A 57,671-nucleotide genomic window follows, 5' to 3' on the forward strand; every position below is an offset into this window, starting at 1 on the left:
CGGGGTTCACCGTCAGCGTGCCGGCGGCGTAGCTCACCGAGTAGTTGCTCAGCCCCGTGCCCGTCGCACCGCTGGCGTTGATGCTGTAGCTGCCCACCGACGCCGCCGTGCCACTGCCGCTGCTGGCCAGGGTGACAGCGCTGATGCTGTCGCCGTTGACCAGGCCAGAACTGCTGTACCCCGTCAGGCTGGCGCTGGCGCCGTAGGTCTTGGTCGCACCGCTGGCCGTGATCGTCAGCGCCGCAGGGTTCACCGTCAGCGTGCCGTCGGCGTAGCTCACCGAGTAATTGCTCAGACCCGTGCCCGTGGCACCGCTGGCCACGACGCTGTAGCTGCCCACCGACGCCGCCGTGCCAGAACCACTGGACGCGAGCGTCACGGCGCTAATGCTGTCGCCGTTCACCAGCCCGCTGCTGCTGTACCCCGTCAGGCTGGCGCTGCTGCCATAGGTCTTGGTGGCCCCGCTGGCCGTGATCGTCAGCGCCGCAGGGTTCACCGTCAGCGTGCCGTCGGCGTAGCTCACCGAGTAATTGCTCAGACCCGTGCCCGTGGCACCGCTGGCCACGACGCTGTAGCTGCCCACCGACGCCGCCGTGCCAGAACCACTGGACGCGAGCGTCACGGCGCTAATGCTGTCGCCGTTCACCAGCCCGCTGCTGCTGTACCCCGTCAGGCTGGCGCTGCTGCCATAGGTCTTGGTGGCCCCGCTGGCCGTGATCGTCAGCGCCGCCGGGTTCACCGTCAGCGTGCCATCGGCGTAGCTCACCGAGTAATTGCTCAGGCCCGTGCCCATGGCGCCGGAAGCCACAACGCTGTAGCTGCCCACCGAGGCGGCCGTGCCGCTGCCGCTGCTGGCCAAGGTGACGGCGCTGATGCTGTCGCCGTTCACCAGGCCGCTGCTGCTGTACCCCGTCAGGCTGGCGCTGGCGCCGTAGGTCTTGCTCGCCCCGCTGGCCGTGATCGTCAGCGCTGCCGGATTCACCGTCAGCGTGCCATCGGCGTAGCTCACCGAGTAATTGCTGAGCCCCGTGCCCGTCGCACCGCTGGCCACAACGCTGTAGCTGCCCACCGACGCCGCCGTGCCGGAACCACTGGACGCCAAGGTCACCGCACTGATGCTGTCGCCATTGACCAGGCCGCTGCTGCTGTACCCCGTCAGGCTGGCGCTGATGCCGTAGGTCTTGGTCGCCCCGCTGGCCGTGATCGTCAGCGACGCTGGGGTCACCGTCAGCGTACCGTCGGCATAGCTCACCGAGTAGTTGCTGAGCCCCATGCCTGTGGCGCCCGAGGCCACAACGCTATAGCTGCCCACCGAGGCGGCCGTGCCGCTGCCCGTGCTGGCCAGCGTCACCGCACTGATGCTGTCGCCATTGACCAGGCCGCTGCTGCTGTACCCCGTCAGGCTGGCGCTGGTGCCGTAGGTCTTGCTCGCCCCGCTGGCCGTGATCGTCAGCGCCGCCGGATTCACCGTCAGCGTGCCGTCAGCGTAGCTCACCGAGTAATTGCTGAGCCCTGTGCCCGTAGCACCGGAAGCCACAACGCTGTAGCTGCCCACCGACGCCGCCGTACCGCTGCCGCTGCTGGCCAGCGTCACGGCCGCAATGCTGTCGCCGTTCACCAGGCCGCTGCTGCTGTAGCCCGTCAGGCTGGCGCTGGCACCATAGGTCTTGGTCGCACCGCTGGCCGTGATCGTCAGCGCCGCCGGGGTCACCGTCAGCGTGCCGTCGGTGTAGCTCACCGAGTAATTGCTCAGCCCCGTACCCGTGGCACCGCTGGCGCTGATGCTATAGCTGCCCACCGACGCCGCCGTGCCGCTGCCCGTGCTGGCCAAGGTGACGGCGCTGATGCTGTCGCCGTTCACCAGGCCGCTGCTGCTGTAGCCCGTCAGGCTGGCGCTGGCGCCGTAGGTCTTGGTCGCCCCACTGGCCGTGATCGTCAGTGCCGCCGGGTTTACCGTCAGCGTGCCATCGGTGTAGCTCACCGAGTAATTGCTCAGCCCTGTGCCCGTAGCACCAGAGGCCACGACGCTGTAGCTGCCCACCGACGCCGCCGTGCCGCTGCCGCTGCTGGCCAGCGTTACGGCGCTGATGCTGTCGCCGTTCACCAGGCCGCTGCTGCTGTACCCCGTCAGGCTGGCGCTGGCCCCGTAGGTCTTGCTCGCCCCGCTGGCCGTGATCGTCAGCGCCGCCGGGGTCACCGTCAGCGTACCGTCGGCGTAGCTCACCGAGTAGTTGCTCAGCCCCGTGCCTGTGGCACCGCTGGCGTTGATGCTGTAGCTGCCCACCGACGCCGCCGTGCCGCTGCCGCTGCTGGCCAGCGTTACGGCGCTGATGCTGTCGCCATTCACCAGGCCGCTGCTGCTGTAGCCCGTCAGGCTGGCGCTGGTGCCGTAGGTCTTGCTCGCCCCGCTGGCCGTGATCGTCAGTGCTGCCGGATTCACCGTCAGCGTGCCGTCGGCGTAGCTCACCGAATAATTGCTCAGCCCCGTGCCCGTCGCACCACTGGCCACAACGCTGTAGCTGCCCACCGACGCCGCCGTACCGCTGCCGCTGCTGGCCAGCGTCACGGCCGCAATGCTGTCGCCGTTCACCAGGCCGCTGCTGCTGTAGCCCGTCAGGCTGGCGCTGGCCCCGTAGGTCTTGGTCGCCCCGCTGGCCGTGATCGTCAGCGCTGCCGGGTTCACCGTCAGCGTGCCATCGGCGTAGCTCACCGAGTAATTGCTCAGCCCCGTACCCGTCGCACCGCTGGCGGTGATGCTATAGCTGCCCACCGACGCCGCCGTACCGCTGCCGCTGCTGGCCAGCGTCACGGCCGCAATGCTGTCGCCGTTCACCAGGCCGCTGCTGCTGTAGCCCGTCAGGCTGGCGCTGGCACCATAGGTCTTGGTCGCACCGCTGGCCGTGATCGTCAGCGCCGCCGGGGTCACCGTCAGCGTGCCGTCGGCGTAGCTCACCGAGTAGTTGCTCAGCCCCGTGCCTGTGGCACCGCTGGCGTTGATGCTGTAGCTGCCCACCGACGCCGCCGTGCCGCTGCCCGTGCTGGCCAGGGTCACGGCGCTGATGCTGTCGCCGTTCACCAGGCCGCTGCTGCTGTACCCCGTCAGGCTGGCGCTGGCGCCGTAGGTCTTGGTCGCCCCGCTGGCCGTGATGGTCAGCGCCGCCTGGGTCACCGTCAGCGTACCGTCGGCATAGCTCACCGAGTAGTTGCTGAGCCCCGTGCCCGTGGCGCCCGAGGCCACAACGCTGTAGCTGCCCACCGACGCGGCCGTGCCGCTGCCGCTGCTGGCCAGCGTCACGGCGCTGATGCTGTCGCCGTTCACCAGCCCGCTGCTGCTGTAGCCCGTCAGGCTGGCGCTGCTGCCGTAGGTCTTGGTCGCCCCGCTGGCCGTGATGGTCAGCGCCGCCGGGTTCACCGTCAGCGTGCCGTCGGCGTAGCTCACCGAGTAGTTACTGAGGCCCGTGCCCGTCGCACCGCTGGCCACAACGCTGTAGCTGCCCACCGACGCGGCGGTGCTGCTGCCGCTGCTGGCCAGCGTCACGGCACTAATGCTGTCGCCGTTGACCAGGCCGCTGCTGCTGTACCCCGTCAGGCTGGCGCTGGTGCCATAGGTCTTGGTCGCACCGCTGGCCGTGATGGTCAGCGCCGCCGGGTTCACCGTCAGCGTGCCGTCGGCATAGCTCACCGAGTAATTGCTGAGCCCCGTGCCCGTGGCGCCGCTGGCCACAACGCTGTAGCTGCCCACCGACGCCGCCGTGCCGCTGCCCGTGCTGGCCAGCGTCACGGCGCTGATGCTGTCGCCGTTCACCAGGCCGCTGCCGCTGTACCCTGTCAGGCTGGCGCTGGTCCCATAGGTCTTGGTCGCACCGCTGGCCGTGATGGTCAGCGCCGCGGGGTTCACCGTCAGCGTACCGTCGGTGTAGCTCACCGAGTAGTTGCTCAGCCCCGTGCCCGTGGCGCCCGAGGCCACAACGCTGTAGCTGCCCACCGACGCCGCCGTGCCGCTGCCCGTGCTGGCCAGGGTCACCGCGCTGATGGTATCGCCGTTCACCAGGCCGCTGCTGCTGTACCCCGTCAGGCTGGCGCTGGCGCCGTAGGTCTTAGTCGCCCCGCTGGCCGTGATGGTCAGCGCCGCCTGGGTCACCGTCAGCGTGCCGTCGGCGTAGCTCACCGAGTAATTGCTGAGCCCCGTGCCTGTGGCACTGGAAGCCACAACGCTATAGCTGCCCACCGACGCCGCCGTGCCGCTGCCCGTGCTGGCCAGGGTCACCGCACTGATGCTGTCGCCGTTCACCAGGCCGCTGCTGCTGTAGCCCGTCAGGCTGGCGCTGGCGCCGTAGGTCTTGCTCGCCCCACTGGCCGTGATGGTCAGCGCCGCCTGGGTCACCGTCAGCGTGCCGTCGGTGTAGCTCACCGAGTAATTGCTGAGCCCCGTGCCCGTGGCGCCGCTGGCCACAACGCTGTAGCTGCCCACCGACGCTGCCGTGCCAGAACCACTGGACGCAAGCGTCACGGCACTGATGGTATCGCCATTCACCAGGCCGCTGCTGCTGTACCCCGTCAGGCTGGCGCTGGTCCCGTAGGTCTTGGTGGCACCGCTGGCCGTGATCGTCAGCGACGCTGGGGTCACCGTCAGCGTGCCGTCGGCGTAGCTCACCGAGTAGTTGCTCAGACCCGTGCCCGTCGCACCGCTGGCCACAACGCTGTAGCTGCCCACCGACGCGGCGGTGCCACTGCCGCTGCTGGCCAGCGTCACCGCGCTGATGCTGTCGCCGTTCACCAGGCCGCTGCTGCTGTAGCCCGTCAGGCTGGCGCTGGTGCCATAGGTCTTGCTCGCCCCGCTGGCCGTGATCGTCAGCGACGCCTGGGTCACCGTCAGCGTGCCGTCGGCGTAGCTCACCGAGTAATTGCTGAGCCCCGTGCCTGTGGCACTGGAAGCCACAACGCTATAGCTGCCCACCGACGCCGCCGTGCCGCTGCCCGTGCTGGCCAGGGTCACGCCACTGATGCTATCGCCGTTCACCAGCCCGCTGCTGCTGTACCCTGTCAGGCTGGCGCTGGTGCCGTAGGTCTTGCTCGCCCCGCTGGCCGTGATCGTCAGCGCTGCCGGGTTCACCGTCAGCGTGCCGGCGGCATAGCTCACCGAGTAATTGCTGAGCCCCGTGCCCGTGGCGCCGCTGGCCACAACGCTGTAGCTGCCCACCGACGCCGCCGTGCCGCTGCCGCTGCTGGCCAGCGTCACGGCGCTGATGCTGTCACCATTCACCAGGCCGCTGCTGCTGTACCCCGTCAGGCTGGCGCTGGCGCCGTAGGTCTTGCTCGCCCCGCTGGCCGTGATCGTCAGCGCCGCTGGATTCACCGTCAGCGTACCGTCGGCATAGCTCACCGAGTAGTTGCTGAGCCCTGTGCCCGTCGCACCGCTGGCGGTGATGCTGTAGCTGCCCACCGACGCCGCCGTGCCGGAACCACTGGACGCCAAGGTCACCGCACTGATGCTGTCGCCATTCACCAGGCCGCTGCTGCTGTACCCCGTCAGGCTGGCGCTGGCGCCGTAGGTCTTGGTCGCCCCGCTGGCCGTGATCGTCAGCGACGCTGGGGTCACCGTCAGCGTACCGTCGGCATAGCTCACCGAGTAGTTGCTGAGCCCCATGCCTGTGGCGCCCGAGGCCACAACGCTATAGCTGCCCACCGACGCCGCCGTGCCGCTGCCCGTGCTGGCCAAGGTCACCGCGCTGATGCTGTCGCCATTCACCAGGCCAGAACTGCTGTAGCCCGTCAGGCTGGCGCTGGTCCCGTAGGTCTTGCTCGCCCCGCTGGCCGTGATCGTCAGCGCCGCCGGGGTCACCGTCAGCGTGCCGTCGGTGTAGCTCACCGAGTAATTGCTCAGCCCCGTACCCGTGGCACCGCTGGCGCTGATGCTGTAGCTGCCCACCGAGGCGGCCGTGCCGCTGCCGCTGCTGGCCAGCGTTACGGCGCTGATGCTGTCGCCGTTCACCAGGCCGCTGCTGCTGTAGCCCGTTAGGCTGGCGCTGGTCCCGTAGGTCTTGCTCGCCCCGCTGGCCGTGATCGTCAGCGCTGCCGGATTCACCGTCAGCGTGCCGTCGGCGTAGCTCACCGAGTAATTGCTGAGCCCCGTGCCCGTGGCGCCGCTGGCGGTGATGCTATAGCTGCCCACCGAGGCGGCGGTGCCGCTGCCGCTGCTGGCCAGCGTCACCGCACTGATGCTGTCGCCGTTCACCAGGCCGCTGCTGCTGTACCCCGTCAGGCTGGCGCTGGTGCCGTAGGTCTTGCTCGCCCCGCTGGCCGTGATGGTCAGCGCCGCCTGGGTCACCGTCAGCGTGCCGGCGGCGTAGCTCACCGAGTAATTGCTGAGCCCCGTGCCCGTGGCACCGCTGGCGCTGATGCTGTAGCTGCCCACCGACGCCGCCGTACCGCTGCCCGTGCTGGCCAGCGTCACCGCACTGATGCTGTCGCCATTGACCAGGCCGCTGCTGCTGTAGCCCGTCAGGCTGGCACTGGTGCCGTAGGTCTTGGTCGCCCCGCTGGCCGTGATCGTCAGCGCGGCCGGGTTCACCGTCAGCGTGCCGTCGGCGTAGCTCACCGAGTAATTGCTGAGCCCCGTGCCCGTGGCACCGGAAGCCACAACGCTGTAGCTGCCCACCGACGCCGCCGTGCCGCTGCCGGTGCTGGCCAGCGTCACCGCACTGATGCTGTCGCCATTGACCAGGCCGCTGCTGCTGTAGCCCGTCAGGCTGGCGCTGGTGCCATAGGTCTTGCTCGCCCCGCTGGCCGTGATCGTCAGCGCTGCCGGATTCACCGTCAGCGTGCCGTCAGCGTAGCTCACCGAGTAATTGCTCAGCCCCGTGCCCGTGGCGCCGCTGGCGTTGATGCTATAGCTGCCCACCGACGCCGCCGTGCCGCTGCCCGTGCTGGCCAGGGTCACCGCACTGATGCTGTCGCCATTGACCAGGCCGCTGCTGCTGTAGCCCGTCAGACTGGCACTGGTGCCGTAGGTCTTGGTCGCACCGCTGGCCGTGATCGTCAGCGCTGCCGGATTCACCGTCAGCGTGCCGTCGGCGTAGCTCACCGAGTAATTGCTGAGCCCCGTGCCCGTGGCACCGCTGGCGGTGATGCTGTAGCTGCCCACCGAGGCGGCCGTGCCGCTGCCGCTGCTGGCCAAGGTCACGGCGCTGATGCTGTCGCCATTGACCAGGCCGCTGCTGCTGTAGCCCGTCAGACTGGCACTGGTGCCGTAGGTCTTGGTCGCACCGCTGGCCGTGATCGTCAGCGCTGCCGGATTCACCGTCAGCGTGCCGTCGGCGTAGCTCACCGAGTAATTGCTGAGCCCCGTGCCCGTGGCACCGCTGGCGGTGATGCTGTAGCTGCCCACCGAGGCGGCCGTGCCGCTGCCGCTGCTGGCCAAGGTCACGGCGCTGATGCTGTCGCCATTCACCAGCCCGCTGCTGCTGTAGCCCGTCAGACTGGCGCTGATGCCATAGGTCTTGGTGGCACCGCTGGCCGTGATCGTCAGCGCTGCCGGGGTCACCGTCAGCGTGCCGTCGGCGTAGCTCACCGAGTAATTACTGAGCCCCGTGCCTGTGGCGCCCGAGGCCACAACGCTGTAGCTGCCCACCGACGCCGCCGTACCGCTGCCCGTGCTGGCCAGCGTCACCGCACTGATGCTGTCGCCGTTCACCAGGCCGCTGCTGCTGTAGCCCGTCAGGCTGGCGCTGGCGCCGTAGGTCTTGCTCGCCCCGCTGGCCGTGATGGTCAGCGCCGCCGGGGTCACCGTCAGCGTGCCGTCGGCGTAGCTCACCGAGTAATTGCTCAGACCCGTGCCCGTGGCGCCCGAGGCCACGACGCTGTAGCTCCCGACCGACGCGGCGGTGCCACTGCCGCTGCTGGCCAGCGTCACCGCACTGATGCTGTCGCCATTGACCAGGCCGCTGCTGCTGTACCCCGTCAGGCTGGCGCTGGCGCCGTAGGTCTTGCTCGCCCCGCTGGCCGTGATCGTCAGCGACGCTGGGGTCACCGTCAGCGTGCCGTCGGCGTAGCTCACCGAGTAATTACTGAGCCCCGTGCCTGTGGCGCCCGAGGCCACAACGCTGTAGCTGCCCACCGACGCCGCCGTACCGCTGCCCGTGCTGGCCAGCGTCACCGCACTGATGCTGTCGCCGTTCACCAGGCCGCTGCTGCTGTAGCCCGTCAGGCTGGCGCTGGCGCCGTAGGTCTTGCTCGCCCCACTGGCCGTGATGGTCAGCGCCGCCTGGGTCACCGTCAGCGTGCCGTCGGTGTAGCTCACCGAGTAATTGCTGAGCCCCGTGCCCGTGGCGCCGCTGGCCACAACGCTGTAGCTGCCCACCGACGCTGCCGTGCCAGAACCACTGGACGCAAGCGTCACGGCACTGATGGTATCGCCATTCACCAGGCCGCTGCTGCTGTACCCCGTCAGGCTGGCGCTGGTCCCGTAAGTCTTGGTCGCCCCGCTGGCCGTGATCGTCAGCGACGCTGGGGTCACCGTCAGCGTGCCGGAGGACGAGAACTGGTAGACACCGCCGGAATAGCTGGCGCCACCCAGGCCAAGCAGGCTGTAGGAGCCAACAGCGGAGCGCGCCTCGCTCGTGGTCCAGACCATGCCGGAGGTGGATAGGCCGCTGCCGACGCTGCGGCCCAGCTGATCATAGGCACTGGTGGTGGTCGCCGTGACGGTGGCGGCGCCATAGACGCCGCTACCCGAACCGGTGATCACGATGTAGGGCAGCGACTTCAACAGCGGATAGGGTGAGCCGTTGAACCAATCCGTCGTGCTGAACACGGACTGCGCTATGGGCCCGCTGGTCAGCCAGGCGGTGGTGGCCAAGCCGGTGGCGTCCGCGGCCGTGCCCGTGCCGCCACCGATGCCCACCGTCATGCCCGACGTGGTCGTGTCCCAATAGCTGGTGGTCACCGCGTTCTGGTTGTCGCCCAAGAACGCCCCGACGGAAACCGCGGACGGGCCCGCCGTGACACTGCCGGTGGAATAGCTGCTGGCGATCAACCCCTGATTGACGCCCGCCAACCCACCAATGGCCGTGCCGCCGGCGGTGCCGCTGGCCACGGAAACATTGACCATGGCATAGCTGTTGCTGACGGTGCCCGCGACTTGGCCCACCAGGCCGCCGAGGTTCAGCACACCGCTGCCGGCGGAGATGGTGCCGGTGGCGAAGCTGCCGGACAGAAAGCCGGAATTGATGCCGACCAGGCCGCCCACCTGCTGCGCGGCGAATCCTACCTGCAGGGTGACGGCGGCACCGCTGTTCACCACGGTACCGCTCATGAATCCGAACAGGCCGCCAATGTAGGAGACCGCGCCGGAGGCGATGAGGGTGCCGCTGGCATAAACGTTGCTGACCGTCGCGACGCTTTCACCCGCGACGATGCCGACGTCGTTGGGGCCATCGACGTTGATGCGGGCACCCAGCACGCTCAAATTGCGGATGGTGCCGTTGTTGTAGCTGATCAGGCCGACATTGTTGGAAACGGTGTTGTTGATGGTGAGGCCGACGATGCTGTGGCCAAAACCATCGAACGTGCCGTTGAACAAGGCCGGGCTGTTGTTCGAGTTGGCGGTATTGAGGCCCAGGGGCACGAAGCCGGCGGAACTCCACAGGCCACCGGCCTGCGTCAGCTCGCTCATCGTGATGTTGGCGCCCAGGACATAGTTGGCCGTCATGGCCAGGTTGATCAGCTGCAACTCGTGGGCGTTGTTGATGACCGTGCCGTATTCCATGCGCAGCAGCGGGCGGGTGTAGCCGCTGACCATGTACCAGGTGTTGGTGAGGTCGAAGCTGCTATAGGTGGCTGAGGCGTAGGCCGCGGTGCCGCTGACGTTGGTGGCGCTGAACGTCCCCGTCCCGCCGCCATAGCCCACGGTCTGGCCGCTGCTGGAACCATCCCAATAGGCGCCCGCGATCACGCCGTCGTTACCACCGGCGAACGCCCCGACGGCGCCCACGCCCGTCCCCGCCGTCACCACGCCGCTGGCATAGGCCACGGTGACCCGGCCGGCATTGTAGCCCACCAGCCCGCCGACGTCCGCCGCGTTGGCGCCGGCGGTGACGTCGGCCGTCGCGTAGGCCACGCTGATCGTACCCGTATTGCCGCCGACCAACCCGCCGACGTACTGGGCGCCGCTGCCGGCCGTGACGGTGCCGGTGGCATAGGCGCTGAGGATGGTGCCGGCGTTGCTGCCGGCCAGCAGCGCGACGTTGCCGCCGCCGCCCACCACCGTGCCGTTGTAGACACCCACGCTTTGCACGACGCCGCCGGTGCCGATGGCGCTGAACAGTGCCATGTTGCTGGCCGCGGCATTGGCCATGACCAGGTTGTTGACGGCATGGCCCTGGCCGTTCAGCGTGCCCGTGAAGCTGCCTGGGCTGGCATTGTTACCACTGGTGCTGAAGCCGATGGGCAGGAAGCCGGTGGCCGTCGCCCACAAGCCGGCCGTGCTGGTGGCTTCACTGACGTCAATATCGCGCCCCAGCGTGTAGGTCGCCGTCAGGTCCAGGTTCACGAGCTCCAACTGGTGGGCGTTCACGACAGTGGTGTTGTACTCGTCCCGCAGGAAGGGCCGGGTGTAGCCATCGACCATGTACCAGACGCTGGTGAAGTCGAAGGCCGCGTAGGTGGCGCTGAGATAAACCGATGAGCCGCTGATGCCCGTGACCGAGGCGCTGCCGGTATTGGCGCCATAGCCCACGGTCAGGCCGGTGGTGCCCGTGTCCCAATAGCCCGACACCGCGCCGTCGTTCTGGCCCACCAGGCCGCCTATCACGGTGGTGCCCTGGCCCGCGAGGACGCTGCCCGTGGCATAGGTCGCAGTGATGGTCCCGGTGTTGGCGCCCGCCAGGCCGCCCACGGCGGTGCCGGCGCTGCCGACCAGGATGCTGCCAATGGCGTAGGCGCCGGTCACCTGACCGGCGTTGGCGCCGACCAGGCCGCCGATATCCACCGCGCCGGCACCGGCGATAATGGTGGCGGTGCCGTAGCCGCCGTTGACGACGCCCGCGGTAGTGACGGTCCCGGCGAGGCCGCCCACATATTGCGCGGCGCTGCCCACCGTGACTGTGCCACCGCCATAACTGGCCGTGACCAGCCCCGCCTCATACCCGACCAAGCCGCCGACGGCCTGCGCCCCGCTGCCCACCTGGACGATGCCGATACCGTCGCTGGCGCTGATGGTGCCGGCGTCATAGCCCACGGCGCCGCCCACGGACTGCGCGCCATCACCGACAATGACGGCGCTGATGGCGTGGCTGTTGGCGACGGTGGCGCTGTTGTAGCCGACGATGCCACCCACACTCTGGGCCGCCACGGCCGACACGGTGCCGCCCGTGTACGCCGCCGTGATGAGACCGGCATTCACGCCGGCCACCCCGCCGAGGCGCTGGGCGCCCGACGCCGCCAGAATCGTGCCGTTGGTCTGGACGCCGCTGATGGTGCCGCTGTTCTGCCCGGCGACGAGGCCGACGCCGCTGACGGCGCCGACGCTGATCCTGGCGTTCGTCAGCGTCAGGTTGGTGACCGTGCCGCCGGCGCCGATATCGCTGAACAGGCCGATATTATCGCTGGCGGCACTGACGATGGTCATGCCGCTGATGCTGTAGCCCCGGCCGTTCAGCGTGCCGGTGAAGGCGGTGGGGCTGGCGTTGCCGCCGGCGGAGGTGATGCCGATGGGGGCGAAGCCGGTGGCCGTGTTCCACAGGCCCGAGGTCAGCGCCAACTCCGCCATCGTGATGTTGGCGCCCAGGACGTAGCTTCCGCCCGGGTTGGCGCCCATCAGTTCAAGCTGATGGGCGTTGATGATGGTGGTCCGGGCTTCCGCCTTCAGGAAGGGCCGGGTATAGCCGTCCACCATGTACCAGGTGGAGGTGAAGTCGAAACCGCTGTAGGTCGCGGAGGCATAGGCGGCGGTGCCACTGACCCCCGTGGCGGAAAAGGAGCCGGCCGAACTGGTGCCATAGGCGTTCGTCTGGTTGGTGGAGACCGTGTCCCAGAAGCTGGTCATCACCGTGCCGGAGGTCATCCTGCCGACCAGACCGCCCACGCTGACGCCCGCTGCCGCTGACACCGACCCGCTGGCCCAGCTCTGGGCGATCGTGGGGATGACGGTGCCGCTGACGGCGTTCTCGCCCACCAGGCCACCAACGCCGTTGGATAGGGTACCGGCCCTGACGGCCCCCGTCGCGTAGGCGCCCCGGATCAGGCTGCCATAGTTGCGACCGGCGAGGCCGCCGATATCAGTGCCCGCCGTGCCGGCGATGACCGTGCCAGTGGCATAGCTGCCCAGCACGGATGACGAGGTGAGGTTGAATGCCTCCGACGCCCCGACCAAGCCACCGACGTAGAAGGCGGTCCGGCCAACCGACACCGTGCCGGTGGCATAGCTGCCGCTGATGATGCCGTTCTGCTCGTGGCCGAGCAGCCCGCCGATATACTGCGCCATGGTGCCGACACCCGTGGCCGCCCCGACCGACAGGTTGCCCGTGGCGTAGCTGTCGGCGATGAGCGCGGACGCCGAACCGGCCGTGGTTTGGGAGTTCACCCCGACCAAGCCACCGAAATACTGGTTGCCGGTGCCGGTGGCGGTGATTGTTCCGGTAGCATAACTACCGCTGACAGTGCCTGAGTTGGAACCGACCAAGCCACCGATGCGCGCCGCGGCACTCGACAGCAGTATATTGCCGGTGGCGTAGCTGCCCAGGATTGAGCCGAAGGTGTTGACGCCGACCAGGCCGCCGACATATTGCGCGCCGCTGCTGCCGGTGCTGACGCCGCCGGTGGCGTAGGAATTGACCAGCGTCATGGTATTGGCGTCGCCCACCAACCCGCCGATACGCTGGTTGAAGGAGGAGAGGCTGAAGCCGCCAGTGGCATAGCTGCCGCTGATATAGGACTGGGCCGAGACCTGCCCCGCCAAGCCGCCGACCGCCGTCACCGAAAGGCCGTTCAGGAAGCTGACACCGGAATAACTGTTCAGGATGGTGCCGCCCGACATATAGCCGACCAGCCCCCCCACGCCCGTGGTCTTGGAGACAAAGACCACGCCGGTGGCGTAGCTGTTGGTGACGGTGCCGGATAACTTGCCGGCCAGCATGCCCCAGCCGGTGACCTGGGTCCCCGCCGAGGAGTTGATCATCGTGCCGTTCACCAGCCCCAGGTTGGCGACCGAGCCGGCGGGACCGATGCTGGAGAACAGACCGACGCCGTGGGAGGTGGTCGCCCTCAGGGTCAGATTGCTGATGGTGTAGCCCTGGCCGTCCAGCGAACCGGTGAAGACGGTGGGGGAAGCATTGCCCCCCACCGTCGTGAACCCGATGGGGGTGAAGCCGCTGGTGGACCAAAGACCGCCCTGCACCGTGGTGCCGCTCATGTCCAGGTTTTTACCCAGGACATAGGATGCCGTCGGGTCCACGCCCATCAGTTGCAACTGATGGGTGTTGGTGATGGTGGTGGCGTATTCGCTGCGCAGGAACGGGCGGGTGCGGCCGTCGACCTCATACCAGTCGTTGCTGAAGTCAAAGCCGACATAGGTGGCGGTGGTCAGCGTGTTCGCGGCGATGGCCGTGGCAGACACCGTGCCGGTATTGCTGCCGTAGGCGACGGACAGGCCGCTGGTCGCCGTGTCCCAGAAGCCAACCGTCACCAGGCCGGCATTGGAACCGACGAAGCCGCCGATGTTGGTGGTGCCGGCGCCAGCGGTGATGGACCCGGTGGCATAGGCGGCGCTGATGGTGCCGGCGTTATAGCCGGCCAAGCCACCCACGCTGTCGGACGTGGTGCCAACCGAAATGGGGCCGATGGCATAGACGGCACTGACGGTGTTGGCGGTGTCGCCATATCCCAGCAATCCGCCGACATACTGAACCCCGCCACCGGCGGAGATGGTCTCACTGGCGTAGCTCTGGGTGATCAACGCGTCGCTGTAGCCGACCAGGCCGCCGACGCGGTTGCCACCGTCGCCAACGGTCAGGCTGCTGTCGGCGTAGCTGCCGGATACCGTACCGCCGCCGACCCAGCCGGCCAGGCCGCCAACCGCCGTGGCGGCCGAGCCGGCCGTGACGGCACCGGTGACAAAGCTGTTGGCGATGAGGCCCGCCGTTTGGGCGCCCACCAGCCCGCCCACCTTGGACACACCACTGCCGACCGAAACGGTCACGGCGGCGGAGGAAGCCGTGACCGTGCCGCTGTTGCCGCCGATCAGACCGCCCACGGTGCTGGCGCCATCGCCGGCGGTGACGGTGCCGGAGGCGGTGACGTTGCGCACCGTGCCCTGGTTCTGGCCGGCCAGCTGGCCAAGGTTGGCGCCGGTGCCGCCAAACAGCATTCCACCGGACAGCGTCAGGTTCTGAACCAGGCCACCGCCGCCGATGACGCTGAGCAGGCCCAGGTTGCCCGCCCCGCCCCCGGCGGCATTGACGGTCACGCCGGTGATCGTATGTCCCAGCCCCTCAAGCGTGCCGGTGAAGGCGGTGGGCGACGCGTTGTTGCCCGTGGCGCTGTAGCCGATGGGCGTCCACGCGCCGGTCAGCGCCAAGTCGCTGGTCAGCGCGTAATTGCCGCTGCCGGTGATGGCGGCCAAGGCCGCCGCCGACGTGACCAGGGTATAGGCCGTGCTGTTGACCGTCAGGCTGGTGGTCAGTGACACCGGGGCGGTCACCCGGAACACACCGCCGCTGCCGCCGTCATTGGTCAGGACCACCAGGCTGGTGCCCGACAGGGCGGCGTTGATGGACACGCCGTGATAGGCATCCAGCGTCAGGCTGTTGGCCGAGGACCAGGTGATGCCGGCATTGACGGCGATGTCGCCCAGGCCGCTGGCTTTGGTGACCCCGCCGGCGGTGACGCCGGTGTACCCCACGCTGGTATTGGTGGTCTGCAGCGTGACGCTGCCGCTGGCCAGCGCCGTCTGGATGGCGGCGGCATAGGCGGCGTTCACCGTCAGGTCGACGGGGTCCAGCAGCCAGGTGCCGCCCTTGCCATGGGCCGCCCCCACATCCACCGTCGCCCCGTCGAAGGCCAGCGCGTGGCCGGACGTCTCAATGGCGCCGCCGTCACCCCACAAGCTGCCGCCCCGGGCCAGCAGCACGCCGTGGGCGGCGGTGTCCTGGCTGTTGACCGTGACCGACCCGCCCTTGCCCGTCTCCGTGGCCGAAGCGTCGATGCGGCTGGCGGCATCCATGGTGACGGAGGCCGTCTCCGCCGTTCCCACCGTGACCGTGCCGCCACCGGTGGCGCCCTTGGCGCTCAGCGTGGCGCCCTGCAGGGTGATGGGGCCGTTGGCGTCCAGGACCAGCTTGCCGCCCTCGCGGGTGAGGGAGTCGGCCTCGATGACGCCGGTGGCCTTGATGACGCCGCCGGCCACGATGTTCAGCGCCTGGGCCGTAAGGTAGACGGTGCCGCCGGGTGCGCGGATGATGCCGCCCGCCTCGATCTGCGCCTCGACCGTGGCGGGATCCACCTTGAGAGGGGCGCCGCCGTCCGGCGTCAGCGTCACGGTCTCCCCCGCCGCCAGCACCACCGAGCCCAGCTGAGCCTGGATCAGGCCCTGATTGCGGATCTGCGCCGCCAGCAGGACCACCGAGCCGTTATGGGCGGTGATGGTGCCGCCGTTGACCACCGAGCCGGTGGCCGATCCCCGGTTGAAGACCAGCCGGCCCTTCTGGAAATCCTCATCCGCGATGTCCATGGTCGAAGCGACCAGGCCGCCCACGTCCACCGTGGCGCCGCCGCCGAAGACCACGCCGCCGGGATTGACCAGGATGACCGTGCCGGGCGCCTTGATCGCGCCCTCAATCAGGGAGGGATCGCCGCCGCGTACGCGGTTCAGCGTCATGGCCGAGCTGTTGGGCTGCTGAAAATTCACGGTGGCGCCGGCGCCCACGTTGAACTGCTGCCAGCTGATGATGGCCTTGTCCGTCGACTGGGTGACGGTCATCACCGGTCCGGTGGAACTGATGCCCGCTGTACCGGCCTGGACCTGTCCCCCTGTGGGCAGCGTGCCGGGTGCCGGCGTGCCTGCCACGGCCGGCAAGGTCAGCGCCTGCATCACCGACAGCACGGCGGTGCATCCCAGCAGCCTGGCGCGCAGGGGAAGGCGGAACGGAAGCGCGGAGCGGCTGGCCATTATTCCTCCTGGGCCCCCTAGACCGACAATACCACTTGCATCCAGGCCCGCAGTTCGCGCCGCCGGCCATCCAGGTCCAGGTTTTGGGCGGTGCGCCCGGCGTCGGAACCGATGCGGTGGGCGACGGTGGCCTTCATCTGCACGTTGCCGGCCGGCGTCCACTGAACGCTGGCGCCAACCCCCTGCAGGAAGTAGTGGTTGTGCGGCGAGCCCACACCCTCCCAGCCGCCCCAGGTTTCCTTGTGCTGCTCCACCCAGCCGCCGTCCCAGAAGGCGGAAAAGCGGATACTGGTGGACACCTGCTGCCCCACCTCCAGGTTCAGCATGGCACCCTGGTCGCCGCCGCCCTGGTTCAGGGGATAGGCCCGCACGCCGGTGGGCCCGCCCAGGGAAAACTGTTCGGAACTGTTGAGGTTCTTGGACGCGACCTGCGCCGCCAGGGTGGCCAGCATGTCCCCGCCCCGCCACAGGGCCTGGGCACGGCTGACCGACGCGCTGGCCTTGACATAGTGGCCCTGGGTGCGGGCGGTGGCCTGATCGATGGCCTGGTTGGCAGCGTTGTGCGACAGGTCGACGTTGCCCGCCTTGACCTGCACATCGAAGGTGAAGGCGCCGCCACCCTGCCAATCATCGCGCATCAGCCGGTGGGCGGCCAAGGTCAACGCACCCAGCCTGTTGGACGCCGTAACCACGTCGGCCAACTTGTCGCTGGTCCATTTATGCTCCAGACCGAACGCCAGGTTCACCGGTGCCGCGGAGCTGCGCAGCGCCAGCCAGCGCAGGGTCAGGGCGGCCGTCTGCGCGTCGCCCGCGGGTGTGCTGGCGTTGATGTCTTCCGGCACGTCGTATTGCAACACGGCGCCGCTGGCTTCCAGCCACAGGCCTTCGTGCCAGATGGGCGCCCCGACCAGCATCTGGCCGTATTTCGACGACTGGCTGGCCTGGCCGGTGACGGCGACCTGGTCGCCGATACCCGCCGCGTCCGTCATGGTGACGATGGCGAGGCCGCGCGTGCCGCCGATTTCGCGCGGCGCGTTGTTGTCGACCAGCGCGGTGGCCGTCAGCAGCGGCGGCTCACGCATCTTGAGGTGGACGTCGGTCGTTCCCTCCTCCGCGCCGGCATCCAGCACGCCCAGCGCCTGCATGCCTGGGATCAGGCCCAGGTTGGACACGCCGGTGGCGACCGCGCTGGGCCGCAGCGGATCGCCCTGCGGGTTTTGGGCGAAGATGAAATCCGCCGCCTGGTCGGCATCCAGGCGCACGTCGCTGGAGGGGTCGACCAGCACCCGCCCCATGCGCGCTTCCAGCACCTGGATGGTGACGACCCCGCCTTCCAGGCTCTGGCGCGGCAGGACGGCACGGGCCAGCAGGTCGTGCTGCGCGTAATAGCGGCTGATGCGGGCTGCCGCCTCACGCAGATCGCCCAAGGTGCAGTCGCGCCCGACATAGGACGTCAACTGATCCCGCAATTCAGCTTCGGGAATGAGGGTGGCGATGATGTGAAAGCCGGTGACGTGCACCGTCTCACCCGCCTTCAGGAATTCACCCTCGGTGGTGGGGGGCGCCAGATCGGGCAGAGCGGGGGCCTGCGGTGCTGCGCGCGGAATGTTGCGCTCAACATCGCGCAATATCTGGCCGGCATCCTGAGCGTGAGACCGCTTGGCCATCGCCAAGGGAACCAGGGCCGTCGCGGCAAGCAACGTTCTCAGTATCCGCAACTTGGCACCAAAATATTAGGGCTATTATCGGCTGCTACCATAATCCGCGCATCTTAATTAAACGTTTACAAGAATGATATTTCGCGAAAAATACGTGCAAAACTCACTATATGTAGACCACCTGACAGCGCAAGCACCGCCCCATCCGCTATCCTTAAGGTTAGGAGCACGGATTGGAACCGTGATGGCCCCATGACAAAAGCAAGTCGGGTTCCAGGATGGCGGAAAAATTATTGCCAGATGCCGGGATTCCTGCCGGCCCGACGGTCGAGCGTGATCGAGTTTTTTCGGATATTGCCCAAGATCCTGGCGGCACAGGCGCACGTGATTGGGGAAATTTGAAGAGTGTCACACGCCTCTCTGGGGTCAAAACGCGGCCTCTGCCACGGCGAGCAAGACGGCAAACAGGCCGAGGGGCGCGAGGTGGGAGAAGTCACGGCGCCGCACGACCGTGAGAATCGCCGAGGCAATGATAATCGCCCCCAGGATGAGGCCCGCCTGACGGCTGGCCCGAAACGCGACCAGAACCGCGACCACAATCTCCAAGGCGCCGGTCACGCGACACCACCACCCGGGAAATCCCCAGCGGATGAAACTCGCACGCACGCCGAACGCGCCGATGGCGTTGAACATCCCTGCACCGAGGAAAGCCGCAGCGAGGAACCAAGTCGGGAGCATGGACGGCATCTCAGGCCACCCCGGCCAGCAGCGGGACCGCGGCCAGGACCATCAGCGCCGCCGTGACGCCATGGATGCCGAATGCCCGCCCGGTTGAACCTTTCGCCGCAAGGATGAGCGACATGTCGCCCAGCGGAATCATCGCTTCGACCAGCAAGGCGATGCCGACCGTTTGCGGCCCGCCCCAAACCATCAGGGCGAGAACCACCAATCCAGAGGCGACGTCGCGCACACCCTTGAGCCGCAGCCACCAGGCGATGTTCGCGCCCTCCCCAGGGAGGGGCAGACCGAAACTCAAGGTCGCCGACCTTGGGCTGAAAAGATACAGGCCGCCGATGACGATGATTCCGAAAGCCGCCAGCAGCGCCACCGCGATTGAGAACCAGTGCATGTCACCCTCCATGTTTCTGAACGATATATATTCTAGCATTGCTATATTTTCAAGCTTCATTATAAATTTTGTGGCCATGGCACGGGAGGCGGCAAATGGGTATCGCGGAGAGAAAGGGCAGAGAGCGCGCCGAGCGCGAGCAGCGCATCACGGCGGCGGCACGCCTGATCGCGGAAAGTGAAGGATGGAACGCCGTCACGATCCGGCGCCTGGCGGAGGAGATCGAGTACAGCCAGCCCGTCCTCTACTCGCACTTCGAGAACAGGGACGCCATCGTGGCGGCGATCGCCATCGAGGGGTTTGGCGAACTGGCGACAGCGCTCCGCCAGGCCGCACATGGATCGGCCGGTTGTCAAGGCGCGCTTGAGAGCGTCGCCATGGCCTATCTCGCCTTCGCGCGTGCGCACCCAGCCCTGTACGAGGCGATGTTCACCAAGGCAACCGGCCTGCGCTTCGCAGAAACCGATACACGCCCCGAGTTGAAGGACGCCTTCGCGGCGCTGGCCGAGGCTGTCGGGCCGGCGAGGGCAGATGTCGAGGTCGCGACCGAGACGTTCTGGGCCGCGCTCCATGGGTTGGCGGATCTGGAGCGTTCCGGCCGGATCAGACAAGGCGCGCGAGCAGCACGCGTCAGGCTTGTGGTCAGTTGCCTGGCTGAGCCGTGAGGTTCCCGCGAAGTGGCGCCACCACGCCCCCCCCCCCGCCCCGCCCTTTTGCCGCGTTGGACCACGACGGCTGGGCCCAAGGGGGTAGACCAGGGGCTGGATTAGAGGTGTCGGCACCCTTCCGATGCGCAATTTTCATTTAGTGGTAAATGAATGAACTTGACCGGCCGGCGCCCGCGCGGTAGGTGGTTCTCATTCCCAACCCCATTCGAGCGCACCAAAGACGAGAAGGGGTCGGGGAAAGGGCTTCCCAAGAGGCGTTGTCGCTATGTCAAACGATGGTATCGCGCTGAGTTCCATTCTGGCCCACCACGCGCGCCAGTCGCCCGGCAGGGCCGCGCTGGTCCTGGAAGGTGTCGCCGTTCCCTATGACGAACTGGACGCGCGCTCAAATGCGCGCGCGCGCCTGCTGGCGACGCAAGGCGTCGGCCCAGGCGACTTCGTCACGGTGGCGTTGCCCAATGGCCTCGACTTCTATGAGACCACCTTCGCGATCTGGAAACTGGGCGCCATCCCCAACATCGTGTCGGCCAAGCTTCCGCGGCTGGAAATGGACGCGATCCTTGACATCGTCCGCCCCCGGCTGGTCGTCGGCCATTTGCCCCAGGCTGGAATCCCGGTGCTGCCCCCTGGCCAGGGAGCGGCCCTGGACCAATATTCGGCTGATCCACTGCCGGAGGTGGTTTCACCCCACTGGAAGGCGATGACCAGCGGTGGGTCCACCGGGCGGCCCAAGGTGATCGTCGATGCCATGCCGGCGCGCTGGAATCCGGAAGAGGGCTTCCTGTGCCAGCGTCCCGGCGACATCATCCTGAACCCCGGACCGCTCTACCATAACGCCCCTTTCCACTGCATTTTCACCGGCTTGTTCGTCGGCGGCACCATTGTCGAGATGGGGCGGTTCGATGCGCTGCGCGCGCTGGAGCTCATTGAGGCCCACGGTGTGACCTGGGTGACCATGGTGCCCACCATGATGCATCGCATTTGGCGCCTGGCCCCGGAAACCTTGTCGCGTTTCACCCTGCCCAGCCTGCGCATGATGCTGCACATGGCCGCCCCCTGCGCCACCTGGCTGAAAGAGGCGTGGATCGGCTGGCTGGGCAGCGAGCGGGTCTGGGAATTTTACGGCACGACCGAGGGCATCGGGTCGACCATGATCTCCGGCACGGACTGGCTGGCGCATCGTGGCTCGGTCGGCCAGGTGCGCGAGGGATATGAGCTTGCCGTCCTGGACGCCGACGGGCACCGCCGCCGTCCGGGCGAGGTGGGTGAAATCTATTTCCGGCCACACGGCGGCCCAGGGTCGACCTACCATTATCTGGGCAGCCCGTCCCGGCGTATCGGTGACTGGGAGTCGACCGGCGATCTCGGGTCCGTGGACCAGGATGGCTATCTCTACCTGTCCGACCGCCGCAACGACCTGATCATCTCCGGCGGCGCCAATATCTATCCGGCGGAGGTCGAGGCGGCATTGGACGCGCATCCGGCGGTGCGAACCAGCGCCGTGGTCGGGCTGCCCGACGAGGACTGGGGCGCCCGCGTCCACGCCATCGTCCAGCCGGTCGAGGGCGCGGATCTCAACGACGCGGACCTCCTGGATTTCGTGGCCGAACGGCTGGCGCGCTTCAAGCTGCCAAAGAGCATCGAATTCACCAGCGAACCCTTGCGTGATGAGGCGGGAAAGGTGCGCCGGGCCGCCCTTCGCGACGCGCGGCTGGTCGGAACGCCCCCCCGTCCCGACTAGCCTACTTCGCGCGCTTGTACAGGGCCTCGAAGCCGCCTGCCATGAAGGTCACGAAGCGCTGGCGGGCGGCCTCGAAATCCTCGGACGTGCACAAATTGTCCGACAGGCGGTCGATGCGGCCGGTGCGTGACAGGATCAGCGTGTAGGCGCCGGAGGTGAACTGGAAACTCCAGAAGAGATCTTCCGGCGTGGCGTCGGGCAGAGCCTTCTGCAGAAGGCTGATGAGCCGCAGCGCCAGGGGGTCGAAATAGGTGTCCATCAATTCCGCGCCATAGCCCGGCGCATTGTTCACCTGCGCGAAAATACGTCCGAAGTGGCGCCAGCCGTCACCCCCGCCGATGTAGATGTCGAACGCCCCTTCATAATAGGCGCGCAGTATCCCCTCGACGGTGGGGTGGTCCCCTGCCGCCGCCTCATAAGCGTCCAGCGCCGCGGTGCGGGTAGTGACCGCATATTGCACGCGGCGTTCAAAGACGGCATCGAACAATGCCTTCTTGCCATCGAAGTAATAGTGAATCAGTGCCGGATGGATGCCCATCCTGTCGGCGACATCCTTGATCGTCACCCCGAAGTACCCGAGTTGGGCGAACAGATCCTCGCTGGTATCGAGGATCAACTTCACAGTCGCGGCCCGCTGCTCCGCCCGCGTGCGGCGGCCCGTAGGCTTCGGCTCTGCTGCCATATTCTCCGGCCTTCCTGATCGGACGCGTCGGGAAAAGACGCCATCCACCCCTTCATTCGACAGGGACGATGGGGCGCCCGCCCCGTCCGGTCAAGCAATGACATTGCCCAATGAACTTTTTCATTTATCACTAAATGAATGAACTTGACGACCCATCGGCCATCGGATATCGCTTTGAGAAACCTATAAATAAACAGGGGAGGGAACGCATGCCTGGGACCTCGAAAGCCGCGAGGCGCGTCGCGCTGTCCGGCACATCGCTCGTGACCGTCATGCTTTTCGCGTCGGGCCCATCATGGGCCCAAACGTCGGCCGCGCCGACGCAGACCACCGCCGCGACATCAGGTGGCGAGCTGGAAGAGATCATCGTCACCGGTTCCAGAATTCGCGGCGTCCCGCCGGTGGGCTCGAACCTGATCAGCGTCTCGAATGAGGATATCAAGACCGTCGGCGCCACCACGACGGCGGACCTGCTGGCCACCGTGCCGCAGCTGAACAGCTTCAACACCGCCCCGCGCGCCAGCAGCGCCGGGTTCGGCACCTTCGCGCCGGGCCTGCGCGGCCTACCCTCCAGCGCCACGCTGACGCTGATGAACGGCCACCGCCTGGCCAGCGCCGCGGCCAACGACACAGGGCCGGACTATCCCAACATCCCCAGCCTGGCGCTGGAGCGGGTGGAGGTCGTGCCCGATGGCGCGTCATCGGTTTACGGCTCGGACGCCATAGCCGGCGTGGTCAACTTCATCACCCGCCAGCACTTCTCAGGGGCGGAAGCCGACGTCCGCTACGGCATGTCCGACGGCTATCACTCAGTGTCGGCCAGCGGCGTGATTGGCCGGACCTGGGCCACCGGGTCCTTCCTGGCAGCTTATGAGTTCATGCGGAATACCAATATCACCGGCAGCGAACGGGACTATCGCGTCCAGGACTTCCGGCCTTCCGGCGGTGTCGATACCCGGTCGTACAATTGCCCGTCCGCTAACGTGGTGATCCCGCAGACCGGCGCGCTGACCTACGCCGCCCCCGGCTTCAGGCCCGGCACGATCAATTACTGCGACGGCAACGCCGCGGTCGACCTGCTTCCCCGGTCACGCCTGCACAGCGGCTTCCTGACCGGCCGGCAGGAACTGGGCGAGCGTGTCACCGTGTGGGCCGATCTGCTGTATTCGGACCGCATGGACATCATCCAGGCGGCTCCGCCCGTCGAAACGCTGACCATCACCAGGACCAACCCCTACTTCGTGGCACCGCCCGGCACCGGAGCCACGTCGGAGACCGTGCTGTTTCGCACCGACAACCTTTTCGGCGCCGACCATCTCAACAACACCGACAACACCCGGGTGGGCAATTCGTCGGTGGGCGTCGACGTGCAACTGCCCGCCGATTTGAACCTGAGCGTCTACGGCACCTTCGACTGGGCGACCAACGACGCCTTCATCCCCGGCGTCAATCCCGTGGCCCTCGCCGTGGCGGCGGCGGGAACGACGACGGCCACGGCCCTGGATCCCTTCGGCCAGCGCACCGCCCCCAGCGTCGCCGCTGCCATCACCACCTACCCCACCACTGTCACCGTCACCCAGCACACCAACCTGGGCGCCCTGAAGCTGGACGGGCCACTGTTCGACCTGCCGGGCGGCCCGCTGAAGTTCGCGGCCGGGGCGGAGTTCCGCAACGAGACCTTCACCCAGCGGGGCTACGTCGGCGCGGCGCCGGTGCCCGAGGATCTGGACCGGGACATCTATTCCGCCTTCGGCGAAATCTTCGCGCCCATCGTGGGCGCCGGCAATGAGGCGCCGCTGCTGCACCGCCTGTCGCTGTCGGTGTCCGGCCGCTACGACCACTACAGCGACTTCGGATCGACCAGCAATCCCAAGGTCGGCCTCAACTGGGACCCGGTGGAAGACCTGACCATCCGCGGCTCTTACGGCAAATCCTTCCGGGCGCCGGGCATGCGCCAGGTGGGAGCCACCGTGGGCGCCTACTACCTCGACGCCGCCAGCGCCGCCGTCCTGGCCCGCGACCCGTCGCGGGGGGCGGCGCAGGTCAACACGGTCTACCTGGCGGGCGGTAACCGCGACCTGCAGCCCGAGACGGCCCGCACCTACTCCGTCGGCGTCGACTGGCAACCGCACTTCCTGCCGGACTTCCGCGCCAGCGCCACCTTTTACGATATCAAGTTCGACGGCGCGATCGGCACCCCGCCGGCGTCGCTGGTCTTCACCGACCCGACGTTCGCGTCCGTCGTCTACCGCAACCCCACCCCGGCGCAGCTGGCCAAGCTGCTGGGGGTGGCCACACCGGTCAACCTGCCCAATCCCCTGCCTCAGATCGGCAACCTGCTGGACGAGCGCCTGGGCAATTTCGGCAGCCGCGCCACCAACGGCCTGGACTTCGATTTCGGCTATCACCGGGACGTGGGCTTCGGCACCGTGTTCGCGGGCCTGGCCGGCAACTACATCCTGAAGTTCGACACGCAGCTGTCGCCCACCGCCCCGGTGTCGGACAGCCTGCGGCTGGGCCTGCCGCAATGGACCTTCCGGGCCTCGCTGGGCGCCACCGTCGGGGCGGTCAGCGTGGTCACCTTCGTCAATTACCAGGACGGCGTGACCAACAGCTTCGCCACGCCCACCGGCACCGGCGTGTACAGCGCCGACCCGTACACGACGGTCGACTTGCGCGTCACCTGGACACTGCCGGACAGCGGCATGACCTCGAAGACAGAGCTGGCCTTGCAGATCAACGACCTCTTGGACAAGCGGCCACCCTACTTCCCCGCGACGGACGGCATCGGCAGCAACTACAATCCCATCGGCCGCTTCGTCGCCCTCAATATCAGAAAAAGCTTCTAGGCAGTTGGGTCACTCTTCCGACGTCGGGCATCGGCACCAGCCACGGGTATTTAAGACATGACCATCGTTTCCCCGGCGCCAAAGCCGGTGTCGACTTCGCCCCGAGGCACGGCGCCGCCGCCTGATGCACGCGCCTGGTACGTTTTGGCGGCGCTTTGCTTCGTCTATGTACTGAACTTCCTGGACCGGCAGTTGCTGTCCATTCTGGCCAAGCCCATCCAGGATGACCTGGGCGTCAGCGACGGCCAGCTGGGCCTGATCAGCGGGCTCTACTTCGCCCTGTTCTATTGCTTCATCTCCATCCCCGTGGCCTGGCTGGCCGATCGCACCAATCGGGTGCGGGTGCTGTCCATCGCCTGCGCCCTATGGAGCGCGGCCACGGTGGCCTGCGGTCTGTCGGCCACGTATCCGCAGCTGGTGCTGGCACGCATGACGGTGGGCGTGGGGGAAGCGGGTGGTGTGCCCCCCTCCTACGCCATCATCACCGATTATTTCCCACCGGGGCGGCGGGGTGCCGCTTTGGGCCTGTTCAACCTGGGCCCGCCCCTGGGCCAGGCGTTGGGCGTCGCCTTCGGCGCCTCCATCGCCGCCGCCTACAGCTGGCGCCAGGCCTTCCTGGTGCTGGGCATGTTCGGCGTCGCCGCCGCGCTCATCGTCTGGCTGACCATCCGCGAGCCCAAGCGCGGCCGGCTGGATGCGCCACCGGTCGGTGCCACGCCTGCCCAGCCGGCCGAAGCCCCAGCCCAAGCCAAGGCCGGTTTCATCGAAACGGTGGCGATGTTCTTCCGGCGGCCGGCGCTGCTGCTGATGGCGCTGGCCTGCGGGGCAACGCAGTTCGTCACCTACGCCGTCATGAATTTCACCGTCCTGTTCCTGATGCGGGAAAAGGGCATGAGCCTGCAGCAGGTGGCGGTATATTACGCCCTGCTGATCGGCATCGGCATTTCCATCGGCATGTATGCCTCGGGCCGGCTGGTCGACCGGTTCAGCGGCCGATCCAAGCAAGCCTACGCCCTGGTCCCGGCGCTGGGCCTGGCGGGCGCAGTACCCTTCTTCGTGGGCTTCGTCTGGGCGCCGGGGTGGCAGCTGGCGTTGCTGCTGCTGATCGGTCCGACCATCCTCAATTACTTCTTCCTCTCCCCCGCCGTCACCTTGGTGCAGGAGGAGGTACGGCCCAGCCAGCGCGTGCTGTCGGGCGCCTTGCTGCTGCTGGTCATGAACCTGATCGGCCTGGGGTTCGGCCCCACCTACCTGGGGGCCGCCAGCGACCACTTCCGGACGGCCCATCCCGGCAATTCCCTGCAACTCGCCTTCTACACCCTTGTCCCCTTCTATTTCCTGGCCATCACGCTTTTCCTGGCGCTGGCGCGGGTGCTGGAGGGTGAAGCCAACCGGACCGGAGATCACTGATGCGTCTTTTCCTACGCCTGGGCGCCTGCGCCGCGGCCGCCTTGCTGTCCTTCGGCGCCATGGCCGAGGACAATCCCACGGTGCGGGCGCCGGCCGGCAGCGTGGCGGGCCGCAGCAGCGGCGACCTGAACGTCTTCAAGGGGATTCCCTACGCCAAGCCCCCGGTAGGCCCGCTGCGGTGGAAGGCGCCGGAAGCGCTGCCGTCGTGGACGGGCGTGCGTGACGCCGGGGCGCCGGGCCTGGCCTGCGTGCAGCCCAAGGCGGCCGGCACCACCGTCTACACCAGCCCGCCACCGGCGATGGGCGAGGATTGCCTGACCCTGAACATCACGGCGCCGAAGCGGGCGAAGAGCGCCCCTGTCCTGGTGTGGATCCACGGCGGCACGCTGCTCAACGGCTATGGCTTCAACGAAATGTATGACGGCGCCGCCCTGGCCCGGCGCGGCGTCATTGTTGTATCCATCAATTACCGGCTGAGCGTCCTGGGCTACATGGCCCATCCGGGTCTGAGCGCGGAGAATCCCGACGGCATTTCCGGCAATTACGGCCTGCTGGACCAGATCGCAGCATTGCGCTGGATCCACGACAACATCGCCGCCTTCGGTGGTGACCCGGCCAATGTCACGGTGTCCGGCGAGTCCGCCGGCGCGCTGTCGGTCATGTACCTGATGGCGTCGCCCAAGGCGAAGGGGCTGTTCGCCAAAGCGGTGGTGGAGAGCGGCTACATGATCTCCATGCCCGAGCTGAAGCAACCCAACCATGGCGAGTTCGCGGCAGAGGCTATCGGGTCCTACATCGCCGGACAGGTGGGGGCGACCGACGTGGCGGCGCTGCGCGCCATGGACGCGGAAACGCTGGTACAGGCGGCGGCCAAGGTCAACTACTTCCCCCTCGGCACGGTGGACGGCAAAGTACTGACCGGCCAGTTGGTCGATGTTTTCGACAAGGGGGGGCAGGCGCCTGTTCCCATCCTGGCCGGGTTCAACAGCGGGGAAATCCGTTCCCTGCGCTGGCTGATCGCCCCGCCGCCGGCCGACGCCAAGGCCTATGAGGCGATGATCCGCGAACGCTACGGCGACCTGGCCGATGAATTCCTACGGCTCTACCCAGCCACCAGCACGCTGGAGGAAAGCGAGCTGGCGGCCACCCGCGATGCGCTGTACGGCTGGACGGCAGAGCGGCTGGTGCGGGACCAGACCAGGCTGGGGCAACCGGGATATCTCTACCTGTTCGACCACGGCTATCCGGCCATGGACGACAAGGGGTTGCACAGCTTCCACGCCTCGGAAATCCCCTATGTCTTCGGCACCATGGCGCACACCCCATCCTATTGGCCGAAGGCGCCGGACAGCCCGGTCGAGCGCCGCCTGACCGCCGCCATGAGCGATTACTGGGCCAGCTTCGCCCGCGACGGAAAGCCGGTGGCGGAGGGACTGCCCGCCTGGCCCGTCTTCGGCCAGGATGAAGGCTACATGGCCTTCACCGACACCGCGCAACCGGGGCACAAGGTGATGCCGGGCATGTACGCGTTGCACGAGGCCACCGTGTGCCGCCGGCGGGCGGCGGGCAACCTGCCCTGGAACTGGAACACCGGCGTCGTCTCGCCCGTGCTGCCCCCGCATGCGGAGGGTTGCTGACAGGCTGCCGACGGGACGTGCCGCGATCGTCACCGGGGCCGGCGGCACGCCCTGTTCCTGGTCCGACAGGACGGTGAGGTGAGACCGCGCCCTGGCTGTCCTGTGGCAGCCGGGCGAGGAAGGGCCCTCGCCCGCCGCGCTCTATCGGGTTAAATTTGACAATATTTTTAGACCCTTGGCTGCTACGCTGCCTCCGTTCCGAACCATCATTGGACCGGTGCCCGTCCTGCCGAGGGGAAATTGGAGATGCAGCCGCCCGCCCTGTCCGCGTCCTCCGCCTCCAACGCCCGCAGCGTGGCGGAAACGAATTTCATTTCCGCGACCATCCTGCACTCGCAGCTGACGGATGACGGCGAACGGCTGAGCGTCCGGCGCACCACCTGTGACGCCCTGCCCGATGTGGAAATGGGCTACGGCGGCATTGACGCCCACCTGGCGCGGCTTTACCTGCAGCCCACCCCCGCCTGCACCATGCAGCAGGGCCGGCGCATGCTGCAGCTGGAACCCCGGGCGCCCATGGAATGCTCGTTCCGCGACATGCGCGACCCCTGCGTCTGGCGCATCGTCCATCCCGTGGACATCATCAGTTTCGAGCTGCCGCGCGGCGCCATGGCCCATTGGGCCCGGGACGTGGGGCTACGCGGCTTCCACGGGCTGGACTATGAATCCGGCCTGACGATGATCGACGACGTCATCACCCATTTCGGCCTGGCGCTGATGGCGCCGCTGGCCACGCCCGGCCGGGCCCCAGCCCTGTTCGTCGACTATATCCTGAACGCCTTCTGCACCTATCTGGTGCGCATCATGGGGCGCGAGCTGCCCGATGGCTGGCGCCGGGGCGGCCTAGCCCTATGGCAGGAACGCCGGGCGAAGGAAATGATGGAAGCGGACCTGCGGGCGCCGGTGACGCTGAAACAGCTGGCGGACGCCTGCGGCCTGTCGGCGGCGCACTTCGCCCGCGCCTTCCGCCAATCGGTGGGGGAACCGCCACACCGCTGGCTGACCGGCCGCCGGGTGGAATTGGCCAAGGCGTTGCTGACGGCGGGCGAATTGCCCCTGGCCGACATCGCCCTGCGCTGCGGCTTCTCCGACCAGAGCCATTTCACCCAGGTCTTTTCCCGCTTGTGCGGCCAGTCCCCGGGCGTCTGGCGCCGCGCCCATCAGCGGAACGTCGTGCCCGGCCGCCGCCCGGAGTGAAGAGCCGGCCGAGCCGCTGACACCGACTTGCGGGTCCGCAGCGGAACCACCGCGTCCCGGTCGCCCACGCAAGGGGCGGCACCCGCCCAAACGGCGTAGTCAAAACAGATATACGATCACCGCAGTATCCCACTTACCTAAGTTATAGGACGGCATAGACGGACAGAAGCTGTATCGAACTCTTGGGAACTGCTAGACCATATGAATAGAACGACATGCTAAACTACGCCCGTGAAATATCCGTACTTGTAAAATCGGCCCAATAGGGGTGCTCCGGTCGGCGATTGTACGGCAGGAACGGATGCGGCGCCCCCTCAGGGAAGAACAGGGCCCCGGCCACCCCCGGGGCCGAGCGTCATCAATCCGTGGCCCAGCCGGGCCCATGCCGGGAGGCTTCCTTGCAGCTCCAGCACGACACCGCCGATGCCGTCCCCGTTTCGACCGTGGCGTTGGACAGCCCTCCCCCCGGCGGAGCGGAGCTGTACCAGTTGCTGGAGGCCTTGCAGGCGGTGAAGGTTGGCGACTTCTCCGTCCGCATGTCCGGCAACCATGTCGGCGTCCTGGGCAAGATCGCCGACACCTTCAACGAGATCGTCGCCGCCAATGAACGGATGGCGCAGCAGCTGGAGCGGGTGGGCCAGGTGGTGGGGCGCGAGGGCAAGACGCGCCAGCGTGTGAAGTTCAACCTGTCCAGCGGGTCCTGGGGCGACATGGAAGGCTCGGTCAATTCCCTGATCGACGACCTGTTGTGGCCGACGACGGAAGTGACCCGCGCCATCACCGCCGTGGCGCGCGGCGACCTGCTGCAGACGGTGCCGCTGGATGTGGACGGCCGGCCGCTGCAGGGTGAGTTCCTGCGCTCCGCCACCATCGTCAACACCATGATCAAGCAGCTGAACGTCTTCACCTCGGAAGTGACGCGCGTGGCGCGCGAGGTGGGCACCGACGGCAAGCTGGGCGGCCAGGCCCAGGTGCGCGAGGTGACGGGCGTGTGGAAGGACCTGACGGAGTCCGTGAACTCCATGGCGTCCAACCTGACGGCCCAGGTGCGCAACATCGCGGAGGTGACCATCGCCGTGGCCAACGGCGACCTGTCCAAGAAGATCACCGTGGACGTGCGCGGCGAGATCCTGCAGCTGAAGGAAGCCATCAACACCATGGTGGACCAGCTGCGCTCCTTCGCGTCGGAAGTGACGCGCGTGGCGCGCGAAGTGGGCACCGATGGCAAGCTGGGTGGCCAAGCCATCGTGCCCGGCGTCGCCGGTACCTGGAAGGACCTGACGGACTCGGTCAACGCCATGTGCGGCAACCTGACCGACCAGGTGCGCAACATTGCCCAGGTGACGACGGCCGTGGCGCGCGGCGACCTGTCGCGCAAGATCACCGTGGACGTGCGCGGCGAAATCCTGGAACTGAAGAACACCATCAACACCATGGTGGACCAGCTGAACGCCTTCGCCGGCGAGGTGACGCGCGTGGCCCGCGAGGTGGGCACCGAGGGCAAGCTGGGTGGCCAGGCGGTGGTGCCGGGCGTGGGCGGCACCTGGAAGGACCTGACCGACAACGTGAACTTCATGGCCGGCAATCTGACGGCCCAGGTGCGCAACATCGCGGAAGTGTCCACCGCCATCGCCAACGGCGACCTGTCCAAGAAGATCACCGTCAACGTCAGCGGCGAAATCCTGCAGCTGAAGGAAACCATCAACACCATGGTGGACCAGCTGAACGCCTTCGCCGGCGAGGTGACGCGCGTGGCCCGCGAGGTCGGCACCGAGGGCAAGCTGGGCGGCCAGGCCATGGTGCGCGGCGTGGCCGGCACGTGGAAGGACCTGACCGACAGTGTGAACTCCATGGCCGGCAACCTGACCGACCAGGTGCGCAACATCGCCGAGGTCGCCACCGCCGTGGCCAACGGCGACCTGTCGCGCAAGATCACCGTGGACGTGAAGGGCGAAATCCTTCAGCTGAAGGAAACGCTGAACACCATGGTGGACCAGCTGAACGCCTTCGCCGCCGAAGTGACCCGCGTGGCGCGCGAGGTCGGCACCGAGGGCAAGCTGGGCGGCCAAGCCCAGGTGCCCGGTGTGGCCGGCACCTGGAAGGATCTGACCGACAACGTCAACTCCATGGCCGGCAACCTCACCGGCCAGGTGCGCAACATCGCCGAGGTCGCCACCGCCGTGGCCCAGGGCGACCTGTCCAAGAAGATCACCGTCAACGTCAGCGGCGAAATCCTGCAGCTGAAGGAAACCATCAACACGATGGTGGACCAGCTGAACGCCTTCGCCGCCGAAGTGACCCGCGTGGCGCGCGAGGTCGGCACCGATGGCAAGCTGGGCGGCCAGGCCCAGGTGCCCGGCGTCGCCGGCACCTGGAAGGATTTGACCGACAGCGTGAACTCCATGGCCGGCAACCTCACCGGCCAGGTGCGCAACATCGCGGAGGTGGCCACCGCCATCGCCAACGGCGACCTGTCGCGCAAGATCACCGTGGACGTGCGCGGCGAGATCCTTCAGCTGAAGGAAACGCTGAACACCATGGTGGACCAGCTGAACCGCTTCGCCGGTGAGGTGACGCGCGTGGCCCGCGAGGTCGGCACCGAAGGGCGCCTGGGCGGTCAGGCGCAGGTGCCCGGCGTGGCCGGCACCTGGAAGGACCTGACCGACAGCGTCAACTTCATGGCCTCCAACCTGACCGACCAGGTGCGCAACATCGCGGAGGTGACCACGGCCGTGGCGCGCGGCGACCTGTCGCGCAAGATCACCGTGGACGTGAAGGGCGAAATCCTGGAGCTGAAGAACACCATCAACACCATGGTGGACCAGCTGAACGCCTTCGCCGCCGAGGTGACGCGCGTGGCGCGCGAGGTCGGTACCGAAGGCAAGCTGGGCGGCCAGGCCCAGGTGTCCGGCGTCGCCGGCACCTGGAAGGATTTGACCGACAGCGTGAACTTCATGGCCGGCAACCTGACGGCCCAGGTGCGCAACATCGCCGAGGTGGCCACCGCCATCGCCAACGGCGACCTGTCCAAGAAGATTACCGTGGACGTGCGCGGCGAGATCCTGCTGCTGAAGGAAACGCTGAACACCATGGTGGAGCAGTTGCGCTCCTTCGCGGCCGAGGTGACGCGCGTGGCGCGCGAGGTCGGCACCGAAGGCCGCCTGGGCGGCCAGGCGGTGGTGCCCGGCGTGGGCGGCACCTGGAAGGACCTGACCGACAACGTCAACCTGCTGGCCGCCAACCTGACCACCCAGGTGCGCAACATCGCGGAAGTGACCACGGCCGTGGCGCGCGGCGACCTGTCGCGCAAGATCACCGTGGACGTGAAGGGCGAAATCCTGGAGCTGAAGAACACCATCAACACCATGGTGGACCAGCTGAACGCCTTCGCCGGCGAGGTGACCCGCGTGGCCCGCGAGGTCGGCACCGAGGGCAAGCTGGGCGGTCAGGCCCAGGTGCCCGGCGTGGCCGGCACCTGGAAGGACCTGACCGACACCGTGAACGTCATGGCCGCCAACCTGACGGAACAGGTGCGCGGCATCGTGAAGGTGGTGACCGCCGTCGCCAACGGCGACCTGAAGCAGAACCTGGCGGTGAAGTCCAAGGGCGAGGTGGCGGCCCTGGCCGAGACCATCAACAACATGACCAATACGCTCGCCACCTTCGCCGACCAGGTGACGACCGTGGCGCGCGAGGTGGGCGTGGAAGGGCGCCTGGGCGGCCAGGCCAACGTGCCGGGCGCGGCCGGCACCTGGAAGGACCTGACCGGCAACGTCAACCTGCTGGCCGCCAACCTGACGACCCAGGTGCGCGCCATCGCCGAGGTGGCGACCGCCGTGACCAAGGGCGACCTGACCCGTTCGATCCAGGTCGACGCCCGCGGCGAGGTGGCGGAGCTGAAAGACAACATCAACACGATGATCGACAATTTGCGGCTGACCACCGACCGCAACACCGAACAGGACTGGCTGAAGACCAACCTGGCCCGCTTCACCAACATGCTGCAGGGCCAGCGCGACCTGTCGACCGTGGGCCGCATGCTGCTGACCGAACTGACGCCCCTGGTCGGCGCCCATCAGGGCGTGATCTACCAGATGGATGAGGAAGGCCCGCGCAGCCTGAGGCTGGTCTCGGGCTATGCCGACGACGCCACCCACGGCCACCCGCAGCGCCTGCAGATCGGCGAGGGGCTGATCGGCCAATGCGCCGCCGACAAGCGCCGCATCCTGATCACGGAGATGCCGGCCAACGTCGTGCCCATCTCCTCCGGCCTGTTCAAGGCCATCCCGCAAAGCGTCGTCGTCCTGCCCGTGCAGTTCGAGGGCCAGGTGAAGGCGGTGATCGAGCTGGCGTCCATGACGGCGTTCACCGGCCTGCAGATGACCTTCCTGGAGCAGTTGACCGCCAGCATCGGCATCGTGCTGAACAGCATCGAGGCGACGATGCAGACGGAAGGCCTGCTGAAGCAATCGCAGCAGCTGGCCGCCGAACTGCAGGCCCAGCAGGGTGAGTTGCAGCAGACCAACGAACAGCTGGAACAGAAGGCGCAGCAGCTGGCCGAGCGCAACGTCGAGGTGGAGCGCAAGAACCAGGAAATCGAACAGGCCCGCCGCGCGCTGGAGGAAAAGGCGACGGAACTGTCCCTGACCTCGAAGTACAAGTCGGAGTTCCTGGCCAACATGAGCCACGAGCTGCGCACGCCGCTGAATTCCATCCTCATCCTGGGCCAGCAGCTGAGCGAGAACCCCGACGGCAACCTGACGCCCAAGCAGGTGGAATTCTCCCGCACCATCCATGGTGCCGGCACCGACCTCTTGAACCTCATCAGCGACATCCTGGACCTGTCGAAGATCGAGTCCGGCACCGTCTCGGTGGAGGCGGAGGAGATCTTCTTCAGCAACCTGCTGGACACCGTGGCGCGGCCCTTCCGGCACGAGGCGGAAAACCGCCGCCTGGCCTTCGACGTGCAGCTGGATCCGGTACTGGGCCGGACGCTCACCACCGACAGCAAGCGCCTGCAGCAGGTGCTGAAGAACCTGCTGTCCAACGCCTTCAAGTTCACCGAGACGGGCGGCGTGCGCCTCACCGTCTCGGCACCGGCCAGCGGTTGGTCGTCGGACCATCCCATCCTGAAGCAGTCGCCCAAGGTGGTGGCCTTCGAGGTCAGCGACACCGGCATCGGCATTCCCACCGAAAAGCAGAAGATCATCTTCGAGGCCTTCCAGCAGGCCGACGCCAGCACCAGCCGCAAGTATGGCGGCACCGGCCTGGGCCTGGCCATCAGCCGCGAGCTGGCCAACCTACTGGGCGGCGAAATCCACCTGCGCAGCACGCCCGGCAGCGGCAGCACCTTCACCCTCTACATCCCGGCGACATATCTGGCCCCCGTCCACACCGCCCGCGCCGTGACCTCCAACGCCGCAGCCAACGACCACCGCCCCGCCCTGGTACCGGCCGACGCCAACTGGCGCCATGCCGCCGGCCTGCCGGAGCGGGCGCTGGAGCAGGTGGTGGACGACCGGCTGGACATCCAACCCGGCGATGCCGTCCTGCTGATCGTCGAGGATGACCCGCACTACAGCCGGGTGATGGTCGATCTGGCCCGCGACAAGGGCTTCAAGGTGCTGGTCGCCATGCGCGGCATCGACGCCCTGGACCTGGCGCGCCAGTATCAGCCGACGGCGGTGTCGCTGGACGTATTCCTGCCCGACATGCTGGGCTGGACGGTGCTGAGCCAGCTGAAGCACAACCCGGCCACCCGCCACATCCCCGTGCAGATCATCACCCTGGACGAGGATCGGCAGCATGGGCTGGCCCGGGGCGCCTTCTCCTTCATGTCCAAGCCGACCTCGCCGGACGTGCTGGACAGCGCGCTGGAGCGGATCAAGGAATACGCCCAGCCGCGGCGCAAGCGCCTGCTGGTGGTGGAGGACAACGCCGCCGAGCTGATGAGCATCACCGAGCTGCTGGGCCACGACGACATCGAGGTCTTGGCCGCCGGAACCGGGGCGGAGGCGCTGAAGACCCTGCGCGAGAAGCCGTGCGACTGCGTGGTGCTGGACCTGCGCCTGCCCGACATGACCGGGTTCGAGGTGCTGGAGGTCATCAGCGCCGACAGCAACCTGTGCGACGTGCCGGTGATCGTCTTCACCGGGCGCGAGCTGTCGGCGGAAGAGGACGCCAAGCTGCACGCCATGGCGCGCAGTATCGTCGTCAAGGGCGTGGAATCGCCGGAGCGGCTGTTGGACGAGACGTCGCTGTTCCTGCACCGGGTGGTGGCCGACCTGCCGGCGGACAAGCGCCGCATGCTGGAACGGCTGCACGGCTCGGACGAGGATCTGGTGGGCAGCACCGTGCTGCTGGTGGACGACGACGCCCGCAACATCTTCGCCCTGTCCAGCGTGCTGGAACGCCGGGGCATGCGGGTGCTGGCGGCCACCACGGGGCGCGAGGCCATCACCCTGATCGAGCAGACCCCCGACATCGCCATCGTGCTGATGGACATCATGATGCCGGAGATGGACGGGTATCAGACCATGGGCGTCATCCGCGCCAACCCGGCCTTTCGCCGGCTGCCCATCGTCGCCTTGACGGCCAAGGCGATGAAGGGCGATCGTGAGAAATGCCTGGAAGCGGGCGCCTCTGATTACCTGGCCAAACCGGTAAACACCGAGCAATTGCTGTCGGCGTTGCGCATGTGGCTGCATCGCTGAGGGAACGCTTCACCATGGACGTCACGCCCAAGGCCAACATACTCCTGGTGGATGACCAGCCGGCCAAGCTGCTGAGCTACGAGGTCATCCTGAGCGAACTGGGGGAGAACCTGATCAAGGCCGGCTCCGCGCGGGAGGCGCTGGAGCATCTGCTGCGGCACGACATCGCCGTCATCCTGGTCGATGTCTGCATGCCGGATCTGGACGGCTTCCAATTGGCCGAGATGATCCGCAGCCACCCCCGCTTCGAGAAGACCGCCATGATCTTCATCTCGGCGGTCATGATGTCGGACGTCGACCGGCTGCGCGGCTATGAGGCGGGGGCGGTCGACTATGTGCCCGTGCCGGTGGTGCCCGAGGTCTTGCGCGCCAAGGTTCGCATCTTCGTCGAGCTGCACCGCAAGACCCGCCAGCTGGAGCAGTTGAACGCCGAGCTGGAGCGCCGCGTGGCGGAGCGCACCGCCGACCTGGAGCACACGGCCGCCCGCCTGCAGCAGAGCGAGCGGCGGCGCAGCCTGGCCCTGGCCGCCGGCGGCATGGGGTCCTGGGACTGGAACGCCGATACCGACGAACTGATGTGGGACGACGCCCAGCATCGCATCTTCGGCACCGACCCCGCCCGCTTCGCCGTCACCGCCGCCAGCGCCTGGGCCCTGTTCCACCCCGAGGACCGGGAGGCGCAGATCCGGGCCATCCGCCAGGCCGCCACCACCGGCCAGCGCTATGGCGAGGAGTTCCGCATCATCCGGCCCGACGGCGCCATCCGCTGGTGCTTCGCGGCCGCGGCCCCCACGGGTGACGCGAACGGCCGCCCCCGCCGACTGAGCGGTGTCACCTTGGACATCACCGAGCGCAAGGATGCCGAGGCCCGACAGATGATGCTGGCGCGCGAGGTCGACCATCGGGCCAAGAACGCCCTGGCGGTCGTCCAGTCGGTGCTGCGCCTGACGCGGGCGCCGTCCGTCCCCGAATTCGTGGAGGCGGTCGAGGGTCGCATCGGCGCCATCGCCTGGGTGCACACGCTGCTATCGAATTCGCGCTGGCAGGGCGCTGAACTGGTGCGGCTGGTGCGCGAGGAAATGGCCCCCTATCAGTCCGGCGACATGCCGCGCGTGGTGTTCGACGGCCCGGACGTGATGTTGCTGCCCGCCACCGCCCAGTCGCTGGCGCTCAGCATCCATGAGCTGGCCACCAACGCCGCCAAGTACGGATCGCTGTCGGTGCCGACCGGCAGCGTCCGGCTGACCTGGCACAGCCGGGCGGATGTCCTCACCCTGACATGGCGGGAAACCGGCGGGCCTTCGGCAACGTTGCCCCGGTCGCGCGGCTTCGGCATCCGCGCCATCACCGAGAGCGTGGAACGGCAACTGTCCGGCCGGGTCGAGATGAACTGGCTGCCCACCGGCCTGGTCTGCACCTTCAGCATTCCCATGAGCGAGGTGGGGAAGCTGGTGGCCGATGACGCCGCCCCCGTCGCCCCGCCGGCGCCGGAGCCCGCCGCCCCGGCCCACCACCTTCCGCCTGGGCGGCGGGTCCTGGTGGTGGATGACGAGGCCATGGTGGCCATGATGATGGAGCAGGCGCTGCTGGACCTGGGCATGACGGTGGCCGGCCCCGTGGGTACCCTGCCCCAGGCCCTGGTCCTGGCCAAGGCCGGTGGCATCGATTGCGCCATCCTGGACGTCAACCTGCAAGGCACGCCAATCTATCCGGTGGCCGATCTGCTGACCGACGCGGGCGTGCCCTTCATCTTCCTCACCGGGTACGACAAGGTGACGATGGATGGCCGCTATCATGGCGTGCCGGTACTGCAGAAGCCGGTGCGGCTGTCCGACCTGGAGCGTGCCCTGCTGACGCTCATCGGCACGGCCGCGTCACCCCCCGTCCGCGTCTTCGCCACGGGGCAGGTGGCCAGTCTCGCCTGACATTTCCCACCCCCATCACTGGAGGCAGATCCCGGGCCCGCGGCAACGCCGGGGGCGGCCATGGGCCACCGGGGACTAGACGGTAACGCCCATGCTTTCCGAACGGCACCTTCAGCTCTTGCGCCTCTCCATCCCTTCCGTCTGGGCGTTGGAGACCCTTCTGTTCCTGTATCGGGAACGTGACCGGGCATGGACGGCGCCTGAACTGGTCCTGCATCTGCGCAGCAGCGCCGCCGCAATCGAGGGGGCGCTGGCCCCCCTCACCCAGGCGGGCCTGGTCGTCGCGGAAGGCGACGCCCACCGGTTCCAGCCGGCCGGACCCATCCTGGAAGCGTTCGTGCGCGACCTCGAAACCGCCTATGCCGAACAGCCGCTATCCGTCATGAGAGCCATCCTTTCGACCCCGAATTCGCGTATCAAGTCTTTCGCCGACGCCTTCAAACTGAGCAAGGATTGAGGCCATGCCGACGCTTGCAGCGGTCGTTTATCTGCTGTGTGGGGCCACCAGCTTTCTGTGCATGGTTCTTCTGATCCGCAAATACCTGCAGGACCGCTCACGCCTGTTGCTGTGGAGCGCGCTCTGCTTCACCGGCCTGGCGATCAACAACTTCCTGCTGTTCCTGGATTTTGTCGTGCTGCCCGACATCGACCTGCGTCCGCTGCGCACGGTGACCGCCCTGGTCTCCGTCGGCATTCTGCTGGTCGGACTTATCTGGGAGACGGAGTGATGGGCGCGGGGATGGAAGTGTCTGTCAGGGTGCTGAGCTACCTGTCCGGCGGCGTGACGCTGGGCTACTTCCTGGTCGGCCTTTTCTTCCTGCGGTTCTGGGTACGGGTGCGGGACACGCTGTTCCTGGCTTTCGCCACCGCCTTCGGGCTGCTGGCCATCAACCAGGCGATCACCACCTTCGCCGATGTGGCACAGGGGGAATACCTGTGGGCATTCGGCCTGCGGCTGGTGGCCTTCTCGCTGATCATCGCCGCCATTGTGGGCAAAAACGTGCGACGGCGGGGGAAAGCCCGATCCTGACGGGACCGGGCGTCCCGCCCGGCGGTCATCCCCTCTTGGCCACCTGCCAGCCGATGACCATCGCCACCACCCAGGCGGGTGCTACGTAGACGGCCAGGCGGGTATTGTCGTCAAACGCCAGCAGCACCAGGGTCAGGGCGAAGAAGGCCAGCGTCAGATACCCGCTCCACGGCGCGCCGGGCATGCGATAGGGCGAGGGCGCCACCCGGCCCGCCGCCACGGCGCGGCGGTAGAACAGGTGGGAAATGATGATGATGGACCAGGTCCACAGCTGGATCACCACCACCGTGCTCATCACGTAGATGAAGGCCTGCTCGGGCGCCACGTAGTTCACCAGCACGCCGGCCAGCATGAAGACCACCGAGGCGATGATGCCGCGTGTGGGCACGTGCTGGTCGCTGAGCGTGGCGAAGTAGGCCGGCGCCTCCTTGGCGTTGGCCAGGGTGTGCAGCATGCGGCCGCAGGAGAAGATGCCGCTGTTGCAGGCCGAGGCGGCGGCCGTCAGCACCACGAAATTGATCACCCCGGCGGCGGCGGGAATGCCGAAATGGTCGAACACCGTGACGAAGGGGCTGAAGTTCGGCGAGATCTGATCCCACGGCACCAGCGACATGATCACCACGATGGCACCGATGTAGAACACCAGGATGCGCAGCAGGGCGCCGTTGATGGCGCGCGGCAGGGTCTTGCCCGGATCCTCCGCCTCGCCCGCCGTCACGCCGATCAGCTCGATGCCGCCGAAGGCGAACAGGGCGGCCGGGAAGACCAGCAGGGTGGCCATGGTGCCGTTGGCGAAGATGCTGCCGTGGGTCCACAGGTTGGAGACGCTGGCGTGGGTGCCAAGACCGCCGGCGTCGAAGCCCAGCACCGCCACGCCGAAGATCAGCAGGGCGACGACGGCCAGGACCTTGATCAGGGCGAACCAGAATTCAAACTCGCCGAACACCTTCACGCTGCGCAGGTTGGCGGCCAGCAGCACGCCCAGCATGGCCAGCACCGGCACCCATTGCGGCAGGTCGGGGAACCAGTAACGGATATAGACGCCGACCGCCGTCAGCTCGGCGATGCCGACCATCACCCACAGGAACCAGTAGGACCAGCCGGAAACGAAGCCGGCCCAGGGCCCCACGAATTCCTGGGCGTATGTCGCGAAGGACCCCGCCACCGGGCGGTAGAGCAGCAGCTCACCCAGCGCCCGCGCCATGAAGAACACCGCCATGCCGCCCAGCGCATAGGCCAGCAGCAGGCTGGGCCCCGCCTTGTGGATGGCCTGCGCCGATCCCAGGAACAGCCCCGACCCGATGGCGCCGCCCAGTGCGATCATCTGCACATGACGGTTTTTCAGGCCGCGAACCAGCCCTTCCGACGCTTCACTCACGCGGCACCGCCAGCGGATTGATCACAAAACATTAAAATCCCTCTCCCGAAAATTCTTATGTTACTTGACCAAAGCACGACGCTTGCCCGTTCCCAGGTAATTCAAGGTTTCCGCCAGTCAATCTTTACTTGGGCAGAAGGGTCATATCATCTTTTCGGCGCGGTGGCTGCCCCAGATGCGGGCTGGGTTGGCGGGCCGCCGGCGCCAGCCAGGGCCCCAGGTGGAAAATGGCCATCAGCAGGTACATCTGCGTCATCCCGCCCAGGGGCCACGCGTCCGCCGGGGTCATGCAGAGCATCGCCGGCTGCGCGGCCTCCTGAACGCCCGTGACCGCCGCCATGACGGCGAAGGTCGGTGCCGCGGCCAGGCGCAGCCAATCCGCGATACGTGGAAATCCCATATCTCGCATCCCTGTGGAAGAAGGGGAAGGGCCCGGGATGCCGCCAAGACGCCGCCCCCGGGCCGCCCGCTTCAGCGTTGCGGACCGTATTCGTCATGCCGGCGCCACCAGACGCCGCTCTCGTTGCGGCCCAGCGGCGCGCGGTCCAGCCATTGGTAGGCGCCCCACAGGCTGTCCAGGCCCCGCGCGTAGGTCGAGTAGGTGTGGTAGAGGGCGCCATCGTCGCCGCGCGCGAAGGCGCTCATGCCCGGCCGGTCGCGGGTATAGGTGGGCGCGTCGGTGCCGCAGGTCGCCGCGAATTGGGCCACAGGCTCCGGTACGGCCGTCGTCGCATCCATGGCGTGGCCGCCGCGCTTGTAGTTGTACTCGATACGGCCGTCGCGCTGCTCCGCCTCGGTGAAGGCGACGTTGTAGTCGAAATTGAAGTCGCCGCCGGCCGATGACACCCAGGGGAAGGTCCAGCCCATGCGCCGCTTATAAGCCTGCAGCTTGGCCAACGGCGCCCGCGACACCGCCACCAGCGCCACGTCATGGTTGGCCAGGTGGATGGCGAAGCCGTTGAACCCGTCCGCGATCATGGAGCAGGAGGGGCAGCCCGCCGTGTAATCGGGCCCGAACATGAAGTGATAGACGATCAGCTGCGAACGCCCGTCGAACAGGTCGGCCAGCGTGGCGGGGCCGCCGTCGGTTTCGAAGCGGTAATCCTTGTCCACCCGCACCCAGGGCAGGGCCCGGCGGCGTTGTGCCAGCGCATCGCTCTGGCGCGTCAGCGCCTTCTCCGCCTCCAGCAGGTCCAGCCGCGCCGCCAGCCAGTCTTCCCGCGTTCCCGTCACATGTGGTGTCATCATTTCCTCTCCGTCAGTATGTCCACCCGCCCCTGCGCCAGGGACAGGGGGCGGTGGTCGGGGCCAGACTGGGCCCGGGCGCCGGAGGGTCGGGAGTGACAAGTGTGACGGGATACGCATGGACTCGCTGATCACGGCCGCCGGACGGGCGTTGGCCCTGGGCGATCCGCTGGGCGCGCTGAACCGCGTCGCCCTGCGCGACGACCCGCCGGCCCTGGCATTGCGTGGCATCGCCATGGCGCAGCTGGGCGATCTTCCCCGAGCACGGGTGCTGCTGCGGGGCGCCATGCGCGGCTTCGGCCCGCAGGAGGCCGTGGCCCGGGCGCGCTGCGCCGTGGCGGAGGCGGAGATCGCGCTGGCCGCGCGCGACCTCGGCTTTTCAGCCGCGACGCTGGACCAGGCGCGCGGGGTGCTGGAGGCGCGCGGCGACCGCCTGAACGCGGCGCACGCCCGGTACCTGGAGATCCGGCGCCTGCTGCTGGTCGGCCGGCTGGATGAGGCGGAGGGGGCGCTGGCCCAGCTGGACCCCACCCCCTTCCCGCCCGCCCTGCGCGCCGCCCATGAACTGGTGGTGGCCGGCATCGCCCTGCGGCGCGTGCGGGCGAAACCGGCCCGCGCGGCCCTGGCCCGCGCCGGGCGCGCCGCGCGACAAGCCGGCATCCCGGCCCTGATGGCGGAGGTGGACGCTGCCGCCCGCGCCCTGACACTGCCGGCCGCCCGCCTGCTGACGCAGGGAACGCAGCGGCTGCTGACCCTGGAGGAGGTCGAGGCGCTGCGGGCCTCGACCATGCTGGTCGTGGATGCCTGCCGCCTGACGGTGCACGCCGGCGGCACCCTCATTCCGCTGACCCGCCGCCCCGTCCTGTTCACGCTGGCCCGCGCGCTGGCCGAGGCCTGGCCGGCCGACGTGTCGCGACGCGCGCTGGTGGCCCGCGCCTTCCGCGCCAAGGACGCCGATGAGTCCCACCGGGCACGCCTGCGGGTGGAAATCGGGCGGCTGCGCGCGTTGCTGCGGCCGCTGGCCCAGGTGCAGGCCACCAGGCAGGGGTTTGCCCTGCAGCCCTTGGAAGCGGCTGACGTGGCGGTGCTGACGCTGCCGGAGGAGGATGCGCTGGCCACCGTGCTGGCCTTGCTGGCGGACGGCGAGCCATGGTCCAGTTCCGCCCTGGCCATGGCGCTGGGCGCCAGCCAGCGCACCGTCCAGCGCGCGCTGGAAACGCTGGCGGCAGCAGGCAAGGCGCAGGCCTTCGGCCAGGGCCGGGCGCGGCGCTGGACCACCTCGCCCCTGCCGGGATTCACGACGACCTTGTTACTCCCCACCTTCCTGCCGGGCGATTAGCGTGGGACGGACATCCGACGGAGGCGACACCCATGAAACGATCAGCCGCTGAAATCCTGCGCGAATACGGCCCCTTCCCCGACGTCGACCGCGTGCATGGGGTGACCTATGACGGCCAGCAGGTCTGGTTCGCCGCCGGCGACCGGCTGAACGCCCTGGATCCGGAAGGCGGCACCGTGCAGCAGTCCATCGAGGTCGCGGCCCACGCCGGCACGGCCTACGACGGCCGGCACCTGTACCAGATCGCCGAGGATCGCATCCAGAAGCTGGACCCCGCCACCGGCCGGGTGCTGTCCACCATCCCCGCCCCGGCCGGGGGTGCCGATTCCGGGCTGGCCTGGGCGGAGGGCACGCTGTGGGTCGGGGAATACCGCGCCCGCAAGATCCACCAGATCGACCCCGAGACGGGAGCCATCCTGCGCTCCATCGAGACCAACCGCTTCGTCACCGGGGTCACCTGGGTCGACGGGGAGCTGTGGCACGGGACCTGGGAAGGGGGCGAAAGCGACCTTCGCCACATCGACCCGCGCACCGGCACCGTCCTGGAGCAGCTGGACATGCCGGCCGGGACCGGCATATCCGGCCTGGAATCCGATGGCGGCGACCGCTTCTTCTGCGGCGGCGGCGACAGCGGCACGCTGCGTGCCGTCCGCCGGCCCCGGCCTTGAGACTGCTGCATCACCAGGGCCAGGCCGACAGCGCGCCGCCGCCGCCGGCCGTCCCTGGCATATCCGCCAGCATGAGCAGCAGCTGATCGGCGGCACGCAGGTCGGCGGTATCCAGCCCTTCCTGGAATCCGTCGCGCAGGGGCCGCAGCAGGGCCAGCGCCCGGGCCGGCTGCCCCTGATCCATCCACAGGCGGGCAAGGTCGATCGCGGCCCGCAATTCCCAGGCCTTGGCCGCCTGCCGGCGGCTCCACGCCAGCGCGTCCTGCAACAGCGCCTCCACCTCCGCCGGGTCGCGGTCGGGCAAGGCCCGCAGGACGTCGGCCTTGACGCGCAACAGCTCGGGCATGCTGAACAACTCGCCATTGCCGGCGCAGCGGCCGACGGCGGCGTCCACCAGATCCAGCGCCTCCTCCTGCCGGCCGCTGAGCATGAGGCCCTGGGCCAGCGCCAGGCTGAAGGTGGTGGTCAGCAGCTCATACCGGGCGGCACGCAGGCGGGCCAGGCTTTCCTCCAGCCAATCCAGCGCCTCGCCGACATGGCCCCGCTGGATGGCCAGCTCCCCCCGCAGGCCGCCACTGGCGGCGATGTAGGGGCCCAGCGCGTTGACCTCGGCGGCGCGCGCGAAGTTGGCCAGGCTGACCTCCGCCTTCTCCAGGTCCCCCGCCCACAGGTCGACCGACAGCGTCCACAGCAGCGCGATGCAGTGGGTCACCGCGTGCTCCAGCCCCGCCGCCTCGCGCACGGTGCGGGCGGCCACGGCCCGGGCCTGGTCGGCCAGACCCAGCAGCCACAGCGTGCGGGCCAGCGCGATGCCCGAGCGATTGCGGTGATCGAAGCCAAAATAGACTGTCCACCGCCGGTCGGAGGGCATGCTCTGCCGGATGGAGAATTCCAGTTCCTGCCGCGCACGGGACTGGTCGCCGGCAAGATGATGGGAAATACCAGCCAGGGAGGCCGCGACGGCCGCCGCCTCCGGCGTGTCGATCACCCCGGCCACCTTCACCGCCATGTCGGCCCAGCCATGGGCCGTCGCGTAGTCGCCGATCCTCTCATGGAAGATCTGCAGGCGGCCCAGAAGGCGCAGCTGGTTCCAATGGTCGCCCAGGGTGGTGGCGACGGCCAGCGCGCGGCGCAGCGCCGTTTCCGCCGCCTCGCTATTGCCGCGGGTGAACATCAGCGCCAGGCCCAGCGCCGCCTGGATCTCAATCTCCACCGCCGTATCGCGGTGGCCGTCCAGGTGGGCCACGGCCCGCGCGCACCAGTCGCGGCATTCCACCAGCAGCGACATGTTGGTGAAAACAGGCACGCTCGCCGCCGCCAGGCGGACGGCCAGCGCCACGTCGCCATCGGGGCCGAAGCTCCAATCCAGGGCGCTGCGTATGTTGCCCAGCTGGCGCGAGAAGTAATGGAAGCGATCGAGGCAGCGCCGATCGGAAAAGGCCGGCTCCTCCAGCTTGGCCACGAAAAAGGCCGCGTGCCGCCGGGCAACGGCTTGGAAGGCCTGCGGTCCCCGGCCCAGCAGCTTTTCCCGGGCGTAGGCGCGTGTCATTTCCAGCAGGCGGTAGGTGCTGGCGTTGCCCAGCCGGTCGGGGGAGATCAGCGACTTGGTCGTCAGCTCATCCAGGGCCAAGACCGCCGCATCGGTGGGCACCTCCTCATCCGTCACCACCTGCAGCGCCGCGTCGATGGAGAACGGGCCCAGGAAGACCGACAGCCGTTCCAGGGTCAGGCGCTCCGCCTCCGGCAGAAGGTTGTAACTCCAATCCAGGGTGGCCTGCAGGGTCTGCTGGCGCGGCAGGGCGGTGCGGCGCCCGGCCCAGGCCAGGCTGAACCGCTCCCCCAGCAGCTGGGCCGTGGCCTCCAGCCCGTGGGCCGCCACCCGCACCGCCGTCAGTTCGATGGGCAGGGCCATGCCGTCCAGCCGGCCGCACATGTCGGACACCACCCGGACGGCATCGACATCGAAGCGCAGCGCGCTGTTGCCCGCCGACGCGCGCTCCACGAACAACGCCACCGCAGGAAAGGCCAGCAGCGCGTCCAGCGACAGGCCCTCGACCGCGGTGTCGGGATAGGCCAGCGAGCCCAGCCAATGCACATGCTCCGCCCGCACGCGCAGGGGTTCGCGGCTGGTGGCAACGATGTGGACATGGGGCGCGGCGTCCATGAGACGTTCCACCACCCGCGACACGGCGTCCACCAGGTGTTCGCAATTGTCCAGGATCAGCAGCAGATGTTCCTGCCGGATATGACCCAGGATGACGGCCATGGGGTCTTCGGACTGGACCAGTGCCCCCAGCGCGCCGGCGATGGCCGAGGCCAGCAGGGCCGGATCCTCCAAGGTGGCCAGGTCGACAAAGCGCACCTTGCCGGCGAAGTGGGGCATCAGCATGTGCCCCACCTCCACCGCCAGGGTGGTCTTGCCCACGCCGGCGGCGCCCACGATGGTGAAAAGCGGCGTTTCGGGTATGCGGCCGGTCAGCAGATGCACGTCCGTGTCGCGACCGAAGACGCGCGGCAGACGGGCCGGCAGGCGGCCGGCGGCCTCCATGGAGTAGGACCCGCCGTCACGCGGCAGCGGAGCCGCGACAGGCGACGCCTCTGCCACCGGCGCCGCGCGCTGCAGGGTGGCGACGAAGGCGTAACCCACCCCCACCTGGGTCGCGATGTAGCGGGCGCCGTTCTCGCCATCGCCCAGGAGCTTGCGCAGGCCCGCCATGTGGAAGCGCAGGCTGCCATCCTCCACCACCACGTCCGGCCAGACCCGCTTCAGCAGGTCACGCTTGGCCAGCACGCGGCCGGGCTGTTCCACCAGGGCGACCAGCAGGTCAAAGGTGCGGCCGCCGATCTCGACCGGGGCGCCGTCGCGGGTCAGCAGGCGCTCGCCCACGGTGAGGCGGAAGGGACCAAAGGTGACGGGGCCCTCCAGGGATGAGACCTGGATCGGGGGAATTTGGGAAGAGGAAGACATGTCGTTCACAAACTGCCGCCTTTTCGCAGCGCGGTCGAGTCACAAGCCATCGCCCGGGCCACGGAGGGCAGGCCCCGGCCGGAGGCGCGCGGACATCGAGGACAAGTGTGTGGTGCTTTCATCCCTTCCCCGCAAGTTAGAGCACGTTAGACCCTGTGAGACATAGGAATTCGGACCAGCCACCCGTATACAGCGGGCCCGGAACATGGTCAGTCTCAGCGATGCGAACGAACTGGTATTGCAAATTGGGAACCAATTCCCGCCGGGCATTCTGGACCTCGTTCGCGGGGTTCAGCCTGGATGCCATGGACGTGCAGTTGTACGCCTTCATGCTGCCCGTCCTGGTGGCCTTGTGGCATTTGACCCATGCGCAGGCCGGCCTGCTGGCCACAGTCACCCTGGTCTCTTCCGCCGCCGGTGGTTGGATCGCGGGGATGCTGGCCGACCGGCTGGGCCGCGTCCGGTTGCTGAAGATCACCATCCTGGGCCTGGCCATCTCCACCTGTTTTTGCGGCCTGGCCGACGATTATGTGTCCTTCCTGGCCGCGCGGGCGTTCCAGGGGCTGTGCTTCGGCAGCGAATGGACGGTGGGCGCCGTCCTGGTGGCGGAGGCCGCGCCCCCGGAATTCCGGGGGCGCATGGTGGGTGCCGCGCAGAGCGCCTGGCCGGTAGGCTGGGGCCTGGCCGCCGCCAGCGCCACCCTGATCCCCGCGCTGCTGCCGCCGGACTGGGGCTGGCGGGCGCCCTTCATGATCGGGCTGCCGCCCACCCTGCTTGTGTTTTTCTACCGCACGCGCATGAGCGAGACCGAGGCCTTCCTGCAATTGACGCGCGCCCGACCCGCGTGGAACGGCATCTTCGCCGCCCCCGTGCTGCCCTCCACCCTCAAGGGCTGCCTGCTGACCACCGGCATGCACGGCGGCTATTGGGCCATCGCCACCTGGTGGCCGGCCATGCTGAAGGCGGAGCGGGGGTTTTCCACCGCCACCGCCAGCCTGTACTTCGGCGCCCTGGTGGCCGGGTCCTTCCTGGGCTACGCCTTCGGCGCCTGGCTGGGCGACCGCAAAGGCCGGCGGGAGACGCTGGCCAGCTTCGCCCTGGGCGCCACCCTGCTGCTGCTGGCCTGCACGCTCTATCCCGTGTCCGACCAGGCGCTGTTGCTGTTGAGCTTTCCGCTGGGCTTCTTCGCGCTGGGCATGTTCAGCGTCATCGGCGCCGTCCTGGCGGAGCTATACCCGACGGCGCTGCGCGGGTCCGGCCTGGGCTTCTGCTATAATTTCGGGCGGGGCATGGCCGGCGTCACGCCCTTGCTGATCGGTAGCAGCATCCTGGGTCTGGGGCTCCGCCACGCCATCGGCCTGTACGCCACCGCCGCCTATGCCCTGGTGGTGGTGGCCGCCTTCCTGCTGCCCGAGACACGCGGGCGGGAGCTGAGGAGCGCGCCGGCGGACAGCTAGGACGGCGGCACGACCCCAAGACTTACAGCCCCAGTTCCGACAGCGAGGGGTGGTCGGCGGGCCGGGCGCCCAGGCGCCAGCGCAGCATGCGTTCGTGTTCCTGGATCGGGTGCTCGTTCACGCTGGTCAGGCGACGGCAGATCAGACCGGTTTCGTCATACTGCCACGCCTCATTGCCGTAGGCGCGGAACCAGGTGCCGCTGTCGTTGCGGAACTCGCTGGCGAAGCGGACGGCGACGCGGGCGCCATGTGACGCCCATAATTCCTTGATGGTCCGCATCTCGATCTCGCGGCGCCATTTGCGGGTGACGAAGGTCCGGATCTGCTCCCGCCCCCACAGGAAGTCGGCGCGGCTGCGCCAGTGGCAGTCTATGCGATGGCTGAGAACCACGGCGTCGAGATCGCGCAGGTTCCAGCCATCCTCCGCCGTCCGCACCCGTTCGATCAGGCTGGGGTCCAGAACCGGCGCCGCGTTATGCGTGGTCATGAGATGTCCTTAAATTCAAAGACGGCGACGCGGCCGCATCAGGGCGCATACCGGGTGAAGACATAATCCCGGTCCGCCACCAGCGCCTGGTGGCAGCCCCAGCAGGTCTCATGCTGGGCCTGGTCGGCCGGCTTGCCGTTGACGAAGCGGCCGAAGCCCCAGCCGCCGGTGGCGGCGTAGCGCTTGCTGTCCTTGACCATGATCTGCACCGTGGTCGCCGCCCCGGGGACGGAGGCGGTGGCGAATTCCGGCGACTGGGTATGCTTCCAAGCCAGCTTCACCAGGACGGTGCCGTCCGGGAACGGCAGCGTGCCCGCCTGGTAGGCCTTGATGGCCGTGGTGTTGCCCACGATGGCGCGCAGCTCATCCAAGGGCGCCGCCTCCTGCGCGGGTGCCACCAGTTGCCAGGCGCGATAACCCTCCGGGATGGTCACGCCATAGATGGGGGAGGCGGCGCCGGCATTGGCGCCATTCGGCCCCCCTTCAGCCGGCCCCCCTTCAGCCGGCGCCCCTTCGGCCGACGCCCCCGCCGGCGCCAGGGTCAGGGCCGTGGCGGCCAACGTGCCAGCCACCAGCAGCGCGCTTGTGAACAGTCGCATGGCGCGTCCCTCACATCTTGTCGGCATCGATGACGGCGCGGACGAAGTCGTCGGGCGCCTCCTGCGGCAGGTTGTGCCCGATGCCGCCGGTCACCAGGCGATGGGCGTACTTGCCGGTGAACTTCTTGGCGTAGGCCGCCGGCTCCGGATGCGGGGCGCCGTTGGCATCGCCTTCCATGGTGATGGTGGGGACGCCGATGGCGGGCGCCTGGGCCAGCCGCTTCTCCAGCTCATCGAACTGCGCCTCGCCTTCCGCCAGGCCCAGGCGCCAACGGTAGTTGTGGATGACGATGTCGACATGGTCGGGGTTGTCGAACGACGCCGCCGAGCGGTCGAAGGTGGCGTCGTCGAAGCCCCACTTCGGCGAGGCCAGGCGCCAGATCAGCTTGGAAAACTCATGGGTATTGGCGCCATAGCCGGCCCGGCCGCGCTCGGTGGCGAAATAGAACTGGTACCACCACTGCAGCTCCGCCGCCGGCGGCAGGGGGGCCTTGCCGGCGGCCTGGCTGCCGATGAGATAGCCGCTGACCGACACCATGGCCCGGCACCGCTCCGGCCACAAGGCGGCCAGGATGTTGACCGTACGGGCCCCCCAGTCGAAGCCGGCGACCACGGCCTGGCGGATGTTCAGCACGTCCATGAAGGCGATGGCGTCCACGGCCAGGGCCGCCTGCTCGCCATTGCGCATGGCGTTGGCGTCGCGCAGGCGCGTTGTGCCATAGCCGCGCAGGTGGGGCACGATCACGCGATAGCCGGCGGCGGCCAGCTTGGGCGCCACCTCGGCGTAGGCGTGGATATCATAGGGCCAGCCGTGGAACAGCAGCACCGGCTTGCCATCGGCGGGCCCGATGTCGGCATAGCCCACGGTCAGGGGCCCGGCATCGATCCGCTTCAGCGACGCGAAGGGATCGGCGCCACCGGCCACTGGTTTCCCGGCGGGAGTACCCGTGGGAGTGGCCGGCGCCGCGCGGGCGGGCTCGGCGGTCCCCAGGGTGGCCCCGAAGGTGGCGGCCACGGCCGCCGCGGCGCTGGCGCCCAGCAGCTGGCGCCGCCGCTGGTCGATCTTGTCGAAGGGGTTCGTGAGGTTCATGACCCAATCACCTTTGATCCGGCGGGGGGTGTCCCGTCCCGCCCGCGTTGCATTTTCGTCAGGGCCCAGGATAGCGATCGGTGCCGGACAGGCCCGTTATGTGTCGTGAGACCTTATGAGCGGGCCGCCCCGATGACGGCTTTCAGCTCCAGATGCGCCTCGATGCCGAAGGCGCCATATTCCCGCCCCACGCCGGATTGCTTGAAACCGCCGAAGGGGGCCAGGGGCTCGTGCGTCAGGGCGTTGATCGCCACCCGGCCGGCATCGACGCGGTCGGCGATGGCCCGCGCCCGACCCATGTCCTGGCCGATGATGTAGGCGTGCAGTCCGTAGGGCGTGTCGTTGGCGATGGCCACGGCGTGGTCGTCATCGTCATAGGCGATGACGCACAGCACGGGGCCGAAGATTTCCTCCCGAGCGATGGTCATGTCGTTGGTCACGTCCGCGAAGATGGTGGGCTGGACGAAATAGCCACGCGTGATGCCTTCCGGCCGGCCGGGACCGCCGGTAACCAGCCGCGCGCCCTCCTCCAGGCCCTTGCGGATATAGGCCTGGACGCGATCGTACTGGCGGTGGTTCACCAGGGGCCCCAGGGTGGTGCGCGCGATCCGGGGGTCGCCGGGCACCACGTCCCGCATCGCGACCCGGAGTGCCTCGCAAAAAGCGTCCACACGGGCGCGGGGCACCAGGATGCGGGTGCCGGCGATGCAGGCCTGGCCGTTGTTGGCATAGCCGATGGACAGGGCCAGCGCCGCCGCCTTGGCCAGGTCGGCGTCGTCCATGACGATGGTCGGCGACTTGCCGCCCAGTTCGAGGGTCACACGGGCCATGCGCTCCGCCGCCGTGCGCAGGATGGATTTGCCCACGGGCGTGGACCCGGTGAAGGAGATTTTGCAGACATCAGGATGGGCGGCCAGGGCCTGGCCCGCCACGACGCCACGACCGTTGACGACATTGACGACACCGGCCGGGGCACCCGCCGCGTGCAGGCATTCGGTGAACAGTTGCACCTGCCAGGCGCTGTATTCACTGGGCTTGACCACCACCGGGCAGCCGGCCGCCAGCGCCCCCGCCATTTTCACGCTGATGGCGTTGTAGACGCTGTTCCAGGGCACGATGTGCGTAGCGACGCCCACAGCCTGGGCCACCACCTCCACCTCATTGATGCGGCGGGTGAAGGCGTAGTCCTCCAGCAGCGTGGCGGCGGCCAGAAAATTGTTCGCCGCCAGGCCGGCGCGCCAGCGCGCCTGCTCGATGGGACCGCCATATTCCAGGATGGTGGCTTCGGTCAGGTCGTCGGCGCGGCGGCGCACCGCCTCCGCCAGGGCGTTCAGCAGGTCCATACGTTCCTGCCGGCCGCTGCGCGACCAGGTGGGGAAGGCCCCGACGGCGCTGGCCACCGCCCGCCGGGCATCCTCCTCATCCGCCAGGACCAGAACGCCCATGGGCGCTTCGGTCGTGGGGTTGAGCAACAGCAGTTCCTCGCGGCCATGGGCCGGCTGGAACGTGCCGCCGATATAGACTGTGTCGATGCGGTACATGGACCTTCCCCCTTTCCTGCAATCAGGGCGCCGGGCTGGCGGCCGCCTTTTCGATCAGGGCGGCGACGGTGCCGGGATGCGACACCATCACGACGTGGGAGCCGCCCTTGACCACCACCGTCCCGTGGGAATGCGCCCGCTCGGCCATGAAGGCCAGGGCCTGGGGTGGGATGTTCCTGTCCTGGTCGCCATAGACGAACCAGGACGGGACGTGGTGCCAGGCGCCCTCGCCCGACGCCTCGCCCAGGGCGGCCTGGGCGATGGGGCGCTGCGTCGCGGCCATCAGCTTGGCCTCCGCCGCCGGCAGGTCGGCGGCGAACTGGTCGGGGAAGCGTTCCTGTTGGATATAGAGGTCCTTGCCCCCGTCCGACAGGGTCACGGCCGGGGCCAAGGTGGGGGCCAGCGTGCTGCCGGGGAACTTGCCGCTGAGGCCGGCCGCCGTCTCCCCCGTGTCGGGCGCGAAGGCGGCCACGAACACCAGGGACCGCACGTTGGCCTTGCCGTTGGCCGCTTCGCTGATGACGGAACCGCCATAGGAATGGCCGACCAGCACCACCGGCCCCGGGATGCTGGCCACGACGTCGGCCACGGCGGTGGCATCGCTTTTAACACCGCGCAGCGGGTTGGCGGCGGCCACCACCGGATAGCCGTCCTTTTCCAGGATGCGGATGACACCGTTCCAGCTGGACGCGTCGGCGAAGGCGCCGTGCACCAGGACGATGGTGGGCTTCGGGGGCTTGGCGACCATTTCGGCGGCGGCGACGCCGGCCGTCAGCAGCGCCACCGCGGTGGCGGCGGCGAAGAGCTTCTTCATGATCATTTCCTTGAGAGGGAAAAGGGAGAGAGAGGGTCGGTCAGCGCAGCGAGCGGAAGGCGGCGCGCACCTCGGCCGTGAACAACTCGGGCTGTTCCCAGGAGGCGAAATGGCCGCCGTTGCCGGCCTCGCTGAAGTAGACCAGGTGGTGGTAGCAGCGTTCCGCCCAGGTCTTGGGCGCGCGATAGATCTCACCGGGGAAGACGGTGACGGCGACCGGCAGCGTCTTGATCTCGATGGCGTTGAAGTTGTTGGAGTGATCTTCCCAGTAGATGCGCGCGGCCGAGGCCCCGGTGCGAGTCAGCCAGTAGAGGGAGATGTCGTCCAGCATCTCCTCCCGCGTCAGCACGCGTTCCGGCTGGCCCCCGCTGTAGGTCCAGGTCGCGAACTTGTCGTACATCCAGGCGGCCAGGCCGGCCGGACTGTCCAGCAGGGAATAGCCGATGGTCTGCGGCCGCGTGACCATCATGTCGGCATAGCCGGAGCTGTCGCGGTAGAAGGTCTCCAGCGCGTCGAAGGCCGCCCGCTCCTGGGGGGTGAGCGACACCGGGGCCGGGCCACCGGCCTTCAGGATGGCCGCGATCTCCTTCGGCACCGTGCCCGGCATGTTGAGGTGGATGGCCATCAGGCCGGGCACGTTCTGCAGGGCCATGCGCTGCGAAATGACGGAACCGCAGTCGCCGCCCTGGGAAACGTAACGCTCATACCCCAGGCGGCGCATCAGCGTGCCCCAGGCGCGACCGACATGGTCGGACCCCCAGCCCTTCGCCGAGGGCTTCCCCGAAAAGCCGAAACCGGGAATGGAGGGAATGACCAGGTGGAAGGCGTCGTCGGCGCTGCCACCATGAGCCGTGGGGTTGGTCAGCGGGTCGATGACCTTCAGGAACTCCAGGATGGACCCCGGCCAGCCATGGGTCATGATCATGGGCAGGGCCTTGGGGTGCCGGGACTTCACATGGATGAAGTGGATGTCCAGCCCGTCGATCTCGGTGATGAACATGGGCAGCGCGTTCAGCTTGGCCTCAAGCTTGCGCCAGTCGTAATCCGTGCCCCAGGTGCGCAGCAGCGACTGCATGGTGGCCAGCCTGACCCCCTGGCTGTCGTCGGGCACGGTCTCGGCCTCGGGCCAGATGGTGGCGTTGACACGCCTCTTCATCTCGGCCAGCGCCTCATCCGGGATCTGGACCTTGAACGGGCGGATGGCTTCGTCGCCCGTGGCGGCCCGTACCGCGCCGGGCAGGGCGCCGAGGGCGCCGGCCGCCGCCGTGGCGGCCAGGAAATGACGGCGTGTCGCCGGGGGGAAATTCATCGATCGCTTCCCTTTTCCGCAGAGGATAGTCCCACGGCGAAATCAGTAAGCGAGAGACGGGCGCCCCGCCCGTTATGGCTTGTGATGCGGTATTGGCGGCTGTCAGCCGCGCCCCCGCTCTAACCACCAGACCGGCCGACGGGCGTCATTCGCAGCGCAGGTCGCTCATGAACTCATAGCGGTCGCCGCGATAGGCCGAGCGGGTGAATTCCACCGGCGTGCCATCGCCCAGGCGGGTGACGCGCTCGATGCGCAGCACCTCGGCATTCTCCTTGACGGAGAAGATGCCGGCCTCCGTCGGCGTGGCGAGCGAGGCGCGGATGCGCTGCTGGCCCTTCACCGGGCGATAGCCGTGGGTGCCCAGGGCCTCGTACAGGGAATCGCCCAGTTCCTCCAGCGCCGGCAGGAAGCGCGCCGGCACGACCGCATGCTCTATGGCCAGCGGTTCCCCATCCGACAGGCGGATGCGGCTCAGCCGCGCCACCTTGGTCACCACCGGGATCTCCAGCATGGCCGCCTCATCCTCCGTGGGGCTGGCGTAGGCCTTCATCATCCAGATGACGCCGGGCTTGTCGCCGCGCCGGCGGGCATCGTCGCTGAAGCCGCTGAGGAAGGCCGGGGCCTCTATCCGCGGCGCCACGAAGGTGCCCGACCCGTGCTTGCGGAACAGCAGCCCTTCCTCGATCAGCTTGTCGATGGCCTTGCGGATCGTCACCCGCGACATGCCGGTCAGGTCGCTGAGATTACGTTCCGACGGCAGGGCGTTGCCGGGGTCGATACTGCCCGATGCGATCTGTTCCCGCAGTTTCCGCGCGAGCTGCAAATAAATCGGGGTGCTGTCTTCGGGCTGGGGGGCCAGTTTATCGCGCATCGGGATCACATATCGCAAAGATGGAGAGGGTCAAAAAATGGGGATGGTTAGACGTCAAAGGGGACCATGGGCCAAGGCCGACTTCAGGTCTTTCGGATATAGCGACAAGAGTGCGTCGGCCTCCACCGGGGGGCGCCCCGAAGCGACAAGGACGGCCTTGCGGATGTTATAGTCCGAAACCTTCAGCGCGTCCTCCGCCTCTACTTCGGAGACACCCGTCAATTCCTGTACGATACCGCAGGCACGGCGCGCCAGCTTTTCGTTGGAAACCCGCATGTCCACCATCAGGCCGCGGTAGACCAGCCCTAATCTTAGCATCATTGTCGTGGATAAAAGGTTAAGGACCACCTTCTGCGCCGTGCCCGCCTTCATGCGGGTGGACCCGGCGACAGGCTCGCCCCCCGTCTCCGCCAGGATGGGGTGGTCGCTGGAGCTCAGCAGCAGGCTGCCGGGATTGTTGGCGATGCCGATGGTCAGGGCGCCGGCCGCCCGCGCCGCCGCTATGCCCGCCACGGTGAAGGGCGTGCGGCCGCTGGCGGCCACGCCGATGGCGACATCGCTGGGGCCCAGAGCGGCCGCCGCGATCTGGGCGCGGGCGTCAGCCTCATCATCCTCCGCCCCCTCCACGCTTTCCGTCACGGCCAGGGTGCCGCCCGCCAGCACGAACACCAGACGGTCGGCCGGCCAATTGTAGGTGGGGGTCAGTTCCACGCCATCCTGCACCGCGATGCGGCCGGAGGTGCCGGCGCCCATGTAGACGATGCGCCCGCCGTCACGCAGCCGGTCGGCCGCCGCCTCGCTGGCGGCGGCGATGCGGTCCAGCTGGCCGTAAACGGAGGACACGGCGGCAAGCTGCCCCTCCAGCATCGCCTCCAGCGCGACCTTGGTCGGCCATTCGGCGATCTCGACGAAGCGTCGGCCGTAGGTTTCGGTGGACATTCAAATCTCCTGAAGGCGCGCGCGCCGCGTGGCGCCATCCGTCTGGCGGACGGCGCGTCCGCACGCGCATAGGGCGAAGGCGGCCAGCGTTCCCACGCACAGCTGCCACGGAAAGGCGAGGTTCTGCAGGCCCGCCGGCAGGGACAGGGCCCGGGCCACGGCGGGCTGCAGGGCCAGCACGACGAGGAAGCCGCCGGCCAGCGCCACCATGACCGAGACGCTGGAGCCCCGCTTGGTGAACAGGGCGGTGAAGTAGACACCCAGCAGCCCGGCATAGGCGAAGTTCATGACCGACAGCACGAAGTCCAGCAGCGGCGCCCGGGTGTAGTGCTGCCAGTAGTAGGAGCCGATGGCCATGACCAGGGTGGCGGCACTGACCGCCGCCATGCCGAAGCGGCCGGCCATGACGTAATGGTGTTCACCCGCCTGGTGCCTGGCGGCGTGCCAGGGGCGGTAGAAATCCTGGATCAGCACCGACGACATGGCGTTCAGCGCCGACATGGTGGTGCCCACCGCTGTGGCGATGACGCCGATGGCCATCATGCCGCGGATGCCGGCCGGCGCCTCCGTCAGGATGAAGTGCATAAGGACGGTGATGTCCTCGCCCTGGAAGGCGCGGGCGGGCCCGGCGCCGGCCGCCGCGGGCCCGCGATAGAACAGGTAGAGCAGGCTGCCGATGGCGATGAACAGCCAGACGATGGGGATGGCGGCGGCGATGGACAGGTACAGGCCCTTGGCGCTGGTGCGCGCGTCGCGGCAGGCCAGCAGGCGCTGCGTCGTGTCCTGGTCCAGCGCATAGTTGCCGATGAACAGCAGCACGATGCCGGTCAGCGACGCCCACAGGCTGAACGGGGCGGAGAGGCTGGCCGTGAGGTCGAACAGGCGCAGCTTGTCATGGCCATCCGGGGCCGCCGACAGGGTTTGGATCATGTCGCCCAGCGGCATGTCCAAGCGGTGCAGCAGCAGCAGCGTAATGCCGATGGCGGCGCCGACATAGACGATGAACTGCAGCAGGTCGATCCAGACGATGGCCTTCAGCCCCTTGTGAAAGGCGAAAAGGAAGGACGCCAGGATGAGGAAGGCAGACGCGACGGAGACATTGGCCGCCGTGACGGTGCCAAAGATGATCATGGCCACGGCGATAGCCGCCAGATACAGGCGGGCGCCGCCGGCGATGATGCGGCCCACCAGGAACATGCCGCCCGCCGCCTTCATGGCCGACGGGCCGAAGCGCTGGCCCAGCAGCTCATACACCGTGGTGACGTTGTTGGCGTAGAAGCGGGGGATGAAGACGTGGGCGACGATCACCACCGCCAGGAAGGCGCCGAGGAAGGTGCTGAGATAGGTGAAATCACCGCGATAGCCGAAGTCGGGACCGCCCAGGAAGGTGGCGGCGGACTGGGTGGTGGCCAGGACGGAGATGGCGGCCAGCCAGGCCGGAACCTGTCCCGACGCCAGGAAATAATCCCGGGCGTCGCCGCTGTCCTGCCGGTTGACGGCGTAGCCCACGCCGGCGACGGCCAGGAAATACAGGCCGACGACCATCCAGTCCCAGCCAGAGAAAGCGCCACTCATACCACCCCCAACACCTTGTCCCCCCGATACGGGGAACCCTTCGATTTGCGGCCGCCGGCGGGCACCACCAGATGGCGATGCCCGCCAACTTCCCCTTACTGGCGGAACGTCAGCGCGATGGAAAACACGCGGCCCTCGACATTGTAGGTGTCGGGGAAGGTGTTGAACACGCCGCCGGCGACGAAGGGCGGGTCCTTGTCCAGGATGTTCTGGATGCCACCGGACACCGAGATGTCCTTGGTCAGCTTGTACGAACCCGTCAGGTCAAAGTAGTTCTGGGCCGCGATGGTGCCGTTCTGCCCCGGGGCACTGTTGCGCACCGAGCCGATGCGCGTCCAGGCCAGGCGGACCATGGCGTCATCGAACAGCCAGCTGACACTGGCGTTGTGGCGGTAGTCCGGCTGCACCAGCGTGGTGCCGTCGCTGGAGCAGGTGGCGCCGTAGGTGCCGGCGCATTCCAGCGTGGCCACGGCGGCGTTGGGCTGGAACAGGTATGTGGAGACGATATTGGCCTGGTAGGCGAATTGCAGGCCAGCACCAGGCAGCCAGTCCGGCTCCACGAAGTAGGTCATGCCGATGTCGAAACCCTT

The 57,671-nt window shown here is 68.0% G+C and carries 33 protein-coding genes (2 of these 33 running past the window's edge); 14 read left to right on the forward strand and 19 right to left on the reverse strand.

Annotated features, from left to right (window positions below; translation table 11 throughout):
* The 4 genes from Y958_RS27055 to Y958_RS27070 all read right to left on the reverse strand — a co-directional run.
* A protein-coding gene (locus tag Y958_RS27055) for an MBG domain-containing protein (RefSeq protein WP_088874953.1) crosses the window boundary here: on the reverse strand, positions 1-16,162 show its 5' portion. 734 nt of this gene lie to the left of the window's left edge; only the first 16,162 of its 16,896 coding nucleotides appear in the window; it begins with the start codon at positions 16,160-16,162; its stop codon lies off the left edge, out of view.
* Positions 16,163-16,179: 17 nt separating this feature from the next.
* The gene (locus tag Y958_RS27060; protein ID WP_244909629.1) at positions 16,180-17,790 is read right to left on the reverse strand and encodes a ShlB/FhaC/HecB family hemolysin secretion/activation protein; all 1,611 of its coding nucleotides are present in this window, start codon (positions 17,788-17,790) and stop codon (positions 16,180-16,182) included.
* 456 nt (positions 17,791-18,246) lie between these two features.
* A complete protein-coding gene (locus Y958_RS27065; protein ID WP_088874955.1) occupies positions 18,247-18,567 on the reverse strand; it encodes a DoxX family protein in 321 nt (106 codons plus the stop codon).
* Position 18,568: 1 nt separating this feature from the next.
* Positions 18,569-18,949, reverse strand: a complete 381-nt coding sequence (locus tag Y958_RS27070) for a DUF4267 domain-containing protein (protein ID WP_088875271.1) — start codon at positions 18,947-18,949, stop codon at positions 18,569-18,571.
* A gap of 95 nt (positions 18,950-19,044) precedes the next feature.
* Here Y958_RS27070 and Y958_RS27075 point away from each other — a divergent pair, with 95 nt between their 5' ends.
* Positions 19,045-19,614: a TetR/AcrR family transcriptional regulator gene (locus Y958_RS27075; protein ID WP_088874956.1), complete on the forward strand. Its 570-nt coding sequence runs from the start codon at positions 19,045-19,047 to the stop codon at positions 19,612-19,614.
* A 268-nt stretch (positions 19,615-19,882) separates the two neighbouring features.
* Entirely contained in the window at positions 19,883-21,358 is a 1,476-nt protein-coding gene (locus Y958_RS27080; protein WP_088874957.1) for an AMP-binding protein, read from the forward strand.
* A 1-nt stretch (position 21,359) separates the two neighbouring features.
* Here the strand turns inward: Y958_RS27080 and Y958_RS27085 are convergent, their stop codons facing one another.
* The gene (locus tag Y958_RS27085; protein WP_088874958.1) at positions 21,360-22,040 is read right to left on the reverse strand and encodes a TetR/AcrR family transcriptional regulator; all 681 of its coding nucleotides are present in this window, start codon (positions 22,038-22,040) and stop codon (positions 21,360-21,362) included.
* Positions 22,041-22,249: 209 nt separating this feature from the next.
* Here Y958_RS27085 and Y958_RS27090 point away from each other — a divergent pair, with 209 nt between their 5' ends.
* From Y958_RS27090 to Y958_RS27130, 9 genes are all read left to right on the forward strand, one after another.
* Positions 22,250-24,889, forward strand: a complete 2,640-nt coding sequence (locus tag Y958_RS27090) for a TonB-dependent receptor plug domain-containing protein (protein WP_088874959.1) — start codon at positions 22,250-22,252, stop codon at positions 24,887-24,889.
* A gap of 57 nt (positions 24,890-24,946) precedes the next feature.
* Positions 24,947-26,299 carry a spinster family MFS transporter gene (locus Y958_RS27095; RefSeq protein WP_088874960.1) on the forward strand — a complete coding sequence of 451 codons (1,353 nt, stop codon included), beginning with the start codon at positions 24,947-24,949 and terminating at the stop codon, positions 26,297-26,299.
* The gene (locus tag Y958_RS27100) at positions 26,299-27,936 is read left to right on the forward strand and encodes a carboxylesterase/lipase family protein (RefSeq protein WP_088874961.1); all 1,638 of its coding nucleotides are present in this window, start codon (positions 26,299-26,301) and stop codon (positions 27,934-27,936) included. The genes Y958_RS27095 and Y958_RS27100 overlap by 1 nt, the downstream gene beginning before the upstream one ends.
* A gap of 246 nt (positions 27,937-28,182) precedes the next feature.
* Positions 28,183-29,133: a helix-turn-helix transcriptional regulator gene (locus Y958_RS27105; protein WP_088874962.1), complete on the forward strand. Its 951-nt coding sequence runs from the start codon at positions 28,183-28,185 to the stop codon at positions 29,131-29,133.
* 398 nt (positions 29,134-29,531) lie between these two features.
* A complete protein-coding gene (locus Y958_RS27110) occupies positions 29,532-35,846 on the forward strand; it encodes a HAMP domain-containing protein (RefSeq protein WP_211098730.1) in 6,315 nt (2,104 codons plus the stop codon).
* 14 nt (positions 35,847-35,860) lie between these two features.
* Positions 35,861-37,771, forward strand: coding sequence for a response regulator (locus Y958_RS27115; protein WP_088874963.1), 1,911 nt, complete (start codon positions 35,861-35,863; stop codon positions 37,769-37,771).
* Between the two features lie 91 nt (positions 37,772-37,862).
* On the forward strand, positions 37,863-38,228 hold the full coding sequence (locus tag Y958_RS27120; protein WP_088874964.1) for a hypothetical protein: 366 nt from the start codon (positions 37,863-37,865) through the stop codon (positions 38,226-38,228).
* A gap of 4 nt (positions 38,229-38,232) precedes the next feature.
* Entirely contained in the window at positions 38,233-38,499 is a 267-nt protein-coding gene (locus Y958_RS27125) for a DUF5985 family protein (RefSeq protein WP_040842884.1), read from the forward strand.
* An 11-nt stretch (positions 38,500-38,510) separates the two neighbouring features.
* Entirely contained in the window at positions 38,511-38,801 is a 291-nt protein-coding gene (locus Y958_RS27130; protein WP_244909630.1) for a DUF5985 family protein, read from the forward strand.
* A gap of 25 nt (positions 38,802-38,826) precedes the next feature.
* Here the strand turns inward: Y958_RS27130 and Y958_RS27135 are convergent, their stop codons facing one another.
* The 3 genes from Y958_RS27135 to Y958_RS27145 all read right to left on the reverse strand — a co-directional run bounded on the left by Y958_RS27135 (position 38,827) and on the right by Y958_RS27145 (position 41,427).
* A complete protein-coding gene (locus tag Y958_RS27135) occupies positions 38,827-40,179 on the reverse strand; it encodes an amino acid permease (RefSeq protein ID WP_211098731.1) in 1,353 nt (450 codons plus the stop codon).
* A 124-nt stretch (positions 40,180-40,303) separates the two neighbouring features.
* Complete coding sequence (locus Y958_RS27140; RefSeq protein WP_088874966.1) at positions 40,304-40,579, reverse strand: hypothetical protein; 276 nt, start codon at positions 40,577-40,579, stop codon at positions 40,304-40,306.
* Positions 40,580-40,650: 71 nt separating this feature from the next.
* Positions 40,651-41,427, reverse strand: a complete 777-nt coding sequence (locus tag Y958_RS27145) for a DUF899 domain-containing protein (protein ID WP_088874967.1) — start codon at positions 41,425-41,427, stop codon at positions 40,651-40,653.
* A gap of 115 nt (positions 41,428-41,542) precedes the next feature.
* Between Y958_RS27145 and Y958_RS27150 the strand changes: the two genes are divergently transcribed.
* Together Y958_RS27150 and Y958_RS27155 are read left to right on the forward strand one after the other, a co-directional pair.
* A complete protein-coding gene (locus Y958_RS27150) occupies positions 41,543-42,763 on the forward strand; it encodes a helix-turn-helix domain-containing protein (protein ID WP_088874968.1) in 1,221 nt (406 codons plus the stop codon).
* A 32-nt stretch (positions 42,764-42,795) separates the two neighbouring features.
* Positions 42,796-43,431, forward strand: a complete 636-nt coding sequence (locus Y958_RS27155) for a Vgb family protein (RefSeq protein ID WP_088874969.1) — start codon at positions 42,796-42,798, stop codon at positions 43,429-43,431.
* Positions 43,432-43,441: 10 nt separating this feature from the next.
* Here Y958_RS27155 and Y958_RS27160 read toward each other — a convergent pair whose 3' ends face one another.
* The gene (locus Y958_RS27160; RefSeq protein ID WP_088875274.1) at positions 43,442-46,399 is read right to left on the reverse strand and encodes an ATP-binding protein; all 2,958 of its coding nucleotides are present in this window, start codon (positions 46,397-46,399) and stop codon (positions 43,442-43,444) included.
* Between the two features lie 305 nt (positions 46,400-46,704).
* On the opposite strand from Y958_RS27160, the gene Y958_RS27165 reads away from it, so the two are divergent.
* Positions 46,705-47,856: an MFS transporter gene (locus Y958_RS27165; protein ID WP_211098733.1), complete on the forward strand. Its 1,152-nt coding sequence runs from the start codon at positions 46,705-46,707 to the stop codon at positions 47,854-47,856.
* A 22-nt stretch (positions 47,857-47,878) separates the two neighbouring features.
* Here the strand turns inward: Y958_RS27165 and Y958_RS27170 are convergent, their stop codons facing one another.
* The 10 genes from Y958_RS27170 to Y958_RS27215 form a co-directional block, all read right to left on the reverse strand.
* Positions 47,879-48,343, reverse strand: coding sequence for a DUF1348 family protein (locus Y958_RS27170; RefSeq protein ID WP_004273309.1), 465 nt, complete (start codon positions 48,341-48,343; stop codon positions 47,879-47,881).
* A gap of 38 nt (positions 48,344-48,381) precedes the next feature.
* Positions 48,382-48,942, reverse strand: a complete 561-nt coding sequence (locus tag Y958_RS27175) for a cytochrome P460 family protein (RefSeq protein ID WP_088874971.1) — start codon at positions 48,940-48,942, stop codon at positions 48,382-48,384.
* 10 nt (positions 48,943-48,952) lie between these two features.
* The gene (locus Y958_RS27180) at positions 48,953-50,032 is read right to left on the reverse strand and encodes an alpha/beta fold hydrolase (protein ID WP_088874972.1); all 1,080 of its coding nucleotides are present in this window, start codon (positions 50,030-50,032) and stop codon (positions 48,953-48,955) included.
* A 113-nt stretch (positions 50,033-50,145) separates the two neighbouring features.
* On the reverse strand, positions 50,146-51,573 hold the full coding sequence (locus Y958_RS27185; RefSeq protein ID WP_088874973.1) for an aldehyde dehydrogenase family protein: 1,428 nt from the start codon (positions 51,571-51,573) through the stop codon (positions 50,146-50,148).
* A gap of 22 nt (positions 51,574-51,595) precedes the next feature.
* Positions 51,596-52,387: an alpha/beta fold hydrolase gene (locus Y958_RS27190; protein ID WP_088875275.1), complete on the reverse strand. Its 792-nt coding sequence runs from the start codon at positions 52,385-52,387 to the stop codon at positions 51,596-51,598.
* 40 nt (positions 52,388-52,427) lie between these two features.
* The gene (locus tag Y958_RS27195; protein WP_088874974.1) at positions 52,428-53,696 is read right to left on the reverse strand and encodes an epoxide hydrolase family protein; all 1,269 of its coding nucleotides are present in this window, start codon (positions 53,694-53,696) and stop codon (positions 52,428-52,430) included.
* A 145-nt stretch (positions 53,697-53,841) separates the two neighbouring features.
* The gene (locus tag Y958_RS32910) at positions 53,842-54,567 is read right to left on the reverse strand and encodes a GntR family transcriptional regulator (RefSeq protein WP_040844969.1); all 726 of its coding nucleotides are present in this window, start codon (positions 54,565-54,567) and stop codon (positions 53,842-53,844) included.
* Between the two features lie 54 nt (positions 54,568-54,621).
* Positions 54,622-55,506: an N-acetylmuramic acid 6-phosphate etherase gene (locus Y958_RS27205; protein ID WP_088874975.1), complete on the reverse strand. Its 885-nt coding sequence runs from the start codon at positions 55,504-55,506 to the stop codon at positions 54,622-54,624.
* On the reverse strand, positions 55,507-57,081 hold the full coding sequence (locus tag Y958_RS27210) for a sodium:solute symporter family transporter (RefSeq protein ID WP_088874976.1): 1,575 nt from the start codon (positions 57,079-57,081) through the stop codon (positions 55,507-55,509).
* Between the two features lie 95 nt (positions 57,082-57,176).
* On the reverse strand, positions 57,177-57,671 hold the end of the coding sequence (locus tag Y958_RS27215; protein WP_088874977.1) for a TonB-dependent receptor plug domain-containing protein. 2,238 nt of this gene lie beyond the right edge of the window; the window shows 495 of its 2,733 coding nt (coding positions 2,239-2,733); its start codon lies beyond the right edge, outside the window; it ends in the stop codon at positions 57,177-57,179.

Source organism: Nitrospirillum viridazoti CBAmc (assembly GCF_000730165.1).
Classification (GTDB): Bacteria; Pseudomonadota; Alphaproteobacteria; order Azospirillales; family Azospirillaceae; genus Nitrospirillum; species Nitrospirillum viridazoti.

Coding starts and splice junctions, on each gene's coding strand:
- Y958_RS27175 (WP_088874971.1), bottom strand. CDS start 48,942: ATGCGACTGTTCACAAGCGCGCTGCTGGTGGCTGGCACGTTGGCCGCC.
- Y958_RS27145 (WP_088874967.1), bottom strand. CDS start 41,427: ATGATGACACCACATGTGACGGGAACGCGGGAAGACTGGCTGGCGGCG.
- Y958_RS27080 (WP_088874957.1), top strand. CDS start 19,883: ATGTCAAACGATGGTATCGCGCTGAGTTCCATTCTGGCCCACCACGCG.
- Y958_RS27065 (WP_088874955.1), bottom strand. CDS start 18,567: ATGCCGTCCATGCTCCCGACTTGGTTCCTCGCTGCGGCTTTCCTCGGT.
- Y958_RS27165 (WP_211098733.1), top strand. CDS start 46,705: ATGGACGTGCAGTTGTACGCCTTCATGCTGCCCGTCCTGGTGGCCTTG.
- Y958_RS27105 (WP_088874962.1), top strand. CDS start 28,183: ATGCAGCCGCCCGCCCTGTCCGCGTCCTCCGCCTCCAACGCCCGCAGC.
- Y958_RS27190 (WP_088875275.1), bottom strand. CDS start 52,387: ATGAAGAAGCTCTTCGCCGCCGCCACCGCGGTGGCGCTGCTGACGGCC.
- Y958_RS27195 (WP_088874974.1), bottom strand. CDS start 53,696: ATGAATTTCCCCCCGGCGACACGCCGTCATTTCCTGGCCGCCACGGCG.
- Y958_RS27075 (WP_088874956.1), top strand. CDS start 19,045: ATGGGTATCGCGGAGAGAAAGGGCAGAGAGCGCGCCGAGCGCGAGCAG.
- Y958_RS27170 (WP_004273309.1), bottom strand. CDS start 48,343: ATGACCACGCATAACGCGGCGCCGGTTCTGGACCCCAGCCTGATCGAA.
- Y958_RS27130 (WP_244909630.1), top strand. CDS start 38,511: ATGGAAGTGTCTGTCAGGGTGCTGAGCTACCTGTCCGGCGGCGTGACG.
- Y958_RS27150 (WP_088874968.1), top strand. CDS start 41,543: ATGGACTCGCTGATCACGGCCGCCGGACGGGCGTTGGCCCTGGGCGAT.
- Y958_RS27090 (WP_088874959.1), top strand. CDS start 22,250: ATGCCTGGGACCTCGAAAGCCGCGAGGCGCGTCGCGCTGTCCGGCACA.
- Y958_RS27205 (WP_088874975.1), bottom strand. CDS start 55,506: ATGTCCACCGAAACCTACGGCCGACGCTTCGTCGAGATCGCCGAATGG.
- Y958_RS27185 (WP_088874973.1), bottom strand. CDS start 51,573: ATGTACCGCATCGACACAGTCTATATCGGCGGCACGTTCCAGCCGGCC.
- Y958_RS32910 (WP_040844969.1), bottom strand. CDS start 54,567: ATGCGCGATAAACTGGCCCCCCAGCCCGAAGACAGCACCCCGATTTAT.
- Y958_RS27180 (WP_088874972.1), bottom strand. CDS start 50,032: ATGAACCTCACGAACCCCTTCGACAAGATCGACCAGCGGCGGCGCCAG.
- Y958_RS27125 (WP_040842884.1), top strand. CDS start 38,233: ATGCCGACGCTTGCAGCGGTCGTTTATCTGCTGTGTGGGGCCACCAGC.
- Y958_RS27140 (WP_088874966.1), bottom strand. CDS start 40,579: ATGGGATTTCCACGTATCGCGGATTGGCTGCGCCTGGCCGCGGCACCG.
- Y958_RS27070 (WP_088875271.1), bottom strand. CDS start 18,949: ATGCACTGGTTCTCAATCGCGGTGGCGCTGCTGGCGGCTTTCGGAATC.
- Y958_RS27115 (WP_088874963.1), top strand. CDS start 35,861: ATGGACGTCACGCCCAAGGCCAACATACTCCTGGTGGATGACCAGCCG.
- Y958_RS27095 (WP_088874960.1), top strand. CDS start 24,947: ATGACCATCGTTTCCCCGGCGCCAAAGCCGGTGTCGACTTCGCCCCGA.
- Y958_RS27100 (WP_088874961.1), top strand. CDS start 26,299: ATGCGTCTTTTCCTACGCCTGGGCGCCTGCGCCGCGGCCGCCTTGCTG.
- Y958_RS27155 (WP_088874969.1), top strand. CDS start 42,796: ATGAAACGATCAGCCGCTGAAATCCTGCGCGAATACGGCCCCTTCCCC.
- Y958_RS27160 (WP_088875274.1), bottom strand. CDS start 46,399: ATGTCTTCCTCTTCCCAAATTCCCCCGATCCAGGTCTCATCCCTGGAG.
- Y958_RS27210 (WP_088874976.1), bottom strand. CDS start 57,081: ATGAGTGGCGCTTTCTCTGGCTGGGACTGGATGGTCGTCGGCCTGTAT.
- Y958_RS27085 (WP_088874958.1), bottom strand. CDS start 22,040: ATGGCAGCAGAGCCGAAGCCTACGGGCCGCCGCACGCGGGCGGAGCAG.
- Y958_RS27120 (WP_088874964.1), top strand. CDS start 37,863: ATGCTTTCCGAACGGCACCTTCAGCTCTTGCGCCTCTCCATCCCTTCC.